Source organism: Prochlorococcus sp. MIT2304, from assembly GCF_059772405.1.
The window spans coordinates 895,317-950,794 of the sequence record NZ_CM186286.1 but is presented as its reverse complement, the minus strand read 5'-3'; the positions used below and the strand labels follow the sequence as shown (position 1 = coordinate 950,794).

Here is a 55,478-nt window from a genome sequence, read left to right as displayed (position 1 = left end):
TTGCTGCTTTTAACTATAATAATCTTATGTATACATATGAATTGTGAAGTTGATTAAATGGCATAAATCATTTGTTGAACGTGCTCAAAAAGAAATGGGGATATCTAATTACGCCCTTTATTGGTTTGGTTTTCTTGAGGGCGCTTTAGTTATGTGGTTACTTATGAAAGTTATTTCTGCCTTATGGATAAAATCTGAGTTTCCTTTTTGATAAATATGTTTTAATGGATTAATTATGGAGTTACTAAAAAAAATCCCTGCCAATACTTATCTAATTTTTTCTTTAATTTTCATAACAACAGCTATTGCAGTTCTTTTTTTAGGGAAATTTACTTTTGCCATCTTGTCTTTGCTAACAGGACTTGTTTCATTAATAGCATGGACTTTTTTTGGATTATTTGAAGAAACTAAAAAAACATAGATGCTTCATTAAAATTAGATATGGGGGTTATGGTTAGCAAAAAAATTCTCATGATTACAGTATCCAATAGGGGCTTGTTTTCCTTTTGAATGAATTTATTCTGATTAAAGCTTGATTATTTTTCAGTTGAAATGACTATTGATCCAGAAGTAATTCCTCCTTCAAGTAATAAAGGGAATAGAGCGGGTAGATATGTTCCTAAATGGGCAATTTATAGCTCTGCAGGAATAGTAGTTTTGGTTCTAGTTGGCTTGATTAAAACCCTTCTTCCTTTAATTGGAATGGCTTTTTTATTGACTTTTATCTGGTCGCAATCAACAACTAACCGAAGATACTGAGAATTCTGCTCTCCTTTAACTAGGTCGTTTTCTAGGAAAAGTTTGAGTTATCTCCCGATTATAAAATGGTGAACAGAGGGAACCGTTCTATAGAGAATGTAAATAATAAGAACTAGTAAATTCCCTCCAACAACGGCTGCTCCTGCAGCAAAATTTCCTTCCTTGGTGGTGTAATCCCACTTTGGCTCGTTATCTGTCATGGTTGGTTTATTAATCACTTCATTATTGCCATTTATCCAAAGCGTTCAACAAATATAACTAATAAAAGAATAAAGAAACTCCTAATTTTTTTGAGATTCAAAATAGAATTTACTTTTCTACAATGGGAAATAGGTCCAAATAAAGGGGTTTAGAGTTTTCTTCCGTTCAGATCTCCTACTATGACTACGTTGTTGAAATCTAAATTTATGCTTCCTCTTTAGAAACCACTTCGGCATCAACCACTTCTTGTGAATAAACAAATTCGTTTCTTTTCCTATCTATCCAACTATTAATTCCACATACGAGAGGCTTTGATCCTCGATAAATAAAAATTGCGGTAGGAAGAATACTTATTATTCCAACTGTGGGATTTTTGAATATAAGTCGTCCTGCTTTGACATTAAAAAGAATAATTAATAAAGAAGGAATTAAAACACTGAGAATGGTCTTTAGAGCTTCAGTCCATCCAACCTTATAAATCCACCAAATTGAGGCTATTCCAGCAAAATATAAAATAAAATATGTCATAAAATATTAATTACCCAGTAAGTCAATTCTAATTATTTGAATATTCTAAGAACTTCTTTTACGTTTTGACTTGCTCGTCTCAAGGATGTAAATACTAAAAGCCATCAATAAGGTTGCCAAAATCGATGCAGCCACCCAACTTAATTGACTTGTGGTCATACCTAAGTAAGGGCCATCAATAGGTTGCTCAGACCAAGTACCAGGCAAGTGCCACACCTGTGGGTTCGATAGGAAAACCATGCAATACCTTTAATTGCTTTATAAGCTAATTGTATATTTAAAATGAACAAATGCCCTGAATAATTACTTATCTTTACTTGTTCTGATAACTAAATTGAATATTGATTTGACCTTAAATTATTAACGTATTATTTTTAAATCCTTTAAAAATAATAATTACTCATGGCAAGGCTGTGAAATATAAGCCATCTTTAATTTGAAGTCATTTCGAGATAACAATGTCAAGAGCTATGAATTGGGTCTTGCTTCAATTGGCTATGAGTTATTACGGAGACTCATTAAAAGAGTTTCAAGTAGAAAATGAATAGGTAGTTGTATATAAGTTTTGAATATTTTTTGAATTTCTTATGATTCGCATGAAATGCTAACTCAGTTCAGTATCCCTAATCTAGGCAAGGCTGATCTGGCTTAAACGAATAGGAATTTACAAACAAATAAAAAAGCAACTAAGCAAAAATTTGCATTTTTTTTAAAGGCGTTGTTCATCTTACTTGAAGATGTTTTGCAAAGGTCAATACCTTTTTTATCAGACTTTATTAGGGTATGTCCCAATTAGTATTTGAAGTGCAGCACTCATTTCTCTGCTGAAAAATAACATGGTGTAGCTCATCCCATTTAGGGTTGATAAGAGTGAATTTTTGACTACCTTCAATCACTTAATAGTGGTCAATTTGATAAAGAATATAAAACTGCTCAAAATCACCCTCACCAGGAGGAGATATGGCATTTTTATGATGTATGAAAACATTGACCCCTTTGATATATTTACGCCTGCATCTAAGAAGGATACGTTTGGTGTTGTTTTACGAAAAACTTGAATAGGGACAAATCAATAAGCATTTGTAAACCTCTTGTCCTTGCCATTTATTAATAATCGAAAATAGTTAATTTATAAATCCCGGTTTTCATCTGGTTAGATATTTTTATGAAAATCATTATTGCTGCTAAGATTTAGTTGGCTTAACTTACTTTGTACCAAGACTTTTTAACTCCGAAAAAGAAAATACTTGTCTATTTTCTGAACCTTTTGAAGATTCTTGATGTATAGCTCTGGAAGATAAAACCCAAGGTCCTCCTTTGAATAAAGGTATGAAAGTATCTTTGTAAAAACTTTTTTCCTTTAAATCTTTTTTTGAAATTGGATCAAGATATTGACTGGAATAACTCTTGCTTAAGTAGCCATTACCAGTGTGAATGACATCCTCAGTGAGAATAATTATTAGATTCCCATGAATATGCCTATAAACCATTGTGACTACATCGTTTTTGACCCTATATTTGTCACCTTTGTTTTTCCCTCCAACTATAACTTCTAAGCCGATTTCATTTGTATCCCCAAAAGTAAAAGTATTTTTACCATGGATTTGTTCAAATGATCTTCTAACTCGATGAATGGCAACTTCCCAAAGTTGTGAGGAAATGGCTTTGTTTATTTCTTCATCATCTATATCGTAAACAGTAGCTTTTAAATCTTGTCCCAAGCAAAAGTTTCCTTCTACTTCTCTTTTTCCATCTGTCCATGAGCATCTTCCTTCATAACCTGAAAAATCTGATTCCCATGTGTACCTATTTTCATAGGCAGACTTAAATAGATGAGTACAATCTTCACATGCCATTTCGATCTTTAGCGCAAAACTTTATTTATTAATTATTTTAGTCAATTAAAAATATTAATAAACTAAAAAAATATATTTACGAAACACAAATTATTTATAATTATCTATAGCTATTGTAATAAGCAATAAACATAGATAGATAATTTTCCAAGATCTTATCTTTAATTCCATTTTTTTAAGGGTAATATTTTTTTGATAGTAGAGAATTCAAGATGGCAATCACAAAAAGGATCGTCTTCCTTGAAAAACTATTTTTATCTATTATTAATAGATCTTTTAAAAATTTGCAGATTATATTATACAAATCAACGCAAATCATTTGACCCAGGTAGGAATTAAAAAATTACTCGTTGTTTTTTGCTAAGGATTTTCTATTTTCTAGGTATGGAGCTCATCATTTTTATCGGGTTTTTCATCCCAGCCCCAACTTCTTTTAATTTGTTTTAGTGATCGACCAGTTTTTCTTTGTTGAGAACTTAAGGGGATCCAACTCCAATCAATTAAAAGAGTAGCAGCTACTCCAAAAAGGAAATGTCCTATTAATACTCCTACAACATCAATGATGGTGAGTGAATCTTGTCCAATCGAAGGGTCGTACAAATTCCTAATTGATTAAATTTTTTCAATTATAGTGATCCTTAATTGTTTCATAGAAAGTACAAGCAATCAGGTTTTGTTTTATATAGATTTTTCTAATGAACTTGATAATTTTTACTATTATGTTCGGTTGCCCACCATCAATACCAAACAATAGTTAGTTACATTCCTTTACATATTTAATCCATCACCAAATGACTCCTGAAGCAGAAAAGTTTAACGGTTGGGCAGCAATGCTTGGCTTCGTTGCAGCCTTTGGCGCATATGCAACAACCGGACAAATAATTCCAGGTATTTTCTAAAATTTTAATCATGCAACCATCTAACAAGACAATTTTGGAAAGAAGCATCGGCAGACCAGCAATGATGGCTTTCGTACTTCTAACAGGTATCTACCTAACGACTGGCCAACTTATTCCTGGAGTTGTGTAATGACTACTAAAAAAAATACCGCGAATAACATTGATCCTGAAAAGGTAACCGCAGAGAGGCTTAATGGGTATGCAGCGCTATTCGGTTGTATTGCTTTGATCGGTGCGTATGCAACAACTGGTCAAATTATTCCTGGTTTTGTATAACTCTAAAAAGTTATCCAAATCGATAACATATTATTGATGTTCACATATTTGGTTTCTAATCAGCAGTCATTGAAAATGGATACATTAGCTGGTTAATCTCAAAACATCTTTAAATTTTCAAAAAAGAAGCTCCTCTTCCTAGGGGGCTTTTTTTTATAGGGAATATCTAGCTTCGATTAACATAGGCTTCATAGAAAGATTCCTCTTGATTGGACAAAACTGTGAAAAGCTGGATTATGAAGATACTCAATATAAAGGGCGATTAAAAATGCACCACCTAAGCAACTACTTGCAAATATTGATCCAAAAATAAAAACTTGTTTTTTATTTACATTTGTATTTGTATTTACAAGTACAAATCTCTTTGATCTTGATACAGTCATTTAAGTTTTTTCAGTTACTTAATACCTAGCCATAACATGTCTTGATTATTTCCTGCTTAAGATTTTCTTTACGAAACCATGTCCTCTTGATAAATAGCATGGCAAGAAAATTCTTGAATATCTCCATTAGGTAAACGTTGAGCAAATCTGGGTTCATCCATTCTTAATCCATTTTTTTCATCTTTATAACTCCATAACCATTTCTTGTCTGTGAAAGATATTTCTCCGACCTTAAACGATACTGGGAGCATAAGGTTGATATCTCGCCAATTAAGAACTATGAATGCTCCTTCATCAATATTGGAAATATCATCTGTTATTGAGAAATCTCCATTTAAGTTGTTTCTGATGACGGCAGTTAATCTGTTCCCATCACAATCGAAACTTGGTGAAGGATTAAGAGTAATTAGTAAACTAAGGAAAAATGAAATAAAAATCATTCACTTAATAATGAGAGAATATTTCTGTGAAATCATATTATTTTTTTATTTGTCATCATAGTTGTTTTGTCTATGCAAAAGAACTTATTTGATACTTGATTAGCGCATAAATTCGAAAAAAAGGAATGATCAGGCCTTCAAATCAAAAACTCAACAGATACTCATACCAACCCTACAAAAATTAGTGGCAAATATATTGGGGAATTGCGCATTGAAGCAAAGCATTGCTTTTCAGGGAGTGTGATTAATACTGATGCACCCAAAGACCATGATGGCGAAGGAAAAAATTTTGCACTAACTGATTTGTTAGCATCTTCTTTGGGAACTTGTGTAATAACGATTATGGGTATTGAGACAAAACGTAGATGTTGGGAACTTAGAAATATTCAAATTGATTTTTATTAAATAATTACAAAAGATGGACTAAGAAAAATAAAGACCCTTACTTTAGACATCTAGATGCAATCTGCTATGGACGCTGAAAAGTATTAAATCCTTAGAAGAACAGCAAAAGATTGTCCCGCAAAGCGTAACCTAGAGAACTCTATTAAGATTAAGTTGGATTGGCATCAAATCAAAATTGAAAAAAAGTAGATATATTATTGTTTTTTAATTGTCTGATTATTAAATATCTCTTTAAGTGATTTCATTTAAGATTATTTAAACCGAGTAATAAACCTCCATTCAGACTAGTATTCAATAGAACAGCTTTTTCTTTAAAAGGAGACAAATGAAATAGAAAAGTTTTTGGTAAGATGAAGATTAGTAGAAGATATGCACCCAATTTTTGCTTGAATCACGAGATAAAAGGATTAAACCAAAAACCAAGAAAATGATTGTCAAAAGCAATAAATATGGGGCTAAAGTAAGAGGTATATTTTTATTTGAGATAACCTCAACTGTCCTTTCAAAATTTAATATCTTACCAGGAATTGCATAAATAAATATAGTTGATATTAAAATTCTTCCAATTAAATTTCTTGTTTGATCAAAGTCCATTTGATCAATATTAAGATAAAAAAATTAATGTTTAAGTTTTATATATTGTTATGTAATATTTATTTTGTTTTTGCGGATATTTCTCGATTCTTTAAATTTTGATTTTCAATTGTATTGCTTGTTTGCGTGAGCAATCAAAATTCAAATCTATTGCTATGTTATTTTTAGATTGCTTTACTTTTAATAATGACAAGGGATTTTGAGTCAGGTCAATCAATTTATAAGAAAGGTTCCTTTCATAATAAAATAGGAATGACATTACTTTGGATTTTTATATGCTTGGTCTTAATTCAAATTTTTATATTGATTCTTAGTTGAATTACATTTCCATAATTCTTTAATATTAGATGAAGTATAAATTTATATAATATTTATTTATTAATAAATTGAATTGAATTTCAATTTTCTAAGTTTTGCTTTAATTATGATTCTTCTCAAAATTACTAATGCATCAGATGTTGTTGCCTCTAAAGCAGGTAAATTATTTGAGAAAATGACTCCAGAAATGATTGATCAGAAATTAGTAGAAACCCAGGTTATTCAGCAGATGATTGATCAACTTCAACTAGAGGGATTGAAAGGGGAGATCTCTAGCGTGAAAGGGCTAGAGATTAGTGGCGATAATTTGATAACTAAGAGTAGTTTTAAAATCAGAACTACAAAAACCTTTTAGAAGAAACAAGTACTTACAAAATTTATATAAAAGCAAAAATAGCCGAAAAGCTAGATTTTGTAGATTAGCTAGTAAGTCTTTTGTGGATTTGTATTTTGCTTAAAGTTTTTAAGTTTTTCTTATAAAAACTTAATTATTTATTATTGAGAAGAGATTCGTTTTTATTGCTGAGGATTACTTAATCTTAGAGAATATGAATAGGGAAACGTTTTGGGTTTTGGTGCCCCAAAGATAAGCAAAGAAGAAGAGCGATTAAAAGCTCTTGCTGAATATAGAATTTTAGGTACTGAACCTGAACAATGTTATGACGACATAACGAAAATTGCTTCTTTGACTTGTGGCACTCCTATTTCTTTAATGAGTTTGGTCGATACAGATAAGCAATGGTTTAAATCAATGTGTGGGTTTGAGACGAAAGAAACATCAAGGGACGTTTCTTTTTGTGCTCATGCTATTGCTAGCCCTGAGCCATTGATTGTTGAGGATGCTTTGTTGGATGAGCGATTTAAATCAAACCCTTTGGTGGTTGAGGAACCAAAAATTCGTTTATATGCTGGGTTTCCATTGCAAACTCCTAATGATCAGCGAATAGGAACTCTCTGCGTGATTGATAGAAAGCCTGGACATTTGTCAGGTCAACAGCATCAAATTATGGAGGCATTGTCTAGACAGGTTGTTACTTTATTAGAACTTCGTAAAAGATCTATTCGTCTTCTTGATGCTCTTACCCAAATGCATAACACTGAGGGTATTTTAACAACATGTTCGTATTGTAAAGAGGTGAGGGATTCTGATGGCGAGTGGCAGCACTTAGAAAAATACCTTTCAAAAATTGCAGATATTCGTTTTAGTCATGGTATTTGCGATTTATGCATGGAGAAGCACTTCCCTGATGTATTAGAAGTTTGGAGTGATGGCAAACTTAATTTAAATAGTAAGAAAAAAAAGCCAGAATGCAAACAAAGTAGTTAGTTAACTAGAAAACAAGTTTTTTTGTTAGTAGCTACGTAAACTATTGATTAACATTTAACTCTTTTAAAGTTTATTTATCAAAAAAGATAAATATGATTGGTTTTATCGCGGCTATATCTGCAGTATTATCTTGGACTTTTGCGTGTTCTGTTTGGCGTAGAGAATCTAAAAACTTGCTACCTAGGCAAATCAATATTTATAAAAATGTTCTTGCTTCAATTTTCTTTTTACCAGTTGCCCTAACAATAAATTGGTTCTCTGATTTAACCTCTATATTTGTTTTGATGATAAGTGGAATAGTTGGTATTTCTATAGGGGATACCTTGTACATAAATTCATTGAAAATAATAGGGACTAGAAAAACTCTCTCATTTGAAGCACTAACACCAATAATTGCGACTACATTAGGAACATTGAGTATTAATGAGATATATCCTCAAAGAGTATGGATAGGATCTCTAATTGTATCTTTTTCTTTACTGATGATTGTACGTCAAAACACATTTCAAAAAGAGGAAGCTAGCGAAACAAATATTCTTGGGATTCTGTGTGCATTGGGTTCGGTCTTTTGTGCTGTTTTTGCAGCTTTATTATCAAGGATAATTTTAATCAGCTCTACATTAACTCCATTACAAACAACTGAAATAAGACTTTTATCAGCATCGATGTTTTTATTTTTTATTTTCAAAAAGGATTTTATTGAGCTTCTAACTAATAGATCAATAACTAAAAATAAGAATTCAAATTTAATTTTATCAACCTTACTTGGTACTAATTTTGGAATACTATTTCAACAAATAGTTTTTAAACTTTTGCCTATAGGTATTGGTTGGACTTTGTTATGTCTTTCTCCTATTTTTGCACTTTTTATTTCAAAGAGAGAGGGAGATGAAATAAATAAATTAACAATTTTTTATTCTTTTTTATCTTTTGTTGGAGTTGCTATCGTTTTAATTTAGACCTCAAAGTAATCATTCTCTTGCCAATACTCATCTGGATCATCTTCGACGTCGGGAGGCTCTTCAAGTTCTCCTGGCTTCTCACCTAGTAGTATAAGTAAACCTTCTAAATACCTCATTTCTGAAGGATTATCTGATTTATCAAGGCGATCTTTTACTTTTTGTTCAACTTCAGGATCCCCTCTTTCAACAGCTTTTGTTAGTAAATAAAGAGGATCTTTTTTGGGGTCTATTTCTTCCATTTTGATTAGAAACTATTTATGTAAGTGACATACAATGTTTCATATATTCAAGATAAACTTCTATCAGTAGCACCTGGATAGGAAAGAGTATTTTGATCGAGATTAATTTCTGAGAACCTTTTAGGTTCCCAAAATAAATCTCTTGTAATTAAAAAACGAATATCTTTTTCTTTTAAAAATTTTTCATTAACAAGCTCTTGCAGTGCTTTTATCGGTATCTCTCCCCATTTGCTGGAATTAGTTAACCAATTATCCATTTCCCAAGCAGGTTCAGAATTTATTATTTGAAATCCAAAGGCTTTTTCTCTGTCTTCTGATATCTCTGAAATGTACCAGTCACCTACAATTCCATATAGGTGACAATAAATTAAATCATCAACCGAACCAATAGTTTCGCCTGAAATGGACTTAATCAATTTAGCTGTTGACTCTGGAACGAGAACAAGTGGGTTTTGGTTTTGTTCGGACAAAATAAGATATCCCTATAATCCCTTTCTTAAAGGATTTTATACTTAATTATATTTTTTAAAAAGTACATTTAGTTCTTTTAATTTCTTATGTAATAAACTTCCTTATATTTAACCTTCTTGGTCAGATTCTGTCGCTTTGAATGCTTGCAAGGCCATATTTATATGGGCTCCCATAGCCCCAAAGGCTATAAGAGATTTAGGACTTCTGTTTTCAGTTAAAACTTTTTGTTCCTTGCTGATCATTAGGAGTAACTTTTGACTTGATTCTGTCCAGGTTTCAAGCAAATCAATCAATTCTTGACTTTCCTTCGATTTGTTTTTTTCAGAGGTATCAAATGAAGATATATCTTTTCTGGCTCTTATTAAAAAGTCATTTAATTCCTTATGACTAATAGCATTTTGTGAGAACTTGTCGTTGTTCAACTTATAAATATTATGTAATATGTTTAAACTATCATGAGGAAATTCTCCCCCAAGGGTGGATCTCCGACCAAATCTATTTGTCTTGGAAAAAATAGATCATTGAGCATCTCTATATTTTTTGACTAGTTCTTTAAAATGGTTACCTCTTTCTTCGAAGTTTTGATATTGATCAAAACTTGCACAGGCTGGAGATAATAATATGCTTTTGGAAGCTGTTTCCCTGGCTAAATTAATAGAGGCTATTGTGGCCTCTTCTAGATTGTGTTTGAGAATGACTTCTCCTTTATAAGAGGAATCTAATAATGCTTCCTGTAAGTTTTTGGCACTAAGTCCAAATAAAACCACTCCGTTGGTAGATTGTTTTATTTGTTTTAACCACGGTAGATGATCTCCTTTCTTTTGTATGCCGCCAGCTAATAAAATTATTGGGGAGGGAATGGATTTTAAACCAGTTATTGAAGAGTCGAAATTAGTAGCTTTGCTGTCATTGTAAAAACTTAAATTATTCGCAATTCCTAAATATTCTAATCTATGGGGTACCGCTCTAAATGAATTTATGGCTGTAGCTATTGATGAATGATCAAGACCTATTTCTCTTGCTGCTGCTGTTACGAGTAAAAGGTTTTGCAAGTTATGTTTGCCGGGTAATTTAAGTATCGAGTTGTGAAATAGTTGTTTGTGTTCTTCATAAATATAACCTTTTTGATCGATCCAGAATCTTGGATGATGATTATAGGATGATCTTTCCTCTATCCCAACCCATATTCCTTGAGGTAATTCTTTTCTTTTCCTAGATAAAGATTTATCATCGGAGTTATAAATTCGAATGGATGATTTTTCTAATAAACTTCGCTTGATTTTGAAATAAGTTTCTATGTCACCATGTCTTTCTAAATGGTCAGGCGTAAATGTTGTCCATATGCCGATGGTCGGTTCTACTTTTGGAGAACCTTCAATTTGATAACTACTCAATTCTAAAACTAGCCAGTTCAAATATTGTTGATGATTTTTTATACTTTCTAAGGCGATTTTAGATAATGCCTTTCCAATATTGCCTCCCATATCAGTATTTAAACCATTTGATTTTAGAACATAATTAAGCATATTTGTTACGGTGGTTTTGCCATTGGTGCCAGTAATAGCGATTGTAGGAACATGATTCAATCTTTCCCAAGCCATATCTACCTCACCTTGAATATTGATATTTTTGCTTCTTAATTCTTTTAGAACTTTATGTTCCCATTCTATCCCTGGACTTACAATTATAGTATCAATTTTACCTATCCAGGGCGTGAAATTATTAATATTAAGTTGTTCGTCGAGTAAGATAACACTGATTCCTTCTGATTCTAGTTGATTAGATATACTTATTAATTTTTCATTTGTATTATTTTCTAATACTAAGACTTCCTTGCCTTCTGATTTAAGTAGCTTTGCTGCACTTATACCAGATTTGCCCAGCCCGAGGACAATATGTATTTGATTTGATAGTGTTTGTTTTGACAACTTAATTTGGATTTGAATGTAAATAGGTTTTTCTATTGGTAACTAGCTTAAGACGAATCTTCTTGCATAAAAATTTGACTACTCTCTAATATAAAATATTTTTTTGTTTGCATTATTTTCATCCTTAAACAAAGATATTTACTTATTTTTGCTAAAATGCTTACTGTCCTAAAGGTAAAAAATTAATAATAAATCTTGCAGCTTGATTTTTATAAGATTAAAGAATCATTAATACTTCTGGCTTTATTCTTTAAAAGTTGTTTTGATGCAGAGGAATTTGCTTCTGTTTAATGCCTGCAAACATAGATGGCGTGGAAATGTTAAAACTAAAAGAAAAACAAGAATCAACTAATCGTGAGTATTCCTTAATTGGTGGAGGTGAGCAGAGTGAGAGCGAGCTTACATGGATTAAGCTTCATCAAATGTTTGATAAGTAAAAATTTTAAGTCTTTTCTATTACTTTTATTTATTCAAATATCCAAATGACCAAAATTTGATTAATGGGCGATACTGGAATCGAACCAGTGACTCCTACCGTGTCAAGGTAGTGCTCTACCTCTGAGCTAATCGCCCTTGCGAATCGATTTGGAACTCAATCGCTAAGTTCCTAAATGAAGTTAGCAGGCAATAGGTCCTAATAATCATTGCCTTAGTAATTTAATTCTCCAGCGTTCCTTTTTTGTTTTATCTATATCTAGGATTTTAAGTGAACCTTTATGCTCCAAGTGGATTAGGTCTCCAATTTTTAACGATTTGCTGGGCTGATTATTTGGCGTCCAGTTAAGTCGCAGGCAGCCTTTCTTAATTTGAGTCGTTATTTTTGATCTTGATAAACCAAATCCTGCAGAGGCTATTGCGTCTATTCTTTTAGAGGCCTCAACTGTATTAATTATTTTTTCTGCTCTCTTAAAAGGGATCTCCATATCGTTGAGATCTAACGCTTCGATTGCTATTTCGACTTCTCTTAATTTGCCAATTTTTTGATGAATTAAATCTGCACACATCTGCGAGCAAATGGCTTGGGCACCTCTATCTCTAATTAACCAAATGTCTCCAATTGCTCCTTCTTCTACTCCAAGCTCATGCAAGGTATCTCTAAAATCATTTTGCTTTGCTCTATCGAATAGGAAATTTCCTTTTAGATAAATACCTTTTATGGGAATATTTGAAGAGGGAAAGTTGATTTCTTGTTCAGATCTTATGAAACATATTCTTTTACGTTCTGAACCAGGGAATCCCCCCTCAAAAAAGAGGGTTATATCACTTAAATTCTTGAATTTGTTTTTAACTTCCTCCATTAATTGTGCTGAAACGAAAGGAGACCAAATAGGTTTTCTCTCGTTTAGTGCCTTTTCTGCATAATCAAGTAAAATCTCTAGCTCTTCGCAAAAATTGCTATTTAATAGAATCTTTTGTTTCGGAAGATACATGAAAAGAGAATAAATTTCTCGTTTTATTTTTGAATATTCTAAACCTTTCTTTTAAATGAATGCTTGATTTTGATAAATATAATACTAAATCTAGGGGTTGAAGCTGTTAAAGTTTTATCCTTTGTTTAAATATTATTTAAGTTAGAATTAATCTTTGCCTATAGTTATAATTTCTAAGCTATCTATTTCTTTTAGAATTCCCCAAGGTGGTTCTATCTCTAATGGTAACTCAAGAATTAACAGCCAAGAACCTCCTTCGCTTTTTTTTCTAATAGCTCTTAAATCATCATTTGTTTCTTGGCTAATTCCCCCAGCCGAAAAAAAACTTCCAAGGGCTCCTGAAATCATTCCTACTATGCCTCCTAAGAGCTTCTCTAATTGATTTGGGAACCCCATATCTGCGAATGTTTTAAGATCTGTCATCTGAGAAAAGCTTAGACCTGCAATAAAACCAAAGGGAATCAACCATGATGCCAAAGTTTTTTGGCGATCCTTTCGAGCAAGAGTCGGATTGAGCAACTTAATATTGTTAAAGTTTGATTTATTGGCAAAAACTTCTTCAGATTTGTCTAGATTTGGCTCCTCATCCTTAGATTGTTTAGCCAATGGTTCTACAAGATCGCAATTAAGGATAGGTGTTTGAGACTCTCTCAATTTGAGAAGTAACTCTTTTACTGGTTCCTTTTCTTTCGAGATGATTACGAATGTGGACACTAATTAGCTCCTTGAAATGTTTGGATATTCAATCCTGCTCAACATAATTCTGGCCAGCAGCAAATAGATCACTAAAGTTCAGATCGGCACGTTTATCGCCTTTAATGACGAAAGTTCTTGTTTCTGATCCAATTGATCAAGCAGGTATAGATATTCTTACTCAGGTTGCTCAGGTTGACCAAAAAGTAGGTCTTTCGATAGATGAGTTAAAGAATATTATTAGTGATTATGACGGTTTAATGATCCGTTCAGGAACTCAAGTTACCTCAGATGTGATTGCTGAGGCTAAGAAATTAAGAATCATTGGTAGGGCTGGAGTTGGGGTTGATAATGTTGATGTTCCAAGTGCTACTAAAAAGGGTGTCTTAGTTGTAAATTCTCCTGGTGGAAACACGATTGCAGCAGCAGAGCATGCTTTGGCAATGATTCTTTCATTATCTAGAAATATTCCTCAAGCTCATTCAAGTATGTTTTCTGGAGGTTGGGATCGCAAAAAATATGTAGGGAATGAGCTTTATAAGAAAACTTTAGGAGTAGTTGGACTTGGCAAGATTGGATCTCATGTGGCAAAGGTCGCGAATGCAATGGGTATGGAAGTCATAGGATTTGATCCTTTCGTTTCAACTGAAAGAGCTCAGCAAATGCAGGTTCGATTAAGTGATATTGAAGATTTGTTCAAGCAATCTGATTATGTAACCCTTCATCTTCCAAGGACACCTGATACGGAGAATTTAGTTGATATAGACCTTTTGAGAAAAATGAAACCAACTGCAAGATTGGTGAATTGTGCAAGGGGCGGAATTATTAATGAAAATGATTTAGCAAATGCATTAGTAGAAAATGTCATACAAGGTGCTGCAATCGATGTATATGCAAAAGAACCTTTAGCTGAGGACTCCCCTCTTCGCGCTGTGAAAAAAGGCTTGGTACTTACTCCTCATCTAGGTGCTTCAACTGTTGAGGCACAACAAAATGTAGCTATTGATGTTGCGGAACAAATTAGAGATGTTCTTTTGGGTTTACCTGCACGCAGCGCGGTAAATATTCCTGGCCTAAGCGCAGAGATAATGGATAGTCTTAAACCACATTTAAAACTTGCGGAGACATTAGGATTATTAGTTAGTCAAATTTCAGGGGGACAGATTCAAAAATTAGAAGTTCGTTTGCAGGGAGAATTCGCTCAACATCCATCTCAGCCGCTAGTTATTGCTACTTTGAAGGGATTACTTACTAGTGCATTGGGAGATAAAATTAATTATGTAAACGCTTCATTGGAAGCAAAAGCACGCGGTATTGATGTCGTTGAAATTAAGGATGAATTGAGCCCAGAGTTTGCTCGAGGCTCTTTACAGTTGGATAGCTTTAGCGATAAAGGTGGACATAGCGTTTCTGGTACTGTTTTTGGTGATGGTGATCTCGGTATTACAAGTATTGATGAGTACCCGATAAATTTTGTGCCAAGTAGACATATGCTTTTTACGAGGCATAGGGACATGCCTGGAATTATTGGTCAGATAGGTTCACTTCTTGGAAAATACAATGTTAATATCGCCTCAATGCAAGTAGGGAGAAGGATCGTTCGAGGGGAGGCGGTAATGGTTTTAAGTATCGATGACCCAATTCCATCTGAGTTGCTTGGCTCTATTCTTGCAATGCAAGGAATAAACGAAGCTCATTCTGTGACTTTATAATTTGCTAGTTGAAAAAAATACAGAGTTGCAAATTTCTCAAGTTATTTGGTTGAGATTGGAACAGGAAATTGCAGTTGAGCTAGAAGATTCTGTTTATTGGCTTTTAAGCAAACTAGATATTTATACATTCTCTTTTGAGCATGATCCATCGAACAATTCCACTAAAAAACTATTTATATGGCTTCCTTTGAATGAATGGTTGGTTCAAGATCAGGAGATCTTAGCTCAATCATTAATCTCATTGGCAAAACCTTTTGACTTGAATTTGCCTGCATGTAAATGGGTAGAAATGAAAGATGAAGATTGGAGTTTAAGTTGGAAAAAAAACTGGAAACCTGATCCGGTAGGACAATCAATCTTAATTTTACCTGCATGGTTAGACGTCCCTGAGCAATTCCTAGAACGAAAAATTATTCGTTTAGATCCAGGAAGTGCTTTTGGAACTGGTAGCCATCCCTCGACGCGATTATGCCTTGAATTCTTGGACAATAATCCTCCAGTAGGTCAAATAATTGCTGATGTGGGCTGTGGTAGTGGAATATTGTCTTTAGCTGCATTGAAATTAGCAGCACAGACTACCTTCTCTGTTGATACCGATTCTCTAGCAATATCCGCCACTAAAATTAATTCTGATTTAAATCATTTCCCTGGAAACCTCTTAAATGTTTTCCTTGGTTCTATTGGAGAAGTCGAGGCGAATATGCCCGAAAAAAAAATTGATTTAATTCTCTGCAATATCCTTGCGCCTGTAATAAAATCGCTTGGTCCGAGTTTCGAAAAAATTATCAGTAGTAAAGGTAAACTCGTTCTATCTGGTTTGTTGGTTAAGCAAATTAAAGAACTTAGAGAATTCTTTCTGTCAATTGGTTGGCAAGTTCTTGAAATCAAGACTAAGGGAAAATGGGCCTTACTGGTGTTGAGGCAAGATTTACCTTAAATTAAATAAATTCAAAATTGCCATAATAACTTCATGACTTCTTTTGAGATCACTTTGTTTAATGAGTTTCGTGGCGTTTAATAAATGATCGAAATGCTTATGAAAAATATATTCTTGTGGCAGCCTTCAAACAAAATATTATGCTTCCTTACTTCTTTCGATCAAGAGCATATTGGACTTGTGAAATTAAATTTGAAAATGATAGTTTATCTAGAGAATTAAAATTTCTGGACGATGTTCAAAATAGAAAGGTTTATATTTTTGATTTGCCTTCAATATTGGGCTTTAGATTAAATAATTAGAACTGACGCCTAAGAGTAATTGTGTGGATATTAATTTTTTCACAAGATTTTTATCGTTTTGCTTGCCAATTCTCTCCTCTCTCGCCAAGCTCTTGTTTATGTGCTCATGAGCGCAAATTAATTATTTAGGAATTAATTGATTTCAGAAGTTTTGCCAACTGATACAGTCCAAGATCTTTTAGATCATGGTTCTATTCACTCAAGTATTGGTGGTCAATTTAGTTACAGGGTTTTAGGCCCTTGTTGTCGTCTATATGACCGTGAAGAATTACCTTGGCCTTGTTGCAGGCTTTCATGGAAAGGTAGGGAGCCCAGCTGGAAAAGAGTTGGGAAAAGATTGGTACCTGATATCGCAGCACAAAAATGCCCATCTTATTCCGTTGAGATTATTCAACCAGGTGAAAAATCTAAAATCACAATTTTGACATCATATTCTGAACGATTAGATTCAAATCTCGAGGAATGGTGGTACAGCAAACGTCCTCGATCAAGAGATAGTTCAAATATTTCCCCTAAAGCAGCATTAGTCTAGAAATATTCAAGTTATTTTGGATTTAAAGTGATGAAGATATGAAGCATTTCATGTATGAGTTCATGCCATTTTTGAAATTTGAAGGATAATTATAAGTAATTAAATTTCAACACAGGGATGAACTTCGACTATCACGCTGTTGCTTCTGCTGCCACCGCTGCTATTCCATTGGCTGCTGGAGCTGCTGGGGTTGGCTATTTTATATTGCGCCAAAAAGGATTTGGCTTTGGCACCTCGCATTTGCTAGTTGGCCTGCCAATGTTTGCAGTTGGCGGAGCTGCAGCTGCCTTCTTTCTAATAACAAAGTGAAAAAATTAGTTTTTAACCAATAAAAAAGGGGCCATTGGCCCCTTTTTTATTGGTTGTTAAATTTTGAATAAATTTAAGTACCTGGGTTGAAACCTTTACCTTTTGTCGCAGGAACATATCCTGCGGCAGTAGTACTACAACCAAGACTTTCGGCTGTGCTACCAGTAGCTACTTCACAAAGTTTTTTCTGTTGACTTCTATCTAATACAGCATCAGTAAAGTCAGCACCATCAATGGTTACACCATCAAAAACACTCTTAAGCAATTCTGCACCAGTAAGATTTACGTTTGTGAGGTTCGCATTATCAAACCTTGTAGCATAAGCAATAACATTGGTCATGTTTGCGCCTGTTAGATCAGAGTTCTTCAAAGTTGAGACACTGAAATAAGCCCCAGTGAAATTCGCCCCACCAAGATCTTTTCCTGATAAGTCGTATTTTACATACTCAGTATTTTGTAAGTCCTTACCAGCCAAGCTTGGATCTAAGCTATCCACTGAAGAAGGATCGCTGGGATACAGGGCACTTACAGAAAGAGGACTAATAATGAGACTTACAAGCACAGGTATCAAGACAAATAGTCTTGTAAGGGACCGTTTAAGGGAAGAAATAAGAGAATCCATTAATAACGCCAGCGATTAAAGAAGCACCAAACTCGACTATTGTTTCATGTAGAGGCATTTCATAGGCAAGGGATCAAGAACTGTTGCAGCGTTTCTTTATATCAATTTGCAAAAAGTCTTTTGCCAACTGAGTATTTGGAAAAATTGCTTTTGCTTCATTAAGCAAATCATTAGGACTTGTTTCATTCCCAGGGGTATATCTCGGGCTCAAATGAGTCAAAATCAATTGATTTACTTTCGCTTTTGCAGCAATTTGAGCTGCCATGCTTGCAGTTGAATGTCCACGTTCATAAGCCATGTCAGTTTCTTTATGAGAATAAGTTGATTCATGGACTAGGAGGTCGGCTTCTCTAGAAATCTCAATAGCTGATTCTGTGTAAACAGTATCTGTGCAATAAACGATGCTAACTCCAGGCCTAGCTGGGCCGCAGAATTCTTTTCCATAAAAAATGCGACCATCATCCAATTTAACTTCTTCCCCGCGCTGAAGAGCAGCGTATACGGGGCCAGGAGGGATCTTTTTTGATTTTGCTTTATCTATATTGAATTTACCTGGTCTAGGCTTCTGGTTCACCCTGTAAGCAAAAGATGGGATTCGATGCTTGAGTGGAGCAACTTTTACTTCTAAATCGGAATCTTCAAATAAAATTTCTTTTTGAAAAGCAAAATTTTCTACTTTATGGAATTTTAAAGAGTAAGCCAATCTGCTGGAACTGTTATACAAGCAAGCATCAATAAAATTTTTAAGAGGTGCTGGTCCATAAAGCTCAATGCCAGAGCTGCTTCCAGCTAACCCAATACTTGCTAAAAGTCCTGGGAGGCCATACACATGATCACCATGCATATGAGTTATGAATATTTTTTTTATTTGAGATAACTTAAGCTTGCTTCTTATGAATTGATGTTGTGTACCCTCACCACAATCAAACAACCACAAATCTGATCTTTGTGGAGGCTTTAGTACCATCGCTGATACGTTTCTGGTTAGGGTTGGAACTCCTGAGCTTGTTCCAAGAAAAGTTACTTGCAAGTTTCTCCTCTTTAATACATGGTGCCATTCATAGCTTTGACCACTGGTAGATCTTCTATCTTATAGGCAGAATTAGTATCTAAATTCAATTTTTATTGTGAGCACGTCACCTAAAAGTAGTAAGGGATGGGCCATGATTTTTCTGGCTATATTTTTCATCTCTCCATTAAAGGTAATCGCTGCTAAAGATCCAGTAATACGAGTCTTAATTGGACAAGAAAAAAAGGTAAGATTTAGAGCAGATGGGGGTAAATCATTTTTTGTTAAAGGAATTTCTTCTAAACAAAAATCTATTAAATCTATAAATATTATTTACGATAATGGCAAAGTTAACTACTATATTAACAATAATAAAAATTCTTGGTTTGAATTACCTAAGAACTTTAATTTAATAATCAAAAATAATGATGATAGAGGCATTTGGTATAAAAATAGAAGATATGCGGGAGACTTAAGAATTGCTTTAAATGATCAGAATTTGCAAATAATAAATTCTTTAAACTTAGAGAAATATTTAAAAAGTGTTGTCGGTAGTGAAATGCCTAAAGAATTTCCACTTGCGGCACTTCAAGCTCAAGCAATAGCAGCTAGGACTTATGCTTTAAAACTTTTAGATAAGAATGAATACTTTGATATTCATTCAACTCAAGCAAGTCAAGTTTATTTAGGACTTGAAGCTGAAACAGCAAAAATAAATAGAGCTGTCAAAAGCACAAGATCACTTGCTTTGTTTTATAAAAATAAACTTATAGAGGCAGTTTTTCATAGTAGCTCTGGTGGGAGGACTGAGAATAGTGGAACGGTTTGGAAGTATCAATTACCTTATTTAAAAAGTGTTATTGACTATGATCAAAACGGTGAAAAGTATAGATGGAGTAATAAATTTAGTTCGGGAGAGTTAGACAAGATCTTTCCTGATTTGGGTGGGGTTAACAGTATACAAATTCTTAATAAAAGCAATACTGATAGAGTCTTGAAAATCAAACTTTATGGATTGAATGGAAATAAAAATATCTCTGGGAAAAAATTAAGAGAAAAATTACAATTACTTAGTACTAAATTTGAGGTTTATTTAAAATATAAACAAAGTAATTTAGATAATAAATTTTATATTGATAATAAAGTTTTTAATGATATGGCACCTCTACCTTTACCGGAAATTCCAAAAGATTATTTCTTATTAGTGAGAGGTTATGGCGCTGGGCATGGGGTAGGAATGAGCCAATGGGGTGCTAAAGCTATGGCTGAAAGAGGATCAAGTTTTCGTAAAATCCTTAAACATTATTATACGGGAGTACAAATCAAAACCTATTAGATAAATATTATTAGCTATACATTAATATTATAAGTTTTATTTTTTATGAGTTTAACCAATTGCATGAAAAACAACCTTAGGCTTAATTGCATAACTTTCATCTAAAACAGCTATCCCAAGGATTTTATTTTCTATATCCAATACTAATATATTATTAATACTGCTACCTATTTCAATTTCTTTGTTCTTAGGTAACTTTAAACGTTTTATGTTATTTTGAAAACTTATCTTTCTTCCTGTGCGCCAACTAAGAATCTCTTCTTCAGAAATTAATTTAAAAGAAGAAAGATGTTCAAAAAAAATAGTAGGGTTAAGCACCTTAGGTTTATTTTTTTCTGTATAAAATTTTGATTTCTCAGGAAGTAGTACTGAGTGATTCTCATCAAAATTATAGGCTTTGGTTCGTCGTAACTTTTTCAAATGACCACCGCATCCGATTTTATCTCCAATATCTCTAGCCAAGGATCTAATGTACGTCCCAGTTGAGCAGTCGACGTCAACGAATAATTCACCTTTACTTTGTGACCAGCTTATTAAATTTAATTTGTTTATGGTTACTTTTTTAGGTGTTAAATCAAATTTTTCTCCTTTTCTTGCTTTCTTATAAGCTCTCTCTCCTTTAATATGAACACTAGAGAAAATAGGAGGCTTTTGTAATATCTCGCCTCTGAAATTGTCTAGTAGAGAATTTATTTCATTTTTGCTAATTAATGGCCAAATCTTTGATTCTATAATTTCTCCTTGCATATCATCAGTATTCGTAGTGGTCCCCAACTGTATGATTCCTGTATATGCTTTAGAGCCTTCTAAATAAGGGATTAATCTTGTCGCGTCGCCTATTGCTATTGGTAGTACACCAGTAACTGAGGGATCTAGGGTTCCACTATGTCCAATTTTTTTGATGTCAAATACTTTTCGAAGTCTATTCACGCAATCATGAGAAGTAAGCCCAGCAGGCTTATCAATCACAACAAATCCAAAAGGCTTTTCCAAAATTAATATTGAAGGTTGAAGCTCACGTAAAAAGATTGTTCAAGTAACCCTGAACATTTAAAGTTATAACTCAGTGTGTTAAGTGAGCCAAATAATATGACCAATTTAGATCTCAGTATTTCCTGCTTCCTTAAAGATGGCTTTAATTTAAAAAAACACCTTATTGATTTCCTTCATCTAAATACTTATCAATTAGATCAAAGGTTAATTAACGGTGTGCATGATTTGGCGGCTCTGCATCCAGGAGCGTTTACTGAGAAAAATGCAGGTGATTTTTATGAGGCAGAAGTTGGAGATGCTCATTTAATAGATCTTGCATCTTGGCATTTAAATAGTTCAAATTACATAGCTGATACTCTTCGTTTACAACAAAAATTTGCTTCTGGAAAAGTTTTGGATTTTGGTGGTGGTATTGGAACGCATGCTCTGGCTGCATCATTTTTGACAGATGTTGAACATGTTTGGTTTGTTGATCTCAATCCTCAAAATCGTAGTTTTGTGGAATATAGATCTAAGGAATTGGGTGTAGAAAATAAGATTTCAGTTTTTAGAGATTTAGAAAGCATTTCTGATGTAATTTTTGATTCTCTTATTTGTTTGGATGTCTTAGAACATCTTCCAGATCCAGCAAAACAATTGAGAATATTTTTGGAAAAACTTTCTCCCAAAGGGATAGCTCTAATGAATTGGTATTTTTACAAAGGAAAAAACGGAGAATATCCTTTCCATTTTGATGATCCTATTCTTATTGAGAATTTCTTTTCTACCTTACAATTAAACTTCTTAGAAGTGTTCCATCCTTTTTTAATTACTACTCGAGCTTATAAACCTTTAAAAAAATAAACTAAACAGCTTTAGCAGTGGAGATATTTATTCTTTTTCTATTCCTTAAGCCTCTTCGGATACTTTCAAAATGAACTGAACCATCAGCTAGGGCGAAAAGAGTATCATCTTTTCCTCTGCCTACATTAATTCCTGGAAGAATAGATGTACCTCTTTGGCGAATGAGAATTGACCCCGCAGTTACTTTTTCACCACCATAAGCTTTTACACCAAGTCTTTTGGAGTTTGAGTCTCTCCCATTCCTTGTTGATCCAGTACCTTTCTTATGAGCCATGATTTATGTAATCTTTTAGTTTTAATTTCTAAGATTCTACTTTAGCAGTTGTAGTTTTGGTGTCTTTTGTCTCTTTAGATTTTTTGGTTTTTGATCCTACCGATATTGATTGAACTAAAACTCTTGTTAGTTCTTGACGATGTCCATTTTTTCTTCTTGTCTTTTTCTTTGGTCTCATTTTATAAACTATTATTTTTGGACCTCTTCTATGCTCTAAGACTTTAATTTCTACTTTCGCATCTTTTACATAAGGTTTCCCAAGCTTTAAATCTTTACCATCATTAAGAAGAAGTACTTTCTCAAGAGTCAAAACATCATTAACTTCTGCATGGTATCTGTCTAAATCGTAATAACGGTTGGGTTGAAGCCAAAATTGTTTTCCTGAGGCTTCAACTATCGCGTAAGTTTTATCTTGTGGAGTGGTCTTTGTGGGATTTGATTTTTTATCAGCCATGATTATTTGGTGACACGTTAAGGCTCGAAATAAAATAAAAGGGTTTCCTTCTTTTAATCGATTAAGCCTTAATCGTAATCGAAAAACAAGGTAACATTCTGGCTTTTTGTTGGTTATTTAGTCAAGATCTAAGTAGGGCAAATGTTCTATTGATTTTTAAGAGGTTTTTAAATGAGTGCAAGAAAGACATATATCCTTAAGCTCTATGTGGCAGGGAATACTCCAAACTCTATGAGGGCTTTGAACACTTTGAGAGAAATCTTAGAAAGTGAATTTAAAGGTGTCTATGCTCTTAAGGTTATTGATGTTTTAAAAAGTCCTCAATTAGCCGAGGAAGATAAAATCCTTGCAACGCCAACTTTATCTAAGATATTACCCCCACCTGTACGAAGAATCATTGGCGACCTCTCAGATAGAGAAAAGGTGCTAATTGGATTGGATCTTTTGTATGATGAACTTTCAGATCAGGAAATGTTTTACTCTTCTGATAAATAATTTAGCTAATCAAACAAGAAGTAAATGAATTCTTAAGCCCAACCGATAACTAAGCAATTCTTGGTGTTTGTTGATTATGTTTTACACATAACAGCTTTAAGCGTTCTTCAATAAAAAATTCGATCAAACATGCATGTACAAAAACTCCCCACTGGGATCGAGGGCTTTGATGACATTTGTCATGGTGGGTTGCCTAATGCACGCAGCACTTTAGTTAGCGGAACATCAGGGACTGGTAAAACAGTTTTTTCTCTTCAATATCTTCATCATGGAATATGTAATTTTGATGAACCTGGGATTTTTGTTACTTTTGAAGAATCACCTCTAGATATTGTTCGAAATGCCGCAAGTTTTGGTTGGGATTTACAAGAATTAATTGACCAAAATAAACTTTTTATTTTAGATGCATCTCCAGACCCAGAAGGACAAGATGTGGCTGGAAGTTTTGATTTATCTGGGTTAATTGAAAGGATTAGTTATGCCATTAGAAAGTTTAAAGCTAAGAGAGTTGCTATAGATTCAATGACAGCAGTTTTTCAACAATATGACGCTATTTATGTTGTTAGAAGAGAGATTTTTCGACTAATAGCAAGACTAAAAGAAATAGGAGTGACTACTGTTATGACCACTGAAAGAATAGATGAATATGGCCCAATTGCTAGATATGGAGTTGAAGAATTTGTTTCTGACAATGTTGTGATTTTAAGAAATGTTTTAGAAGCCGAGAAGAGGAGACGAACTGTAGAAATTTTGAAATTAAGAGGAACTACTCATATGAAGGGTGAATTCCCTTTCACAATGGGTCCCCAAGGGATAGTTGCATTTCCTTTAGGTGCGATGAGATTGACTCAAAGGTCATCAAATATTCGCATAAGTTCTGGGGTCCCTGATTTGGATGAAATGTGTGGAGGAGGATATTTCCAAGATTCAATTATTCTTGCAACTGGTGCGACTGGTACTGGGAAAACTATGTTGGTCTCTAAGTTTGTTGAAGATGCGTATAAACATAAAGAACGAACAATCCTTTTTGCATATGAAGAATCAAGAGCTCAACTTCTAAGGAATGCAACTAGTTGGGGGATTGATTTTGAAAAAATGGAAGCTGATGGATTATTGAAGATTATTTGTGCTTATCCAGAATCAACTGGATTGGAAGATCATCTGCAAATTATCAAATCGGAGATTACTGATTATAAACCTTCTAGGATGGCAATCGATTCACTATCTGCATTGGCAAGAGGTGTAAGCTTAAATGCATTTAGACAGTTCGTTATTGGAGTAACTGGTTATGCAAAACAAGAAGAAATAGCAGGATTTTTTACTAATACCGCAGAAGAATTTATGGGAAGCCACTCGATTACTGATTCCCATATTTCGACGATAACTGATACTATTTTGCTTTTACAGTATGTAGAAATAAGAGGGGAAATGGCAAGAGCAATAAATGTTTTTAAGATGCGGGGATCATGGCATGACAAAAGAATACGTGAATATATTATTACTAATGAAGGCCCTGAGATTAAAGATTCATTCTCTAATTTTGAACAAATTTTTAGTGGAGCCCCTCATCGAATTAATCCTGAAGAGCAAATTCCTGGTGTTTTTAAAACTATTGAAACGAAAGAAGAGTGATTTCTATTTTATTAAAGACTTGTCATTTTCAATTTCCCAATTTTTCCTTGCAGATTTAAGTAATAACTGATCAGAATCCGAATCTTCAAGAGGGAGCTCAAACCAGAAAGTCGTTCCTGTATTTGGTTCACTAGCCATTCTTATTTCACTCCCATGTTTGTCTACGATACCTTTGACAATCGAAAGCCCTAATCCAGTCCCTATTTCAGTATGAACTGAATCCTCAACTCTGTAAAAACGTTCAAATATTCTTTGTTGATCTATTTCAGAAATACCACATCCTGTATCAGACACTTCAACTCTTATTTTGGGCATTGGCGATAATATCTCACAATGTGGAGCCTTATTATCTTGATCAACTGGGGAAGCAACGCATATGTCGGGCCATGTGTATGCCTTTAAATTTATTGTTCCTCCTTCTTCGCTAAATTTGAGAGCATTTCCAACAAGGTTGTCTAAAACTTGAAGAATCATATCCCAATTTCCTAAAACAAATGCTAAATTATTTTCAACATTTAATAAGAGCTTAACATTTTTATCTTCGGCATTAAGTTTATAGTTCCTCAGGGTTTGTTCCATAGCTTCTTTTATACTTAGTGCTTCTAATTGGATAGTTCTTCCAGACTCCAGTTTGGATAAGTCAAGAACATCATTGACCAAACGAGTAAGTCTATCTGTTTCTGAATTTGCAACACCCAGAAACTCTTTTTGCTCATCTTTTGTAAGTTGTTCACCTAAGTCATACAATGTCTCTACATAGCTTTTTATATTAAATAATGGCGTTCTTAATTCATGCGAAACGTTACTGATGAATCTTTTTTGAGCTGCGTTCAGTTGAACTTCCCTAGTGAGATCTTGAACGGTAACAGCGATACCTTTGATATTTTCGCCTGTTGTGTCTCTAACAGACTTTAATACTATACGAAGTGTTCTTGGGGGTTCGTCAAGATTGCAGCGCAAATCATCGCTGTCTCCAAAATTATTTAAAAGAGAAGTTATTGGAGTTTCGAGCTCTTTAGCGAGGGAATCAGGAAGTTGATTTAACAATTTTTGACCTTCAAGATTTCTACCTTCCCACCGAAATAGTCTTCTAGCAGTTGGATTTACTAAAACAATATTTCCTTGTTCATCAATCAGAAGTGCTCCATCTGCCATGGTGGCTATTAAAGACTGTTGCTTAACTTGAGCAGCTTTTAATTCTTCAATATTTGCTGCATCATAGTCCTCTAATCTTGAGGCCATTGCATTAAACCCATTTAAGAGTTCTCCAAGTTCTCCACTCATAGGTAGATCTACTCTTGATTTGAAATTACCTTTAGCAATCTCTCTAACTCCAATAACCAATTCTTTGATGGGACGAGTAATTGTTAGAGCATTAAATACTGCGCCAATTATTACTAAAACCCAAATAGAAATAAACACAGCAACGGTAATTTCTCTTGTTAATGCTGCAGTGGCAAGAGCTTTTTTATTTGGTGTTACTCCAAGAGCTAATGTGCCAAGGTATTCACCTTTCCAAAGCATTGGAACAAAAACATCAGTTACTTGACCTTGAGGAGTTGAATGTTGTCTGACTAGTGGGAATTGAGGTTGTTTTTTTAATTCACTTGGGAGTTTAAGTTTTCTAGTGAGTTGTAAGGCACCCTCCTCTTCGGATTCCGTGGTCGTTGCGCTGACCGGAATACCCAGTTTCACTAAGCCATCAGGGTCAGTGAAGAAAATGTACCTTAAATTTCTGCTTGAACGCCAAAACTTCTCTGCTACGTTGAAAAGTTCTCTTGTTTGATTTTTTGCTACTAATTCTGTGACGTTCCCAGATAATAATAATCCTAAATCTCTGGCATATCTTGTATCGTTCATGCCTGCATCTTTTTGTATACTACTTAAAGCAAAGAACGTAATAAGTGTCATTATAAAACTAACTACTAGTGTTCCAAATGCTAATAATTTTGATCTTAGATTAAATCTTGACCACCATAAATATATTTTTTCTAATATGTTTAATTCATTTTGAAAACTATCGTCTTTTGACGAAGAAAAGGAATTATTTTGTTTTAAATTTGAATTATTCATTTAATCTCAATTAAATTAAATATTCCTAACTTGATAACCTATATCCTTGCGATAGTGCATATCATCAAATTTGATTTTTTTTAGATTAGAGTAAGCTAAGTCGAAAGCTTCGTCAAAGGTTTCTCCCTGAGCAACTACTGAAAGAACTCTTCCTCCTGATGTAATTATATTGCCAGATTTGTCCACCTCGGTCCCTGCATGAAAAACTTGTAGAGAAGAATTTGAATCAATATCTATATTAATCTTGTCACCTTTTCGAGGGTTTTCTGGATATCCATTAGTTGCGGCAACAATACATGCACTTCGTTTTGCGTTGAATGTAAGTTTTGGAGCGTTTCTTAACTCTCCTTTGGCACAAGCAAAAATTACTGATGAAAATTCTTTTCCCATTAATGGCATTAAGGCTTGACATTCTGGGTCGCCAAAACGACAGTTAAATTCAATAACTTTTGGCCCAGATTTTGTGAGCATTAATCCTGCATAAATAACTCCGATGTATTTAATTTTCTTTTTTTTCAGACCTTTTAAAGTAGGAATCAGAACGAGCTCCGTCAAGTCATCAAGTTTTTGTTGATTGAGTAAAAGTGCAGGAGCGTAAGCTCCCATTCCACCAGTGTTTGGCCCATTATCTCCCTCGAGTAATCTTTTGTGATCCTGGGCTGGAGGAAGAATAACTAAGTTGTCTCCATCACAAAGAGCAAAAATAGAAACTTCTGGCCCTTCAATTGTTTCTTCGAGAATAATTTTTTTTCCTGCAGAGCCAAACTTTCCAGAAAATATTTCATTAATTGCTTCCCTAGATTGCTCAATTGTTTGACAAACAGTTACGCCTTTACCTGCAGCAAGACCGTCTGCTTTGACAACAAGTGGTTTATTGAATCTTTCAAGAATTTTCAAGGCTTCATCTTTAGAACCTGCAGTCCAGTACTTTGCTGTAGGAATATTGTTCTCAATCATCAGACCCTTAGCCCAGTCTTTGCTCGCTTCTAGTTGAGCACCTTCTTTCCCGGGACCAAAAACTATTAAATCTGCTTTACGCAGTTTGTCTGCTAAGCCTTCAGCTAAAGGGACTTCAGGACCGATGATGACCAAATCAATTTTAAGTCTTTTGCACTCATTAATAATTTCTTTTTCATCTTTGGATTTTGGTCTCAGACAGATACATTTTTCAAAATTAGTTGTACCACCATTCCCAGGGCAAACATATATTTTTTCTATGGATTGATTTTTTGACAGAGCCCAAGCAATAGAATTTTCTCTTCCTCCATTCCCAACTATTAATACCCTTCTTAATTCCGCTGATTCTTCTGGCTTTAGATTCTTTGTCATAGTTGTTCTCTTGCTGTAGTGAAAAATAGTTTTAGTTGAGCTTTAATTATCTTTTGATTATTAGTTAATATATTCCTTGAAGAAAAGTTGTTAAGTTGTTTGAAAGTTAGTTTTTAAAAAAAATTGTTTTGATTGAGGTGATTTTTTTAGCATCGTCTATTTATACTAATTAGATAACAGAGGTATTAATGAATCATATCGAAAGGTCACTAATTTATGAAGGAAAGGCAAAACGAATTTTTGCGACTGAAAATCCAGATAGGGTTTTAATAGAGTTCAAGAATGATGCTACTGCTTTTAACGCAAAAAAACGATCGGAGATTGAAGGCAAAGGTCGATTGAATTGCAAAATCTCTGCTGCTCTTTTTAAATTGCTTGAATCTAATGGAATCGCAACCCATTTTTTAGAACTCCATTCGGAAACCTTTATGATTGCGGATAAAATTAATGTAATCCCTTTGGAGGTTGTTATTCGCAATATCGCAACAGGTTCACTATGTAAAGAAACACCAATACATCAAGGAACAATATTAAATCCTCCTCTACTAGATTTATATTATAAAGATGATGAATTAGGTGATCCTATACTTACAGAAAGAAGATTGAATTTGCTAAATATAATATCCTCTTCTCAGATGGAAGAGGTAGAGAAAATTACTAGAAGTGTAAATAAAATTCTAAAAGAATATTTTGATTCACTTGATTTACTATTGGTCGACTTTAAATTAGAATTTGGCCTTAACTCATTAGGAAAACTTGTGCTAGCGGATGAAATAAGTCCAGATAATTGTAGGTTTTGGGATAAAAAAAATTCTGACCCTAAGGACCGTATCCTTGACAAAGATCGCTTTCGACAAGATCTTGGAGGTGTTATTGATGCATATCAGGAGATTTTAAAACGTATAGAAAAAGAGTCTTCTAATTCTTTTTAATCAAATTATTCTTGGTTAAGAAGCACTTTATTTTACTGAATTACTTTGAAAGCTATGTTCAAAAGACACACCCTATCTAAGAAGAAATTAAAAAACAAAAGCGTATACGCTTGTGCTTTAGTATTTCCTTTTATTAGCCTTTTTGGAGAAACTAAAGCTTCTAAAATAATCTTAGGTGAAGATCAATTATTTGTTGAAAAAGTTTTTACTGATAGTGTTAAATATATGGATCAAATCAATAATAATAAATTTAATTTAAAGCGATATGATTTTTTAATAGCTGATGAAACGAATCAAAAAGATGAAAATAATACAGCTGAAGAAAAAAGAGTTTTAATTTCTGAAATAATTATTGAGGGACTTGAAGATCATCCTGACAAAGAGAATTTGGAAGTTATTGCTTATGATGCAATGTTAATTAGGCCTGGTAGTAAAGTTATAAAAGAAGAAGTAAAGAAGGATTTAGATAGAATTTATTCAACAGGTTGGTTCTCAGGTGCAAAAATTGAATCTTTAGAGAGTCCTTTAGGAGTTCAACTTTTGATTAAAGTTGAGCCTAATCCGATATTCAATGAGATAAATATTATTCCTTTGGAAAGAAAAATTTCAAATAAGAAATTAAATGAGATTTTTGATAATGATTACGGAAAAACTTTAAATTTAAATACCCTTCAGATAAGAATTAAAGAAATCAAAGATTGGTATAATGCAAATGGATACTCATTGGCAAGGATATCTGGACCAAGTCGTGTAAGCAAAGCTGGACTAGTAGAACTTAATATCCAAGAAGGGTATATTTCAGATATTGAGATTAGCTTTATAGATGAAGATGGCAATATAGAAGATGAAAAAGGGAGAAAAATAAAAGGGAAAACGAAAAAATGGGTAATTGAAAGAGAATTATTAACTAAAGTTGGAGATATTTTCAATAGAAATAAATTAGAATCAGATATAAAAAGACTATATGCAACATCACTTTTTAATGATGTAAAAGTCACTCTTAAACCAGTTAAATCTAAGCCTGGAAATATTATAATTTCATTAGGTATAACAGAACAAAGAACAGGCTCTTTGACAGGAGGTCTTGGCTATAGCGGAGCGCAAGGAGTCTTTGGTCAGATTGGTTTGCAAGAGTCCAATTTGATTGGAAGATCATGGTCATCGAATATGAATTTGACCTATGGTGAATATGGAGCACTTTTAAATATATCTTTATATGACCCCTGGATTAAAAATGATAAACACAGAACATCTTTTAGAACTTCATTATATTTAAGTAGAGAAGTTCCTCAAGAACTTAGAAGTCAAGATGGGGGAAGTATAAGAGGAGTTATAGATAGATATGAGGCATCTAATTCGTCGATAAGTTATGATATTAATCAATCCCAAAAATTAGATATAAATAATAATAATGTTCTAATAGAAACTGGACCATTTAATAATCTTTATTCGGCTAAGTCTTCAGCCTCTCAGTTTAGCTGGTTTGATTATGAGGGTGACTCTATTATCTTGGAGCGAACCGGAGGTGGCTTCTCTTTCGCAAGGCCATTAAATGGCGCTCAGCCTCTAAAAAAGGTTCCTTGGAGTGTACTTATTGGTGCAAATGTACAGAAAGTCAAACCAATAGATTATGCAGGTGAAAAAAGACCTTATGGAGTGGCATCTACAAATTTTAAAGGAGGTAGGGTCCCAAAAGACGAAGTTATTTGTGTAGCATTTAATTGTTCTTCAGAAAATACACTTATTAGTTTTAAAAGTGCCGTTACTTACAATAATCTAAATAATTCAAGAAATCCTACCTCTGGAGATTATTTCAATCTAGGTTCAGAACAATTTATTAGTTTAGGAGAAAATTCTCCCGCTTTTAATAGATCTAGGGTAAGTTATTCACGTTTTTTTCCTGTTAATTGGCTGAAGTTCCATAAGGGTTGCCGTCCTAAGTCTGGTGAAAAATTAAATTGCTCTCAGTCGTTAGGTTTTCAGGCAAAGGTTGGAACAATTATTGGTGAGCTGCCTCCTTATGAAGCATTTTGCTTGGGTGGGACTAACTCTATTCGAGGTTGGAACTCTTGTGATCTAGGTGTTGCGAGACATTATGGAGAGGCAACAGCAGAATATAGATTTCCTATTTGGCGGTTAGTCTCTGGAGTTCTATTTGTTGACGCAGGATCTGATTTTGATTCTCAATCGAATGTTCCTGGGAAGCCTGGAAAAATTCTTGAAAAACCAGGATCTGGTTTTTCAGTTGGACCTGGAGCAGTTATAAATACACCTGTTGGCCCAATTCGAATAGAGGCAGCGAGTCAGGATTTTAGTGGTAATTGGAGATATAACATTGGTATAGGCTGGAAATTCTAGTGTTCTCATTTCCCGATGATTATGAACAAGGTTGGACGCTTCAAAACGAAATTATAAAAGATGGCGTTGGATTGCACACAGGTCTTAAATGTAAAGTCATTATCAAGCCAACAGAATTAACCGGGTTTTACATCTCTTTTTCGGACGCACCTAATAACCTTATTCCTATTGATATTTCGCAAGTACGAAATACTCCTTTATGCACAACCCTTGACCTGAATGGGAAAAAAGTATCAACTGTTGAACACTTGTTGGCTTCATTAATTGGTGCAGGCTTGACTCATGTACATATAGAAATATTTGGTAGTGAGATCCCATTACTTGATGGTTCTGCGATTGGTTGGATAGAGGAAATTGAAAAGGTAGGAATGACCAGCTCGACTTCAGCACCTAGACCAAGGCCAGAAATAAAATCTCCAATATTTGTAAGCCAAGGAGAGAGTGTAATTTTTGCTAAACCATCAAAAAATTTGAAATTGATAGGTTTGATTGATTTCCCGTACAAGGCAATTGGTCAGCAAATTTTCTCTATTGAGATGTGTCCAAATAATTTTGTTAAAGAAATTGCACCTGCTCGAACTTTTGGCTTTCTTGATCAGTTAGAAGAATTAAAGAAAGCTGGCCTAATTAAAGGAGGATCTCTTGAAAATGCACTGGTGTGCGATGGCGATTCTTGGGTTAATCCACCCTTAAGATTTCCAAATGAACCAGTTCGTCATAAATTGCTTGACTTCATTGGAGATCTAGCTTTTGTTGGATTGCCGAGAGCGGTGATTTTTGTTTATAAAGGGTCTCATTCTCTTCATGCTGAATTTGCAGCTTCTCTTCAAAAGGTATTAACTTAATTAAATCTGATTTTGACTGACATCTCCTCTTCTCAACCTCTTGTTTTAAATAGCGAGCAAATAATGGGGCTTTTACCTCATAGATATCCTTTTGCGCTTGTTGACAGAGTGATTGAACATGACCCAGGGAAAAAAGCGGTGGCAATAAAGAATGTCACTCTCAATGAGCCTCAATTTCAAGGTCATTTCCCTGAAAGGCCATTAATGCCAGGGGTTTTAATAGTAGAAGCAATGGCTCAGGTAGGAGGCTTGATCGTTTCTCAAATGCCTGATCTTCCAAAAGGGCTGTTTGTTTTCGCTGGAATTGATTCGGTTCGGTTTAAGCGTCCAGTGGTCCCGGGGGATCAATTGTTAATCTCTTGTGAATTGATAAGCATCAAAAGGAAGAGATTTGGAAAAGTTAGGGGCGAGGCCAAAGTTGATAATAAATTGGTTTGTTCTGGAGATTTGATGTTTTCTCTTTTGGATTGATCTGATGAGTGAACTTGATTCTTCTAAAAGTTTATTAGGAAATGAAAAAGTTAATATTCATAATTTTGCTGATGTCTCTCCAAAGGCTGATCTAGGCAAAGGTGTTCGTGTGGGTCCGGGAGCTGTAATTGGTCCAGATGTGATTGTTGGTCCCAATACTTGGATAGGACCAAATGTAATTATCGAGGGGAAAGTAAAAATAGGATCAAATAATAAGATTTTCCCAGGAGCCTGTATTGGGTTAGAACCCCAAGATTTGAAGTATAATGGAGATTCTACTTATGTTTTAATTGGAGATAATAATACTTTTAGGGAATGTGTAACTATAAATAGAGCGACTTTTGAAGGAGAGAAAACAATAGTTGGGAATCAAAATTTGTTAATGGCATATTCACACTTAGGACATAATTGTGAAATTGGGAACAATGTAGTAATAGCGAATAGTGTGCAGATCGCAGGTCATGTTGTTGTTGAAGATAGAGCTGTGATTGGAGGTTGTTTGGGAATACATCAATTTGTGCATATTGGTTATTTAGCTATGGTGGGAGGCATGACAAGAGTTGATAGAGATGTTCCTCCTTATTGCCTAGCAGAAGGACATCCGGGAAGAATGAGGGGACTAAATAAAGTTGGAATTAAAAGGAAAAATATAGATAAAAAGAATAAAGAAGAATATTTACAATTGAAAAGAATTTGGAACTTACTATTTAAGTCTAATTATGTAATTTCTGATGGTTTGAAAATAGCAAAACAAGAGAATTTATTTCAATCTTCCGAAAGGTTATGTGGATTTATAGAACTCTCAATTGGGAAAGGTAGAAGAGGTCCAATGCCTTCTTTAATGCCAACCAAATAAATCATGAAGTTATTAATCAGTACTGGTGAAGTCTCTGGAGACTTGCAGGGAAGTTTACTTATAAAGTCTTTGATGACTAATGCAGAAAAAAGAAAAATTAAATTAGAGATAATTGCTTTAGGTGGAGAAAGGATGAGAGAAGCTGGTGCTAAATTAATATCTAATACCTCTTCAATAGGTGCAATTGGTTTTTTAGAAGCTCTTCCTTACGTTCTGCCAACTTTAAATGCACAATCAAAAATTGATCATTACTTAAAATCTTCCTCTCTTGATGCAGTTATTTTAATTGACTATATGGGGCCAAATATTCGACTGGGATTAAAAGTAAAAAAAAAGTTTCCTAATGTGCCAATAATTTATTATATTGCCCCTCAGGAATGGGCATGGAGGTTAGGTGATTCAGGTACAACTGACTTGATTGCTTTTACAGATAGAATATTATCTATCTTCGAAGAGGAAGCTGAATTTTATTCAAATAAGGGAGGAAATGTAAAATTCGTAGGCCATCCAATGTTGGATTTTTATAAAAATATCCCTACTAGAGAAGAATCATTAAAAAAAATAGGACTAAGTTCTGATGAAAAACTTCTTCTTATCATTCCGGCTTCGCGTAAACAAGAGCTTAAATATATTTTACCGACACTTTTAAAAGCGGCTAAGCTTCTTCAAGAAAATGACTCTTCTATAACCGTTATTATCCCATCAAGTTTAAAAGAATTTAATGAATTATTAGATAATTCATTAAAAGAATACGGTGTATCTGGAAGGATTATTTTATCAAATGAAGTTGATGAGATTAAGCCATTTTTATTTTCGGCTGCTCATCTGGCTTTAGCGAAGTCTGGGACCATAAATATGGAATTGGCTTTAAGCTCAGTTCCACAAATAGTTGGATATAAAGTAAGTAGAGTTACCGCTTTTTTCGCAAGATATTTATTGCGGTTCAATGTTAAATATATTTCTCCAGTTAATCTTCTTTTAAATAAAATGTTAGTTCCAGAGTTTGTTCAAGAGGATTTTAAAGCAGAAAAAATTTTTAATGAAGCATTAAATATACTTGAAGATAATTCAAAAAAAGAAGACATAATGCTTGGTTATAAAAGATTGAAAGATAAATTAGGAAAACCTGGAGTTACAGATAGAGTATCAGAAGATATTCTGGACTTATTAGTTCAATGATTCCTATGAATAAAATCTTCAGAACATTAATAGTATTTTGTATGCTAGTGCAACTATTAATAGCTTCCCCAATAGAAGTATTTGCTCAATCAGAAGAAGCTATCTTTGCTGGTGGTTGTTTTTGGTGCCTAGAGCATGATCTAGAGAAGATTAATGGAGTATTGTCGGCAGAAAGTGGATATTCAGGAGGAGACTTAACTAATCCCACTTATGAAAATCACAGTGGTCATCAAGAGGTTGTTAAAGTTACTTACAATAGTGACGTTATTAGCTACAAAGATTTACTTAAGCGATATTGGATTAATATAGACCCTTTTGATGATCAAGGACAATTTTGTGATAGAGGTAATTCATATAAGCCTGTTATTTTCACATCTAATCAAGAACAAAAGAGAGATGCCATAGAGACTCAGAAAACGATCTCTGATGCATTAAATGTACCTTTGGAGCAGTTAAAGGTTGACATTATTGATGCAAAAGTCTTTTGGATAGCAGAAAAGTATCATCAAGATTTTGCAGTTAAAAATCCCCTTAAATATAATTTTTACAGAACCAGTTGTGGTAGAGACAATAGATTAAAAAAAGTCTGGGGAGATTACAAATAAAAAAGATTGTAAATTTAAAATTTATATAATTAAGTATTAATTTAAGTTTCCACTCAATTCTTTTATCCAATTAACTAACATTCGTACTCCATAGCCAGTAGCCCCCTTAGGAGTGATATCTCTATCTTTTTCCGTCCAGCATGTACCTGCTATATCAATATGAGCCCAAGGAATACTTGAGTTTACAAATTCTTTTAGAAACAAGGCAGCAGTAATTGAGCCCCCAGGCCTAGGCCCTGTGTTTTGCAAATCAGCAATAGATGAGTTGATTCCAGCTTTATATGAATCTTGCATAGGCATTCTCCAAATACCTTCTCCAGCTTTACTTGCGGCTTGAGTTAATTGGTTCGATAGATTGTCGTCGTCAGTCCATAACCCAGCTATTTCATCTCCTAGTGCAATGACGCATGCCCCAGTAAGAGTGGCAAGATCAACAATAGCGTCAGGTTTAAGCTTGCTAGCGTAAACCAATGCATCAGCTAAAGTTAATCTTCCCTCTGCATCGGTATTGTTTACTTCAATAGTTTTTCCATTGGAGGCTTTGATGATATCTCCAGGATGCAATGCAGAACCATTAATCATGTTTTCGCAAGAAGCGACAATGAAGTGAACTTCGATGTTATTTGGTTTTAATTCTGCTATGGCTCTTGCTGCTCCAAGAACAGAAGCACTTCCTCCCATGTCGTATTTCATTTTTTCAATTTGAGAGGCACCAACTTTTAAGTTATATCCACCAGAGTCAAAAGTTAAGCCTTTACCAATTAATACGATTTTATTTTTAATAGTTTTTGTAGAATATTTCAAATGTATAAATTTAGGATCTAGATCTGATCCTTTGGCAACTGCTAAGTAAGCCCCCATACCTCGATCTTCACAATCTTTTTTGTCAAGAATTTCTACATCTAGATCAAAGTCTTTTGCTAATTTCTCGGCCTCTTTGGCCATTTGATATGGAGTTAGGAAATTTGGCGGAGCTGAAACAAGTTCTCTCGCAAATTTAACTCCTTCGCAAATTGGCATTATTTCAGCAATTGCTGATTCGGTTGCTTTCACGTCCAATCCCATCAACTCAACTTCCTCGATTGAAGTCGATTCTTTTGGTTCGGATTTAAATCTAAGATCTTTAATAGAAGACAATCTAACAGCTTCACCAACGGCCGATGCAGCTGAAGGTGGATCAAATGCATCCCAAGGGAAAGAAATTCCTATTTTTTTTTCATAACCCAAAACTTTACGAGTTGCTGATGAAGCTGCTTTTCGTAGATCATCAATTTGTAGGTTTTCAGCTTTACCTAATCCAACAAATATGATTTTTTTTATGTTGCCTCCTGCAATCTCTATTGATAATTGTTGACTTTTTTGGCCTTCGAACTTCGCGTCATTAAACCTTTGTTTCAAATAAGTATCATTTATTATTGCCTTAAATGAATTTATCTGAAAATCGATTGCTCCTTCTAAAATTCCAGCAATAAGTACTGATCCTGACCATTCGTTAATTTCTTTGGCGACTACTGAAATGTGCATGTAATTTTATTATTTGTGCTAATGATAACAATTTTTTTTTACTGACTTAAGAAGTAAATGGTGTTGCCCATATTCCTCTTGTCTCTTTATTGAAAGGTGGAAGCCAAGTTTGAATAAGTTTCTGTTCTAATTTTCTTCTTTCCTTAGTTTTAATTGGAACATCAATCCAGAAACGTATGTTTAATTTGGGCGTCATATTTGCTTTTTGTAAACTATCAGAATAATTTGAAAGGTAATTTTTACAGTCATGCTCCCCTTTCCACCTCTTATCTGCGGAAATTGTTTCTCCAATATATAAAATAATATTTTCTTCAGAATTAAAAATTTTATCCATTACAAAATAAACCGCAGGTACTTTGTGCATTGTTTTTGGCCACCTCCAAAAACTTAATGGTAAAGGAGTAAGTTGAATAGGATTAAAAGTTTCGTTTAACTCATCTGAAATAGATTCAAACAGTGAAGGCTGAATCATGTCTTTACAGTTAGATTTAAAAATGGGAGATTGATGATTAATTATTTTTTTTTGCCATTCTATAATTATTTTTTTTTCAATAAATATATCTTCAAGAAGATTATTTTCTGAAAAATCTAAATCATTATTTTTAAATAAATCATATTGTCGTTCCAATTTTTTCATTTTAAAAAGGTTAGAATCATAAGATGACTTTCGATCAATATTTCAGCATAATAAGATCAAGATTTTATATTTTTCGATTGACAACAGTGTGAGTTTAGCTTGTTAAGATCAAATAAAAAGTCTTTTTCTTCTATTTGTAGGTTTTTATATGATTTGAGTAATAATAATATTTTTTGGGGTGTGGCTATTTACACTCTCTGAGCAAATGTTGTCTGGTAAAGATCGATTAGACTAAACAGATACATAAATGATACAATCAATGTCAGAGGTTCAACTCAAAATCAAGCAATTGATCTATCAGCAGAGGCTAGAGATATGAGCTTTTTTGAATCTGAAATAGTTCAGGAAGAGGCAAAAAAACTTTTCACTGATTATCAGAATCTTATGCAATTAGGCTCTGATTATGGGAAATTTGATAGAGAAGGAAAAGTGATGTTTATCAATACAATGGAAAATTTAATGGAAAGGTATAAAGTTTTTATGAAAAGATTTGAGCTCTCGGAAGATTTTCAGGCAAAAATGACAGTTGAACAGTTGAAGACTCAGTTGGGTCAATTTGGCATCACTCCCGATCAGATGTTTGATCAAATGAATAAAACGTTGGTTAGAATGAAATCAGAATTGGATAAATGACTATTTACCAGTTTATATTTAAATATGTTAAATAATTTTAATGATTTACCTGATTGGATTTCTAGGGGTTTAGATGATCTTTTCCCTCATAAAAAATCTGAAGATTCTGATCAAAGTTTTATAAAAAGATTAGAACTTTCATCAATAGAAAAAAAGCCTTTACGTGTAAAGCTTGGAATAGATCCAACAGGAACAGATATTCATATTGGCCATAGTATTCTTTTTAGAAAATTGAGGGCTTTTCAAGACGCAGGACATATTGCAGTACTTATAATTGGAGATTTTACTGCAAGAATTGGAGACCCAACTGGTAAAAGTAAAACAAGAATTCAGCTTTCAAAAGACGAAGTTGAATCAAATGCATTAAATTACCTTGAGCAATTAGGACTTGGTAAAGATCCCCAAAACTCGTTGCTCGATTTTTCTACTCCAGGTCGTTTAGAAATCAGAAGAAATAGTGAGTGGTTAGAAAATCTTGATTTGTCTAAAGCTATAGAACTTTTGTCAAATTCAACAGTTGGCCAGATGCTGGCAAAGGAAGATTTTAATAATCGATACAAATCTGGAACTCCTATATCTCTTCATGAATTTCTCTATCCACTTCTTCAAGGATATGATTCTGTCTCAATTAATTCTGACTTAGAACTTGGTGGTACAGATCAAAAATTTAATATTGCAATGGGTAGAGATTTACAAAGAGCTTTTGGTCAAAGGCCTCAATTTGGGATGTTATTGCCTATTTTGGTGGGCTTAGATGGGACTCAGAAAATGAGCAAAAGTTTAAACAATATTGTAGGAATCAATGAAGATTCATTATCGATGTATTCAAAATTAGAGAAGGTGCCAGATAATTTAGTTTTTAGTTATTTAAATTTATTAACTGATGAAAATTTAAATGATTTGAGTTCAAATCCAAGAGAGGTTCAGAAATTAATGGCTTTAAAAATAACATCTAATTTTAAAGGAGTTGAAGCAGCACAAAAAGCTCAGTCTAATTCTGAAAAATTAGTTTTAGGAACACAAAATACTCTTAATGAAATACCAGAATCTTCAATTTCAAAAGTGAATTTTCCAGCTAAAGCATTTTATTTATTTAGTAAAATGAAAATGTGTTCAAGTAGCAGTGAAGCTAGAAGACAAATTCTTGGAGGTGGCGTACGAATTGATGGAGAAAAAATTTTAGACCCTAATTTAGAGTTTGATAGTCCAGAAGATCTCATTGGAAAAATTTTGCAAGTCGGAAAGAAAAAATTTCTTCGGGTATCAAGTTGATTGGTTTTTATGAAAGATATAGATCATCCAAATGAAAAAATAATTATTGCCTTAGATGGTATGGATAAGAATAATGTTTTCAATTTACTTGAAGAAATACCTGAAATTATCTGGGTTAAAGTTGGTCTGGAGTTATTTGCTAGTGAAGGCCCAGACATATTGTCAACCTTGAGAGATAGAGGGAAAAAAATATTTTTAGATCTGAAATTTCACGATATTCCTACAACAGTTGCTAGAGCATGTTTTGCTGCATCACAAAAAGGTGCTGAATATATTTCTTTGCATACTTGCGCAGGTATCAAAGCTCTAAAGATGGCAAATGAAGCTGCTCAGGAAGGAGCCGCTAAAGTTAATTTAATGCCGCCAAAGCTTTTGGGAATAACAATCTTAACTAGTTGGACTCAAGAAAGTTTTGCCAACGATCTATTAATTTATCAATCAATAGATCAACGTGTTAAGCACCTAGCAAAGATTGCATCAAATGCTGGATTGGGGGGATGTGTCTGCAGCCCTAGGGAGGTCAAGTCCCTTCGAGAAATTTATCCTGAGAGTTTTGATTTGATAACGCCTGGAATCCGGTCAATTGGCTCAGATAATAATGATCAATCTAGAGTTTCTGAGGCATCTGAAGCTCTTAAAATGGGGGCTTCAAAGTTAGTTATTGGAAGAGCAATTACCCAATCAGATAATCGTGCTTTAATGTTTAAAAGTTTTTGCGATAAAGTTCTGAATTAATTTTCTAGGACTGCCCAATTCTGGGCTCTTTGCCTTTCATTAGCCTAAGTATATTCTCTCTGTGTCTCCAAATAACTAAAGTCATAGCTAATAGTGAAATAATTAAAAATGGGAATGAAATATTGGAGGTATTGAAACTTAGAAACATTATTAAAGGTAGAGCTAATGCCGCGCTAACACTTGCAAGTGATACTATCCTAAATAATGTAATCATAAGAATGAAGATTCCTAAAGTTGCAAGCCCAACTTGCCATGAAAGACCAAGAAATATGCCTAATCCTGTCGCTACCGCTTTGCCGCCTCTCCAATTCAGCCAGACAGGCCAAATGTGACCAATTAAAGTTGATAAACCTACTGCTACTTGCCAAGAATCATTCAGAAGGAAATATTTTGCTAATAAAATAGATATAACTCCTTTGAAAACATCTAGAAGGAATACTGTAATTGCTGCGCGTTTACCAATATGTCTTAATACATTTGTTGCACCTGTAGACCCTGAACCTAATGATCGAATGTCAATTCCTTTAGCAATCTTTCCCGCTAAATAACCACTAGGAAAAGAACCAAATAAATATCCTAAGAAAATAAATAATAGATCCAAAACAATTTCCATAGGAATTTTTATATTAATTCATCCTCTTCATAAATTTCATTTGGGCTTCCTGCAAAAGCCAGCCAAATAGGGAACTGAAGGATAGGAATCTCTACGTTTATCTCTGCGGCATCAATAATTATAAAAGGTAACTCACCTCTTTCTTCAAGTCGATCTGCTCTTTCGATTAAGCCATCGGATCTTTCGAAAAGGACTATACCGCTATTAGGTCCGAAATCCTCACGGTTGAGTCCCAATGCATCTTGGAGACATCTTCTCCATTCTCCAAGTCGCTCTGGTTGACTCGCTAAAACCAATGTTTGAAATTGTTCGCCGTACAATTCGCCTAAAATTGCAATAATTCCTGCCGCAACTAAAGCATTCTTTGATCTAGTCCCTCGACTTGGTTGAGCACCTCTTCCGCCCATGCTAAAGAACCAATCTTCGAGCATTTTAATATCATTGTCTTCAAGACTTCTTCTTAATTTCCAAGGCTCTGCATAGAAATCGGGTTGTTCTAAAAATTGATCAAAGCATCTCCTGATTAAACTCTCGTCAGGCTTGAAAGTATCAGCAACAGCAGGGACAACTTCTTGTTCATGAGAAGGTTCAATTTTTTTATTTTCATCTAGTGGAGATGGTTTAACTATTACTGGTGGAACAACAAGCTCTAATTGCTCGGCTGATTGAGCTAAGTCTTGTAAAGCTCCAGTTAAATATTCCTGAAAACCTTTAACTTTTCTAGCAATTGCATCAGATTGACCTGAAAATGAGCTTTTGAGTTCATTTTCTATTTGTACTTTCTTTTTTGAAAGTTCTTCTAATTCTTTCTCTAATCTCTCGCGAGAAAGCTGAAGATCCTTAAGGGCAATGTTAAAAAGTGTCTCTGCCTTCTCAGCATAGATTTCTTGATTATTTTTAGGATCATTGGTTGTTGCTAATTCAGGTTGCTTTTCGATAGATTCTTTGGGCTTTTCTTCCAATGGTGAAGAATTATCTACAGAAATATTCTGTCCTAAATTTGGTGTTTCTCTAGTTAGATTTTCTTCGGATTCCATATTTCAAAAACTTTAGTTAAGTTTTAGATTTTGATGAGTCTACTTCTTTTTCTATTTCTAAATCCTTGACTCTTAACCTTAGCTGTTCTTTTAATGAGTTAACCTCAAAAAGGATTGGTAACAGATGAGGGCTTGCCTCTTCTCTAAAGTAAAGAAAACCTGGCAAATTAGGCAAGATGATTCTCCATGCTATCCAATTTTTAAAGGGAAATCTTCTTAATTCATTACCAAGTTGCATCACAACTAAATCGTCTTTAGTGAATTTCAGTTTCAAGGTAAATGATTGAAGTAATAGGAAAAAACCAAAACTGCTAATCACAATTGTTGGCCAAGGATTAAGTGGTGTGATTAAAAATAATAAGCCTGCAAAGATTATGAAGATGGGTAAACGATATGAAGGAGATAAAATTACACCATCTTTATCGAGTGAATTTTTAGAAGTCATAGTTTTTAGCCAAAAAGAACTTGAGTGAGTAAAACATCTACTAAAGAAACGGTTATTAGAGTCATTACTACTGCTCCAGTAGTGCTTGAGCCTACTTCTTTGGGCCCGCCTCTCGTGGTTAACCCCCAACCACAAGCAATGACTGCAATTAAGAAACCAAATACAAATGCTTTCACAAGCATAAATGGAAGATCAGATGTTATGAGCCATTCTTTTACCGAATTCCAAAAAATGCTTGGTGGAATTTGATAGAGAACGGTGCTGCTAAATTGACCGCTAAATAGAGCAATAGAAAAGAATAGTAAGCATTGAATTGGTGCCATTACGACCATGGCGAATAGCCTTGGGACAACAAGATATTCAACTGGATCTGTTTGTAACATCGTAATAGCGTCAATCTGCTCAGTAACTTTCATTGTCCCTATTTGAGCAGCATAAGCAGTTGCGACTTTCCCAGTAAGTAGAGTTGCGGTAAGCAAAGGAGCTATCTCTCTAGCCATACCAATTGCTAGAAGACCGCCAACTGCAGAACCTAAACCTTGCTTACTTAATTCTGCGGCGACCTGAATATTAAAAACTGTTCCAGCCGCAACGCCCGTTATTAGAACAATAAGAAAGCTACCTGGTCCTGCTTCCATTAATTGATCTATCAAATCGGATTTATTGACCTTCCTTTTAGCTATTGATGCAATTGCTTGCCCTCCAATTAACATGCTGCTGAAGAATCTTCTTAGCCAACGAGGTGTAATGTTCATGTACCTACGCTTTCAGATTTGAAGTCTAAATTTCGCCAAGGTTTCATAGTTATTAATCCAGCTAATACAAGAAAAGATGGTATTAATCCCATGCATAATCTAATGGTAATTATTGCTGTAAGAGGTTGATCTAAATCTTGAAAACTTGATAAGCAATTGGTTGAAGATTTATATCCTGATAAAGATAAAAGAACTCCTAAAAATTGAACACTTAAACCTATACCAATTTTCTGAATAAAAACCATCCATGCAGTATATATTCCTGAAGGTTTTTCGGGGTCTTTATCAATAGCATCGGGAAGTAATGACCATGGAATGAGGTAAGAAGTTGATGCTCCAAATCCCACTAAAATAATTATTAGTAAAAGGATTAGCATTTTTATTCCTTCAATATTATCAAAAAACATTAAATTATTGATACTTATTCCTTTAGTTAAAGGAGGCATAATCATAACAAAAAGGCAAGCAAATATCCATATTGATCCTCCTTTATATAGTGCTGTTATTCTCCCATATTTATTGGAGTAAAAGCTCCAAAATTGCAGACCTAATAGAGTGCTAATTTGAAATGGAATTGGGATCCATTTTGAAATTTCTATTGGGACAAGCATTACTTGTTCAAGATAGATTAACGAAACGGTTTGCATTAATTGTAGTCCGCACCAAAGCAGCAAATAAAGAGCAATAATCCTTGTGAAAAGTTTGTTATTTAAAACTCTTTTTAGTTGCTGGTTAAAAGGTTCAGATTGAGAAGCCGGTTTTCTTGCTTTTTTAGCAAATGGGGCAAGTCCCCAGCAAGCAATTAAAGTTGTAAAAGTAGCAATTATCCCTGTAACTCTTCCCATTGAGGTATATCCTTCTACTCCTTTAGATAAGAAACCTGCAGCTACAATTAATCCAGAAGTTCCTGCCAGAATAGAGCCAGTAAATCTAGCTGCATTAAGTCTTGTCCTAATCGCCATATTTTCGGTCAGCTCTGTAGACAATGCTGCAAAAGGGAGATTCACTGCTGTATAAGCTGTCATCAAGAAAATTGCGGTGAATACGTAATAGGTAGTTTTTGTCTCTATACTTCCTGGAGGGACCCACCACATTGCGGCAAGAAATAAACCAAGGGGAACAGCACCTCCGACCATCCATGGGAGCCTTGGCCCCCATTTCGAGCTGGTGTGATCACTCATCCATCCAATTAGCGGATCATTTATTGCATCCCAAAGTTTAGAAACCATAAGCAGTGAGCCTGCAACAAATGCAGGTATTCCTGCAGCACAAGTGAAAAATAGAAATAGATAAGTACCTAACTGTATTGCAGCTAATCCCGTTCCAGCATCTCCCATTGCATAAGAGATCATTAGTCTTGTGCGATTACTCCCTTCGTAAAGCGATGTGGACTTCATCAATCTTTTTTGGATAATGGGACTCGCGAGGTAATAATGGAGGAACAGGAATTAATGTTTACTCCAATCGGAAGTAATTCTTTGGTTCCAGTGCGGGCGTAGTTTAGTGGTAAAACCTCAGCCTTCCAAGCTGATGATGCGGGTTCGATTCCCGCCGCCCGCTTGATATTGCTTCTCATAGCTTAATTCTTTTTGAATAATCGTTAGCGACCATAAGAACCAGGCTGTTACTTTCAATACGTATGTTCGATTGATTTGTTAAGGGTTTTTTTGAGACATTTTTATTTTTTAAAAATGAGGTATCAATATATTTTTTCCATGGAGAAATTGGGGTTGGCAATTCAAAAAGCATTGGGTCTTTGTAAGCATTTAAGCCAAGCCAGATTGCTGCGCCTTCATTGTTTTTGTTAATGCTAAAACCAAGAGTATGTGACCAGTCACTCCAGTCAGGTTTATTAACTTTAATTCCATGCCACTGAATCCAAAAATCGGACGTTTTGACCTTGGTATTATCTTTTTCACTGTTATGAATACAATCTGGGCTAAAAAATTCTGGTAGTTGTTTTCTTAAAGATATGAGTTTTGTTACAAATTCTTTTAAGTCATGATCCCAATTCTCATGGTCCCAATCCATCCATCCAAGTGGGTTATCTTGACACCAAGTGTTGTTATTTCCTCCTTGGCTTCTTCCAACTTCGTCGCCCATTAAAAGCATTGGGATGCCTGGCGACAATATGAGTGTTGCAAGAAGATTTCTTTGTTGTTTTTGCCTTAAATTATTAATTTTTTTATTAGTAGTTGGCCCTTCAACCCCATGATTATAACTATTATTATTATTCTCTCCATCACGATTGTTTTCGCCATTGGCTAAGTTATGTTTTTTGTTAAAACTTACCAGATCTTTCAATGTAAATCCATCATGAGAAGTTATGAAATTTATACTGAAATTATTTGCTAAATTATTATCATTATAAAGGGATTTATTACCTATTAATCTATCTTTAAGAGGCCATATTGTACTTTTCTCGCCCTTCCAAAATTTTCTAATATCATCTCTAAAATATCCATTCCATGTTCTGAACTTTTTCGCTGGGAAATCTCCTAGCTTATAAAGCCCTCCACAATCCCAGGGCTCACTGATTAATTTCACATCACTAAGTTGAGGATCTGTTTCGATTTCTTCAAACAAGGGAGGTTTTTCTAAAGGAATTAAATTTTCGCCTCTGCTTAAAGCAATACCTAAGTCAAATCTAAAGCCGTCAACACCTAATTCAATTGCCCAACATCGCAATGACTCTAAGATTAAGTTTCTAACTAAAGGACGATTGGCAGCGATACTATTTCCGCACCCACTTACATCTTGATAATTTCCATTCTCATCTTGATGGTAGAAAGCTTTAGGACCAAAATTTTTCCAACTTATTTTTGGACCATTTTGATTGCCTTCCGTTGTGTGATTGTAAACAACATCGATTAATACTTCGAGTCCATGATCATGGCAAACCTCTACTAACTTCCTGAATTGTTTTCTTGCTTCTAATGGATTCAAACCATCTACAAAACTTTGATGCGGCGTAAACCAATTTATAGGGCTATAACCCCAATAGTTAACTAGTCCGTCAGGGGCATCACTAGTATCAAAAGCGAAAACAGGAAGCAGCTCAATTGATGTGATACCAATATTTTTTAGATAAGGTATCTTTTCGATTAATCCGATAAAAGTTCCTTTTTTTGTTTCACTAATGCTTGAATCTATTTTTTTAGTGAAACCTCCAACATGTAACTCATAAATAATTGTTTTATTCCATGCATGCTTAGGTCTTGGATGAGATTTTAAATCAAAATAATCCCTTTCTGTTACTACTCCTTTTAGAGAATGACTATAGTTATTAATTCCTTTCCCTTCTTGAGGTCTTATGTAATTTCGCCATCCTGTAATAGCTCTGGCACATGGATCTAAAACAAGATTTTCCTCTGTGGCTTTGTTCTTTTTAATTGATATTCTGTATCCATATAAAGTGCCTTCAGTCAGTCCCTCTACTTCAATATGCCAATAATCTCCTGACCTGTTTTGATGATCTAGGGATATTATTTCTTTTGGATAGTTGTCATTTTCATTTTGGAAGATTAGCAATTCTAGATTTGTTGCATGTGGTGCTGCGATGGAGAAATTAACCCCATCAGGAGTGACTGAGCTACCCAAAGGCCATGCTGAACCAACTTTTACTTTGCTCAATTGTGTTTGTCCTTCAAATTAAGTAATCAAGTAACTTTCCCTCCAAGTTAGGCGGTTGGTTTGTTTTAACAAGTTCTAAAAAACGAAATTCAATTTTTGAAAAAACTTTTATTGAGAACGGACTGCTTTTTTTAATGAATACCTGATAGTCTTTTTCAATAGAACTTCTTTGTTTTTTTGACTTGGACAGTAACTTCAGTTGAAACACATTCTTTCTTAATTAAAATTCAAATTTTTTGAATTTTTTTAAAAACAGTCAACAAAAATTTTCTTGGTTTTTAGGGATTACGGCTTCCATATAGATCTCCTAAAGCCAGAAAAAATCTGATTTTTCATTTATCTGTCTCTTTTTTAGTGTGGGTTTTATTTTGTAATACCAATAAATGTGCTTTTCTGTAGACCTTTGTTAATTCATGAGAATTAAATTTAATGTCTGATTTTCTTTAGAAAAAAGAATTGATTTCAAACTTTAGAGCCATTCTTGATGGTAAATTTGAAAATCCATTTTTTTAGAAGTCTTGTCCTGACTAGCTTCTTGGCGAAAATTCAAAACTCACATCTTTCTTTAATGTATTTGATTGAAATCTTTGAAAGCTTATTGAATCATGACAAAAAGCAGTTATATCTTTTAGAAAGCCTATTGCCACAAGCTCTTTGGGTTGCAGGCAAGTGATTTGGTCCATACGATTAGCAAGATTGAGTTTTATGGAAACTAATTACCTTTTGGTTTCCCTCTTCTTACTCCCTGCTACATACAATCTTTCCAATGAACAAAGCAGATTTAGTCAACCTGGTTGCAGCTCGTACTGAGCTAACAAAAACAGATGTATCTCTGGTAGTAGATGCCGCCATAGATACAATTATTGATTCTGTAGTGGAGGGTAAGAAAGTCTCCATTCTAGGGTTTGGCTCTTTTGAGCCACGCGATCGTTCTGCACGACAAGGCTTAAACCCTAAGACTGGGGAAAAGATTGCAATACCTGCTAAGCGAGTTCCTGCTTTTACCGCTGGGAAGTTGTTTAAGGATCGTGTTCAGGGTTGAGTTTTTTAAAAAGCTGTTTTGCTTGCTTACCTTTTCTTTCGTGAGGGACTCTTTAAAAACGAGTCCTTTTTTTTTGTAAAAACTTAGAATTTATATAAAAAAAATAATGTCGTTTTTATTGACTCAAAAACTGTTACACATATTCAGAATTTTTTAACTCATTTAACGGAGATTACGTTTTGATTGGTTCTCTATATAAAAAAAATAAATTCCAATTTCTTCTTTTTGTACATTTGATTATTCCATTAATCCCATTGATGGCAATAGAAAACAGAGATTTTTTGCTAATTAATACGCTAGTAAAGAGTTGTTATAGAGATATAAAATCTTGCAATCAAGCATTACTTAGAATAAATAATTATCAAATTAATGCAGCAAAAAATAAAAAATTTTCTTGTCAAACTAGATTACTTGGCTTAGAGGCGAATTTAATAATGGCTATGAATTCTGATTTCAAAAGAAAGCAATCTAAAAATATTCTTGATGCGATCAAGAAATATTGTTAAATACAATTAACATATAGATCACTTGATTCTTGATTTGTGACTTAGTCAACAAACTAATGTGAAAAACTAGAACAAAATAGGTTTTTATCAGATTTAACTAAGTAAGCTTAGAACAATAAAGATAAAGAAGTTACTCTAATTAAGAAAATGGGCTCCAAAGCTTCGAATTCCAAGAAAACTAACGATAAGGCAGCAAAGACAAACAAGGTCAAAGAAAATAAATTTAAGAAATCAAGTTCTAATGATCCAGATGTATTAGTAAACCTGCCAGCCGGCATGAAATATAAAGTCCCAGGTAAGCGTCAGAGAGTCATCATAGGTTCAATAGTAATTGGTTTGAACGTTTTATTAGTTATTAGTGTGCTTGTTTATTTTTATAATCCTTCATTTCAGGATTTTGTTTATAATTTTGGTAGAGGCTAGTGTTTATATAACTTTTACAGCGAAATGATTAGGAAAGATTTAGTTAGACTGCTGAAATAGGAAAATATTACTACTAAGGAAAAATAAAAGTAAAGTTTGACTAAGAATTTTTTTTATGAGTTTTGATATAGAAGCATTATATTTTAATGTTTATAAAAGTTTGTTTATTAGTAATGGTACAAAAAAGAAGTCAGGGAAACATATCCAAAAAGATTCCTCAACAGAGAAAGACAACTCTTAAATGGGGAACTAATGGGGAGTTGTCTGCAGTTGATATGGTTCGCATATTAGATCGTTTAAATGATCAAGATTTAACTGAATGTGAAATACCTTTGGAAACAGAAAAAGAAACAAAATTATAAATACTTTTTTTATCTACCGTAATAGCTAATATATAAATAATAATCTATTCCCTTTTATGAAAATACCTATCGTGATTATATCTTTAATAGTAATAATTTTCGGGTATTTACATTTTTTTACTGGCTATAAATCTGCGTTTGAAGCTGATCAGCAATGCCATTATGAATTGCGATTGAAATCTATTGAATTAGAAGGCTTGGGTTGTGACCACGATCTTGAAACTAATCAATGGATCCTTTATCAGAAGGGAATTAATGATAATCCTTCTCAAGTAGTTGAACGTTATCGATATTAACTTATAAATCTTTTATTTATTATTGGGAACATGTATGTTGCGGCAATAGAAGAGATAACAGCTGTAATTATAAATGTTGAATATTGACCAAATGAGCCTGGAAGATAAGTGTTTTGAAGGAAATAAAAATCAACAAGTGAACCAATTGTTCCCCAAATAATGATCCAAGCAGATACGTATGAAACACCAACTACTGTTTTTTTATTCATAGCTTTTGAGTAGGTCAATAAATTTATATGAATAATAATACAAAGCTTTGTTCACTAGCTAATTCCAAAAATTTTAAGTGTTGCTGGTTCTCCAGCGAAAGCTAATTCAGTGAGTATGAGCATTAAAAACCCTATCATGGCTACTCTTGCATTAACAAGTTCAGCATTTTCATTGAAGCCAAAGACTTGCTTTACCTCTTCGCCTTTATTATTTATCCATTTAGGATATGAACTTAGACTTTGGCTTTGATCAGTAATGTCTGGATTTGTCTCTGGTTCAACTATCTTTGTGTCATCAAGATCTGATTTTATACTTTGATTATTGTTATCGGCATCAATTTTAGACATTTGAATTTAAAACCTAATTCTATAGTAAATTATAAACTATTTTTGTTAAGGTTTTGTTTTTACGAGACTTTGTTTTTTGTTTAGATTACTTGAAGCGAGTAACTGTCAAGTTATTTAGAATAGAATGAATTGAAAATAAGATTCAGTAAAATATAATATCCTATCTATAATTAAAATTATAGATAGGATATTATATCAGTTTTGATAGTTGATATATTAAAATACAGATCATTTTTAAAAAATTAAAAAAGGTTTTTCCCTTATTAAGTTTTGTTTGACTATTAATTTATAACTTGTTTTCAGCTCATTTTCTTGCTAAAAAAATATAAAATGTTTTTACAAAATGAATAGTGCTAATCTGTTTATTAATGCGTCGCTTTCAGAGCGCTTTTTTGTTTTTGGTCTTCAAGAACAATCAAAAGAACTTAATTCTTGCCTGTAAAATTGAGCTTGTTTAATAACTATGCTATTAAATCTTACTTGGCTGATTCCTGGACTACCAATAATTGCATCTATTTTTATTGCTTTGCTCTTATTGAGTTTTAGTAAAACAATGAATAGGCTAACTAAGCCAGTATCCTATTTTATCATTATCAGCCTTATCTTTTCGGAAATAATCAACTTTATTTTATTTAAAAAAGATATATCAGGAATTGAGCTACTAATTGGAAGTAACTTCCAATTAGTAGTTGATAGATCAGCTTTGCTGTTTTCCGAATCAATAGGTTTAGTATTCTTATTAATTATGCTTTTTTCAGTTGCAAAACTAAAAAGAAGAAGTGGCTATGTTAGGTACTTTATTCTTTTAGGATTATTAAGTGGCTTTTCTTATTTATTTTCTTTTAGTGGAAGCTTATTTCATAACTTTTATGATCCTTTAATAACATCTTTAGATAAAATAGATATTTCTTTTTAAAGAGATTATTTCATTAGCCATGGATCCTAATGAAAAATAATTTAAGTTTGTTAAATTGATGATTTAGTTATCTGTTGTCATAATATCTTCGTTGTAATAAGCTAAAACTAATTTTATGATTTAAGGTTTTAACTTTGAGTGTCAATTCATCTTTAGATCTTCCAAGCAATATTGCATTAGTACATGAATGGTTCACTCCAAGATCAGCAGGTGGTGCAGAGAATGTTGTTCAGGTAATTGATGATTTGCTTACTGAAATTTCATCGCAACCAGACCTTTTCTCTTTAGTTAATGGAGAGAATTTACTGAAAAATAGTTGGTTGTTTAAAAGAAAAGTAAAAACTAGCTTCATTCAAAAATTACCATTTGGCATCTCACATGTTCAACAATATTTACCTCTTTTACCTTTCGCAATCGAACAGATCGACTTGGAAGGGTATCCCTTGGTTATAAGCAGTAGTCACCTAGTAGCCAAGGGTGTTTTGACTTCGCCTGATCAACTTCACATTAGTTATGTTCATACACCAGTTAGGTACGCTTGGGATCAGATGAATATATATTTAAAACGATCTTTTTTAAGAAGAATAGGTTTAGGACCATTAATTAGATGGCAATTGCATACTTTGAGGCAATGGGATCAATTAAGTAGCTCAAGAGTAGATTACTTGCTAGCAAATTCTAATTTTACGGCAAAGAGAATTTGGAAGTATTGGAGAAGGCGTTCAGAGGTTTTACATCCACCTGTCAATGTCAATCGTTTTGACTGGAAGAAGCCCAGAGAAGATTTTTATTTAAGTGTCTGTAGATTGGTACCTAATAAAAGGGTTGATTTGGTCGTGAGGGCTTTTAATAAGCTTCAATTACCTTTGGTTGTTGTTGGTGATGGAGTCGAAAAAGCACATTTAAAAAATCTTGCAGGCCCAACAGTTCAAATTCTTGGTTATCAGAGCCAAGAGAATATTCAAAACCTTATGAGCAAATGTAGAGCATTTGTTTATGCCGGTATTGAGGATTTTGGGATTGCTCCTGTCGAAGCAATGGCTTCGGGAGCCCCTGTGATTGGTTTTGGTAAGGGAGGTATTTTAGATACAGTGAAATGTTTTAATTCAAATTCAGAGAAAGGTGCAACTGGACTTTTGTTTCATGATCAGACAGTGAAGTCCTTGGTTGAAGCAATTGAATTTTTTAAAGAAAAACAACTTTGGAGAGATTTAAAATCTGAGTTAATTAGGGATTGGAGTAATTCTTTTTCTCAAGATTCATTTAAAAAAAGATTTGAGAAAATCATAAATAGAGCTTGGAGAGATCATATGAATTCTTGTGACATTGCTACTAGTGACCTTAGTTCTACATCAAGAAATCTTAATTAAGTATGGTGTGAATTTATTGCAGTCTTGAGCTTACTAACTCAATAATTTGTGCAAACTAATCCAAAAAAATCTTTATTACGATGGTCTGAGTTCCGTAAAGGTTCTCCAATAATTCCTTTTGAAGTAATCTCACAAGAACCTTCTTCTTTGCCTGCGGTAGAAATAATAAAAAATCAAAGTCGATATGGACGAACATTGAAAAGGATTGGGGATATTGTTTTTTCTTTGCTTGTGTTAACTATAGGCTCACCAGTTTTTATCCTAATTGGAATATTAGTAAAGTTTAGTTCTCCAGGAGCTGTTTTTTATGTTCAAAAAAGAGTAGGAAGAAATTACAAAGAATTTGGATGCATAAAGTTTCGCACTATGTATAAAGATGCTGATGATTTACTCCCAAATTTACTGGATAAATATCCTCTTATGAGAAAGGAATTTGAAAAAGATTTTAAATTACGTAAAGATCCTAGAATAACAAAATTAGGAAGATTTCTGCGAAGGTCTAGTTTAGATGAATTACCACAATTCTTTAATGTTTTAAAAGGGGAAATGAGTGTAGTTGGGCCAAGACCAATTGTTAGTAATGAGATTAATAAATACAGTCTTTTTATGGAAGAAGTTATTTCAGTGAGACCCGGACTAACTGGCTTATGGCAGGTTAGTGGTAGAAACAACCTTAGTTATAAAAAAAGGGTTGAATTAGATTTGGTTTATGCAAGAAATAGAAATTTTCTACTTGATTTAGAAATTATTATTCTTACATTAGGGGTCTTGCTCTTCCCTATGGATAGAGGTGCTTTTTGATTTTATGAATTTATAAATATCATTATCAAGCAAAAGGTAAGAATCCAAGCAAGCTGAAGCCTAAGACTGATATTTAGTATCTTTTTCACTGAACTTTTACTTGCAATAGGAAAAGATCTTGCAATTATTGCTTTTATTGTTTTTTGCCCTTTGTAATAGTTTATTCCCCCCATTCTTACTCCAGCACAATAAGCAAATATTGCTTCAGAAATTCCTGAGTTAGGTGAAGAATCCAAAATGCCATCCTTCCAGGAATCTTTTATTGTGTTGAAAAATGATTTCTTTGTTTTGCAGCAAAGAGGAAGTGTAATTAATACAATTCTTGAAGGGATCCAGACCATTAGATCATCAAGTTTTGCACCAGCAAATCCAAGCCATTTCAATTTCCCCTCTTTATATCCAAGCATTGAATCAATAGTACTAGATGCTTTAAAGATCCATGCCATAGCTAATGGTCCTGGTATTGATTGATCAAACTCCCAGAAAATAGTTCCTAAAAATATCCAAAATAACGGAGCAAAGATACCATCAACAGAATTTTCGCTTGCCGTCTCAGCTGCCGCTCTGAGAATTTCATTGGTATTTAAATTCTCAACATCTCTACCAACTATAAGACTTAGTTTTCGTCTTGAATTACTAAGATTTTCTTTGCCTATCGAATTTATAACTTCTAAAATACTTTTATTTAGACTTCTTGAGGCAAGCGAACTACTTAAAATTAAAGAAAAAAATAATGTACTTAAAATAGGATTTTTCAGTTGAAAAAATAAAAATAATCTTTCTATAAGCCATCCAGTTATGCCACTTAATGATATGACTATAATTGTAATTATTGCGCCTAAAATATATAACTTTGTTTTATTTTCTTTCGCAAACTCTTCAGCTAATCTTCTCAAAAAACTAATAACCACACCCATAAATTGGACTGGATGTGGCAAGCTCCTTGGATCACCTATTAAAAGGTCAAGAAGAAAGGCGATTAAGATTAAGTGAATGATATTTCTAGTCTGATTTAAGCCAACTAAACATAGAGCGAAGTGTTTTGCCTACTTTTTCTATTGGGAGTTCTGAGTCTTTTTGGCGAATTCTCTTCATTTCAGGCTTTCCTTCATCGCATTCTTTTACAAAGTTTTTAGCAAAAGTACCATCTTGAATATCAGCAAGAATATTTTTCATTTCTTCTTTTGTCTCTTTGGTAATTAACCTTGGACCGCTTACGTAATCTCCATATTCAGCTGTATTTGAAATCGAATCCCTCATTGCAGTTAGACCTCCTTTAACCATGAGGTCAACTATTAATTTGACTTCATGCAAGCATTCAAAGTAGGCCAATTCAGGCTGATATCCTGCCTCTACAAGAGTTTCAAAACCAGCCTTGACTAATTCTGAAAGGCCACCACATAAAACTGCTTGCTCTCCAAAAAGATCAGTTTCTGTTTCCTCTTTGAAATTAGTTTCTAAGATCCCAGCGCGTGTTCCACCAATCCCTTTCGCATATGCCATCGCAAGTGATCTAGCGTTGCCTGAGGCATCTTGCTCAATAGCAAATAAAGCAGGAACTCCTTGACCATTTTGATATTCCCACCGAACTGTGTGTCCTGGCCCTTTTGGAGCAATCATTACCACATCGACAAATTCAGGTGGTTTTATTAATTCAAAACGAATATTGAAACCATGAGCAAAACTTAGTATTTTCCCTGGTTTCAAATGAGGTGCTATTTCTTTGGTATAAACATCTTTTTGAAATTCATCAGGCAAAAGAATCATGATCCAATCTGCACTTTCTGAAGCCTCTGAGACACTTAGAACTTCCAATCCATCGGAAGTTGCTTTACTGGCTGATCTGCTTCCTTCATAAAGGCCAACGACAACTTTAATTCCACTATCTTTTAAGTTCAATGCATGTGCGTGGCCTTGAGATCCATAACCAATAATTGCGACGGTTTTATCTTGGAGAAGACCCAAGTCTGCATCGGAGTCGTAAAAAAGTTTTGCCATGTGAGTGGGTATTTCAGAACAGTATTCAGGCTGAGCTTACGAAATAGAGTGCTACGGAGACTACTTTTGTTGAGATATTTTTTTGGCTATCAAGACAATTAAATCAATAAAAAAAC

The 55,478-nt window shown here is 33.8% G+C and carries 70 protein-coding genes and 2 tRNA genes; 38 read left to right on the top strand and 34 right to left on the bottom strand.

What is annotated here, in order from left to right; all coding sequences use genetic code 11:
- The first annotated feature begins 43 nt into the window (after window positions 1-43).
- The 3 genes from AC6EIY_RS05760 to AC6EIY_RS05750 all read left to right on the top strand — a co-directional run bounded on the left by AC6EIY_RS05760 (window position 44) and on the right by AC6EIY_RS05750 (window position 759).
- Window positions 44-211, top strand: a complete 168-nt coding sequence (locus AC6EIY_RS05760) for a hypothetical protein (protein ID WP_011824357.1) — start codon at window positions 44-46, stop codon at window positions 209-211.
- A 24-nt stretch (window positions 212-235) separates the two neighbouring features.
- Window positions 236-421: a hypothetical protein gene (locus AC6EIY_RS05755; RefSeq protein WP_498508112.1), complete on the top strand. Its 186-nt coding sequence runs from the start codon at window positions 236-238 to the stop codon at window positions 419-421.
- Window positions 422-552: 131 nt separating this feature from the next.
- Window positions 553-759, top strand: a complete 207-nt coding sequence (locus AC6EIY_RS05750; RefSeq protein ID WP_498508110.1) for a hypothetical protein — start codon at window positions 553-555, stop codon at window positions 757-759.
- A 47-nt stretch (window positions 760-806) separates the two neighbouring features.
- Here the strand turns inward: AC6EIY_RS05750 and AC6EIY_RS05745 are convergent, their stop codons facing one another.
- The 5 genes from AC6EIY_RS05745 to AC6EIY_RS05725 form a co-directional block, all read right to left on the bottom strand.
- Window positions 807-977: a hypothetical protein gene (locus AC6EIY_RS05745; protein WP_498508109.1), complete on the bottom strand. Its 171-nt coding sequence runs from the start codon at window positions 975-977 to the stop codon at window positions 807-809.
- A 187-nt stretch (window positions 978-1,164) separates the two neighbouring features.
- On the bottom strand, window positions 1,165-1,488 hold the full coding sequence (locus AC6EIY_RS05740) for a hypothetical protein (RefSeq protein ID WP_498508108.1): 324 nt from the start codon (window positions 1,486-1,488) through the stop codon (window positions 1,165-1,167).
- Between the two features lie 45 nt (window positions 1,489-1,533).
- Complete coding sequence (locus tag AC6EIY_RS05735; RefSeq protein ID WP_498508107.1) at window positions 1,534-1,728, bottom strand: hypothetical protein; 195 nt, start codon at window positions 1,726-1,728, stop codon at window positions 1,534-1,536.
- A gap of 965 nt (window positions 1,729-2,693) precedes the next feature.
- Window positions 2,694-3,344, bottom strand: coding sequence for a DUF3386 domain-containing protein (locus AC6EIY_RS05730; RefSeq protein WP_498508106.1), 651 nt, complete (start codon window positions 3,342-3,344; stop codon window positions 2,694-2,696).
- Window positions 3,345-3,722: 378 nt separating this feature from the next.
- The gene (locus AC6EIY_RS05725) at window positions 3,723-3,944 is read right to left on the bottom strand and encodes a hypothetical protein (protein WP_498508105.1); all 222 of its coding nucleotides are present in this window, start codon (window positions 3,942-3,944) and stop codon (window positions 3,723-3,725) included.
- A gap of 191 nt (window positions 3,945-4,135) precedes the next feature.
- Here AC6EIY_RS05725 and AC6EIY_RS05720 point away from each other — a divergent pair, with 191 nt between their 5' ends.
- The 3 genes from AC6EIY_RS05720 to AC6EIY_RS05710 are packed head-to-tail and all read left to right on the top strand — an operon-like array spanning window position 4,136 to window position 4,519.
- Entirely contained in the window at window positions 4,136-4,243 is a 108-nt protein-coding gene (locus tag AC6EIY_RS05720) for a high light inducible protein (RefSeq protein ID WP_011125327.1), read from the top strand.
- 10 nt (window positions 4,244-4,253) lie between these two features.
- Window positions 4,254-4,373, top strand: coding sequence for a high light inducible protein (locus tag AC6EIY_RS05715; protein WP_011294968.1), 120 nt, complete (start codon window positions 4,254-4,256; stop codon window positions 4,371-4,373).
- Window positions 4,373-4,519 carry a high light inducible protein gene (locus tag AC6EIY_RS05710; RefSeq protein ID WP_498508104.1) on the top strand — a complete coding sequence of 49 codons (147 nt, stop codon included), beginning with the start codon at window positions 4,373-4,375 and terminating at the stop codon, window positions 4,517-4,519. The genes AC6EIY_RS05715 and AC6EIY_RS05710 overlap by 1 nt, the downstream gene beginning before the upstream one ends.
- Window positions 4,520-4,707: 188 nt before the next feature.
- On the opposite strand, the gene AC6EIY_RS05705 is transcribed toward AC6EIY_RS05710, so the two are convergent.
- Both AC6EIY_RS05705 and AC6EIY_RS05700 read right to left on the bottom strand, forming a co-directional pair.
- Window positions 4,708-4,902 carry a hypothetical protein gene (locus AC6EIY_RS05705; protein ID WP_498508103.1) on the bottom strand — a complete coding sequence of 65 codons (195 nt, stop codon included), beginning with the start codon at window positions 4,900-4,902 and terminating at the stop codon, window positions 4,708-4,710.
- Window positions 4,903-4,970: 68 nt separating this feature from the next.
- Entirely contained in the window at window positions 4,971-5,342 is a 372-nt protein-coding gene (locus AC6EIY_RS05700) for a DUF8671 domain-containing protein (protein ID WP_498508102.1), read from the bottom strand.
- A 240-nt stretch (window positions 5,343-5,582) separates the two neighbouring features.
- Between AC6EIY_RS05700 and AC6EIY_RS05695 the strand changes: the two genes are divergently transcribed.
- A complete protein-coding gene (locus tag AC6EIY_RS05695; protein WP_498508101.1) occupies window positions 5,583-5,747 on the top strand; it encodes an OsmC family protein in 165 nt (54 codons plus the stop codon).
- A gap of 357 nt (window positions 5,748-6,104) precedes the next feature.
- Here the strand turns inward: AC6EIY_RS05695 and AC6EIY_RS05690 are convergent, their stop codons facing one another.
- Complete coding sequence (locus AC6EIY_RS05690) at window positions 6,105-6,341, bottom strand: DoxX family membrane protein (protein WP_498508100.1); 237 nt, start codon at window positions 6,339-6,341, stop codon at window positions 6,105-6,107.
- A 424-nt stretch (window positions 6,342-6,765) separates the two neighbouring features.
- On the opposite strand from AC6EIY_RS05690, the gene AC6EIY_RS05685 reads away from it, so the two are divergent.
- The 3 genes from AC6EIY_RS05685 (at window position 6,766) to AC6EIY_RS05675 (ending at window position 8,945) form a co-directional block, all read left to right on the top strand.
- Window positions 6,766-7,014, top strand: coding sequence for a DUF8653 family protein (locus tag AC6EIY_RS05685; RefSeq protein WP_498508099.1), 249 nt, complete (start codon window positions 6,766-6,768; stop codon window positions 7,012-7,014).
- Between the two features lie 210 nt (window positions 7,015-7,224).
- Window positions 7,225-7,986, top strand: a complete 762-nt coding sequence (locus AC6EIY_RS05680) for a GAF domain-containing protein (protein WP_498508098.1) — start codon at window positions 7,225-7,227, stop codon at window positions 7,984-7,986.
- Window positions 7,987-8,078: 92 nt separating this feature from the next.
- The gene (locus AC6EIY_RS05675; RefSeq protein ID WP_498508097.1) at window positions 8,079-8,945 is read left to right on the top strand and encodes an EamA family transporter; all 867 of its coding nucleotides are present in this window, start codon (window positions 8,079-8,081) and stop codon (window positions 8,943-8,945) included.
- On the opposite strand, the gene AC6EIY_RS05670 is transcribed toward AC6EIY_RS05675, so the two are convergent.
- The 4 genes from AC6EIY_RS05670 to murD all read right to left on the bottom strand — a co-directional run bounded on the left by AC6EIY_RS05670 (window position 8,942) and on the right by murD (window position 11,586).
- Complete coding sequence (locus AC6EIY_RS05670; RefSeq protein WP_498508095.1) at window positions 8,942-9,187, bottom strand: hypothetical protein; 246 nt, start codon at window positions 9,185-9,187, stop codon at window positions 8,942-8,944. The two genes, AC6EIY_RS05675 and AC6EIY_RS05670, sit on opposite strands and share 4 nt — an antisense overlap.
- A gap of 47 nt (window positions 9,188-9,234) precedes the next feature.
- Window positions 9,235-9,657, bottom strand: a complete 423-nt coding sequence (locus AC6EIY_RS05665; RefSeq protein ID WP_498508093.1) for a hypothetical protein — start codon at window positions 9,655-9,657, stop codon at window positions 9,235-9,237.
- A gap of 108 nt (window positions 9,658-9,765) precedes the next feature.
- A complete protein-coding gene (locus tag AC6EIY_RS05660; protein WP_498508091.1) occupies window positions 9,766-10,080 on the bottom strand; it encodes an MATH domain-containing protein in 315 nt (104 codons plus the stop codon).
- Between the two features lie 96 nt (window positions 10,081-10,176).
- Window positions 10,177-11,586, bottom strand: coding sequence for a UDP-N-acetylmuramoyl-L-alanine--D-glutamate ligase (gene murD / locus AC6EIY_RS05655; RefSeq protein WP_498508089.1), 1,410 nt, complete (start codon window positions 11,584-11,586; stop codon window positions 10,177-10,179).
- Window positions 11,587-11,876: 290 nt separating this feature from the next.
- Here murD and AC6EIY_RS05650 point away from each other — a divergent pair, with 290 nt between their 5' ends.
- Window positions 11,877-12,023: a hypothetical protein gene (locus tag AC6EIY_RS05650; protein WP_498508087.1), complete on the top strand. Its 147-nt coding sequence runs from the start codon at window positions 11,877-11,879 to the stop codon at window positions 12,021-12,023.
- Window positions 12,024-12,087: 64 nt separating this feature from the next.
- On the opposite strand, the gene AC6EIY_RS05645 is transcribed toward AC6EIY_RS05650, so the two are convergent.
- The 3 genes from AC6EIY_RS05645 to AC6EIY_RS05635 all read right to left on the bottom strand — a co-directional run bounded on the left by AC6EIY_RS05645 (window position 12,088) and on the right by AC6EIY_RS05635 (window position 13,730).
- Window positions 12,088-12,159 (bottom strand) — tRNA-Val (locus AC6EIY_RS05645).
- Between the two features lie 68 nt (window positions 12,160-12,227).
- Entirely contained in the window at window positions 12,228-13,016 is a 789-nt protein-coding gene (locus tag AC6EIY_RS05640; protein WP_498508085.1) for a photosystem II electron transport protein, Sll1252 family, read from the bottom strand.
- 147 nt (window positions 13,017-13,163) lie between these two features.
- Window positions 13,164-13,730 (bottom strand): hypothetical protein, encoded by a 567-nt coding sequence (locus AC6EIY_RS05635; RefSeq protein WP_498508083.1) that lies wholly within the window; start codon window positions 13,728-13,730, stop codon window positions 13,164-13,166.
- 104 nt (window positions 13,731-13,834) lie between these two features.
- Here AC6EIY_RS05635 and serA point away from each other — a divergent pair, with 104 nt between their 5' ends.
- The 4 genes from serA to AC6EIY_RS05615 all read left to right on the top strand — a co-directional run bounded on the left by serA (window position 13,835) and on the right by AC6EIY_RS05615 (window position 17,501).
- Window positions 13,835-15,421: a phosphoglycerate dehydrogenase gene (serA, locus tag AC6EIY_RS05630; RefSeq protein WP_498508081.1), complete on the top strand. Its 1,587-nt coding sequence runs from the start codon at window positions 13,835-13,837 to the stop codon at window positions 15,419-15,421.
- 1 nt (window position 15,422) lies between these two features.
- Complete coding sequence (gene prmA / locus AC6EIY_RS05625; protein WP_498508078.1) at window positions 15,423-16,358, top strand: 50S ribosomal protein L11 methyltransferase; 936 nt, start codon at window positions 15,423-15,425, stop codon at window positions 16,356-16,358.
- Between the two features lie 438 nt (window positions 16,359-16,796).
- Window positions 16,797-17,192: a DUF8632 family protein gene (locus tag AC6EIY_RS05620; RefSeq protein WP_498508076.1), complete on the top strand. Its 396-nt coding sequence runs from the start codon at window positions 16,797-16,799 to the stop codon at window positions 17,190-17,192.
- Window positions 17,193-17,309: 117 nt separating this feature from the next.
- Window positions 17,310-17,501: a hypothetical protein gene (locus tag AC6EIY_RS05615; protein ID WP_158467090.1), complete on the top strand. Its 192-nt coding sequence runs from the start codon at window positions 17,310-17,312 to the stop codon at window positions 17,499-17,501.
- 73 nt (window positions 17,502-17,574) lie between these two features.
- On the opposite strand, the gene AC6EIY_RS05610 is transcribed toward AC6EIY_RS05615, so the two are convergent.
- Window positions 17,575-18,123: a pentapeptide repeat-containing protein gene (locus tag AC6EIY_RS05610; RefSeq protein ID WP_498508074.1), complete on the bottom strand. Its 549-nt coding sequence runs from the start codon at window positions 18,121-18,123 to the stop codon at window positions 17,575-17,577.
- A 73-nt stretch (window positions 18,124-18,196) separates the two neighbouring features.
- A complete protein-coding gene (locus AC6EIY_RS05605; RefSeq protein ID WP_498508072.1) occupies window positions 18,197-19,153 on the bottom strand; it encodes a ribonuclease Z in 957 nt (318 codons plus the stop codon).
- 97 nt (window positions 19,154-19,250) lie between these two features.
- On the opposite strand from AC6EIY_RS05605, the gene AC6EIY_RS05600 reads away from it, so the two are divergent.
- A complete protein-coding gene (locus AC6EIY_RS05600; RefSeq protein ID WP_498508070.1) occupies window positions 19,251-20,468 on the top strand; it encodes a SpoIID/LytB domain-containing protein in 1,218 nt (405 codons plus the stop codon).
- Window positions 20,469-20,519: 51 nt separating this feature from the next.
- On the opposite strand, the gene truB is transcribed toward AC6EIY_RS05600, so the two are convergent.
- The gene (gene truB, locus AC6EIY_RS05595; protein WP_498508068.1) at window positions 20,520-21,461 is read right to left on the bottom strand and encodes a tRNA pseudouridine(55) synthase TruB; all 942 of its coding nucleotides are present in this window, start codon (window positions 21,459-21,461) and stop codon (window positions 20,520-20,522) included.
- Window positions 21,462-21,557: 96 nt separating this feature from the next.
- Here truB and AC6EIY_RS05590 point away from each other — a divergent pair, with 96 nt between their 5' ends.
- Window positions 21,558-22,304, top strand: coding sequence for a class I SAM-dependent methyltransferase (locus AC6EIY_RS05590; RefSeq protein WP_498508066.1), 747 nt, complete (start codon window positions 21,558-21,560; stop codon window positions 22,302-22,304).
- 1 nt (window position 22,305) lies between these two features.
- Here AC6EIY_RS05590 and rpmA read toward each other — a convergent pair whose 3' ends face one another.
- Together rpmA and rplU are read right to left on the bottom strand one after the other, a co-directional pair.
- Window positions 22,306-22,578, bottom strand: a complete 273-nt coding sequence (rpmA, locus tag AC6EIY_RS05585) for a 50S ribosomal protein L27 (RefSeq protein ID WP_498463401.1) — start codon at window positions 22,576-22,578, stop codon at window positions 22,306-22,308.
- 28 nt (window positions 22,579-22,606) lie between these two features.
- Window positions 22,607-23,032 carry a 50S ribosomal protein L21 gene (gene rplU / locus AC6EIY_RS05580; RefSeq protein WP_498508064.1) on the bottom strand — a complete coding sequence of 142 codons (426 nt, stop codon included), beginning with the start codon at window positions 23,030-23,032 and terminating at the stop codon, window positions 22,607-22,609.
- 171 nt (window positions 23,033-23,203) lie between these two features.
- On the opposite strand from rplU, the gene kaiB reads away from it, so the two are divergent.
- Entirely contained in the window at window positions 23,204-23,527 is a 324-nt protein-coding gene (kaiB, locus tag AC6EIY_RS05575; RefSeq protein WP_498463399.1) for a circadian clock protein KaiB, read from the top strand.
- 129 nt (window positions 23,528-23,656) lie between these two features.
- Complete coding sequence (gene kaiC / locus AC6EIY_RS05570) at window positions 23,657-25,159, top strand: circadian clock protein KaiC (RefSeq protein ID WP_498508062.1); 1,503 nt, start codon at window positions 23,657-23,659, stop codon at window positions 25,157-25,159.
- A gap of 3 nt (window positions 25,160-25,162) precedes the next feature.
- Here kaiC and AC6EIY_RS05565 read toward each other — a convergent pair whose 3' ends face one another.
- Window positions 25,163-27,232, bottom strand: a complete 2,070-nt coding sequence (locus AC6EIY_RS05565; protein WP_498508061.1) for a HAMP domain-containing sensor histidine kinase — start codon at window positions 27,230-27,232, stop codon at window positions 25,163-25,165.
- 15 nt (window positions 27,233-27,247) lie between these two features.
- The gene (purD, locus tag AC6EIY_RS05560; protein ID WP_498508060.1) at window positions 27,248-28,561 is read right to left on the bottom strand and encodes a phosphoribosylamine--glycine ligase; all 1,314 of its coding nucleotides are present in this window, start codon (window positions 28,559-28,561) and stop codon (window positions 27,248-27,250) included.
- Between the two features lie 188 nt (window positions 28,562-28,749).
- On the opposite strand from purD, the gene purC reads away from it, so the two are divergent.
- From purC to msrA, 7 genes are all read left to right on the top strand, one after another.
- The gene (purC, locus tag AC6EIY_RS05555; protein WP_498508059.1) at window positions 28,750-29,493 is read left to right on the top strand and encodes a phosphoribosylaminoimidazolesuccinocarboxamide synthase; all 744 of its coding nucleotides are present in this window, start codon (window positions 28,750-28,752) and stop codon (window positions 29,491-29,493) included.
- Window positions 29,494-29,547: 54 nt separating this feature from the next.
- Complete coding sequence (locus AC6EIY_RS05550; protein ID WP_498508058.1) at window positions 29,548-31,851, top strand: BamA/TamA family outer membrane protein; 2,304 nt, start codon at window positions 29,548-29,550, stop codon at window positions 31,849-31,851.
- A complete protein-coding gene (gene lpxC / locus AC6EIY_RS05545; protein ID WP_498508056.1) occupies window positions 31,851-32,696 on the top strand; it encodes a UDP-3-O-acyl-N-acetylglucosamine deacetylase in 846 nt (281 codons plus the stop codon). Before AC6EIY_RS05550 ends, lpxC begins: the two co-directional genes overlap by 1 nt.
- Before the next feature lie 63 nt (window positions 32,697-32,759).
- Entirely contained in the window at window positions 32,760-33,167 is a 408-nt protein-coding gene (gene fabZ, locus AC6EIY_RS05540; protein ID WP_498508159.1) for a 3-hydroxyacyl-ACP dehydratase FabZ, read from the top strand.
- A gap of 4 nt (window positions 33,168-33,171) precedes the next feature.
- Window positions 33,172-34,023, top strand: coding sequence for an acyl-ACP--UDP-N-acetylglucosamine O-acyltransferase (gene lpxA, locus AC6EIY_RS05535; protein WP_498508055.1), 852 nt, complete (start codon window positions 33,172-33,174; stop codon window positions 34,021-34,023).
- 3 nt (window positions 34,024-34,026) lie between these two features.
- Entirely contained in the window at window positions 34,027-35,202 is a 1,176-nt protein-coding gene (gene lpxB, locus AC6EIY_RS05530; protein WP_498508054.1) for a lipid-A-disaccharide synthase, read from the top strand.
- Window positions 35,199-35,807, top strand: coding sequence for a peptide-methionine (S)-S-oxide reductase MsrA (gene msrA, locus AC6EIY_RS05525; RefSeq protein WP_498508053.1), 609 nt, complete (start codon window positions 35,199-35,201; stop codon window positions 35,805-35,807). Before lpxB ends, msrA begins: the two co-directional genes overlap by 4 nt.
- 36 nt (window positions 35,808-35,843) lie before the next feature.
- Here msrA and AC6EIY_RS05520 read toward each other — a convergent pair whose 3' ends face one another.
- A complete protein-coding gene (locus AC6EIY_RS05520; protein WP_498508052.1) occupies window positions 35,844-37,331 on the bottom strand; it encodes a leucyl aminopeptidase in 1,488 nt (495 codons plus the stop codon).
- A 46-nt stretch (window positions 37,332-37,377) separates the two neighbouring features.
- Window positions 37,378-37,968: a GIY-YIG nuclease family protein gene (locus tag AC6EIY_RS05515; protein WP_498508051.1), complete on the bottom strand. Its 591-nt coding sequence runs from the start codon at window positions 37,966-37,968 to the stop codon at window positions 37,378-37,380.
- Between the two features lie 315 nt (window positions 37,969-38,283).
- Here AC6EIY_RS05515 and AC6EIY_RS05510 point away from each other — a divergent pair, with 315 nt between their 5' ends.
- Genes AC6EIY_RS05510 through pyrF form a run of 3 tightly spaced genes read left to right on the top strand, consistent with a single transcriptional unit; the run spans window position 38,284 to window position 40,608 of the window.
- On the top strand, window positions 38,284-38,601 hold the full coding sequence (locus AC6EIY_RS05510; protein WP_498508050.1) for a DUF1825 family protein: 318 nt from the start codon (window positions 38,284-38,286) through the stop codon (window positions 38,599-38,601).
- 24 nt (window positions 38,602-38,625) lie between these two features.
- A complete protein-coding gene (tyrS, locus tag AC6EIY_RS05505) occupies window positions 38,626-39,873 on the top strand; it encodes a tyrosine--tRNA ligase (RefSeq protein ID WP_498508049.1) in 1,248 nt (415 codons plus the stop codon).
- Window positions 39,874-39,882: 9 nt separating this feature from the next.
- Window positions 39,883-40,608, top strand: coding sequence for an orotidine-5'-phosphate decarboxylase (gene pyrF / locus AC6EIY_RS05500; RefSeq protein WP_498508048.1), 726 nt, complete (start codon window positions 39,883-39,885; stop codon window positions 40,606-40,608).
- 4 nt (window positions 40,609-40,612) lie between these two features.
- Here pyrF and plsY read toward each other — a convergent pair whose 3' ends face one another.
- From plsY to AC6EIY_RS05475, 5 genes are read right to left on the bottom strand one after another with little or no spacing between them, the layout of a single operon-like run.
- Window positions 40,613-41,209, bottom strand: coding sequence for a glycerol-3-phosphate 1-O-acyltransferase PlsY (gene plsY, locus AC6EIY_RS05495; protein WP_498508158.1), 597 nt, complete (start codon window positions 41,207-41,209; stop codon window positions 40,613-40,615).
- A gap of 20 nt (window positions 41,210-41,229) precedes the next feature.
- Window positions 41,230-42,258 (bottom strand): DUF3086 domain-containing protein, encoded by a 1,029-nt coding sequence (locus tag AC6EIY_RS05490; RefSeq protein WP_498508047.1) that lies wholly within the window; start codon window positions 42,256-42,258, stop codon window positions 41,230-41,232.
- A gap of 16 nt (window positions 42,259-42,274) precedes the next feature.
- Window positions 42,275-42,703 (bottom strand): DUF3119 family protein, encoded by a 429-nt coding sequence (locus AC6EIY_RS05485; RefSeq protein ID WP_498508046.1) that lies wholly within the window; start codon window positions 42,701-42,703, stop codon window positions 42,275-42,277.
- A gap of 5 nt (window positions 42,704-42,708) precedes the next feature.
- Entirely contained in the window at window positions 42,709-43,458 is a 750-nt protein-coding gene (locus AC6EIY_RS05480; protein WP_498508045.1) for an MlaE family ABC transporter permease, read from the bottom strand.
- On the bottom strand, window positions 43,455-44,855 hold the full coding sequence (locus tag AC6EIY_RS05475) for an MFS transporter (RefSeq protein WP_498508043.1): 1,401 nt from the start codon (window positions 44,853-44,855) through the stop codon (window positions 43,455-43,457). Before AC6EIY_RS05475 ends, AC6EIY_RS05480 begins: the two co-directional genes overlap by 4 nt.
- Before the next feature lie 92 nt (window positions 44,856-44,947).
- On the opposite strand from AC6EIY_RS05475, the gene AC6EIY_RS05470 reads away from it, so the two are divergent.
- Window positions 44,948-45,018, top strand: a tRNA-Gly gene (locus AC6EIY_RS05470).
- Between the two features lie 12 nt (window positions 45,019-45,030).
- Here AC6EIY_RS05470 and AC6EIY_RS05465 read toward each other — a convergent pair.
- Window positions 45,031-47,091 carry a glycogen debranching protein gene (locus AC6EIY_RS05465; RefSeq protein ID WP_498508042.1) on the bottom strand — a complete coding sequence of 687 codons (2,061 nt, stop codon included), beginning with the start codon at window positions 47,089-47,091 and terminating at the stop codon, window positions 45,031-45,033.
- Window positions 47,092-47,857: 766 nt separating this feature from the next.
- Here AC6EIY_RS05465 and AC6EIY_RS05460 point away from each other — a divergent pair.
- From AC6EIY_RS05460 to AC6EIY_RS05440, 5 genes are all read left to right on the top strand, one after another.
- Window positions 47,858-48,133, top strand: a complete 276-nt coding sequence (locus AC6EIY_RS05460; RefSeq protein WP_011295240.1) for an HU family DNA-binding protein — start codon at window positions 47,858-47,860, stop codon at window positions 48,131-48,133.
- Between the two features lie 179 nt (window positions 48,134-48,312).
- On the top strand, window positions 48,313-48,639 hold the full coding sequence (locus AC6EIY_RS05455) for a hypothetical protein (RefSeq protein ID WP_498508041.1): 327 nt from the start codon (window positions 48,313-48,315) through the stop codon (window positions 48,637-48,639).
- A 147-nt stretch (window positions 48,640-48,786) separates the two neighbouring features.
- Window positions 48,787-49,062, top strand: a complete 276-nt coding sequence (locus tag AC6EIY_RS05450; RefSeq protein ID WP_498508040.1) for a hypothetical protein — start codon at window positions 48,787-48,789, stop codon at window positions 49,060-49,062.
- Window positions 49,063-49,235: 173 nt separating this feature from the next.
- Complete coding sequence (locus AC6EIY_RS05445; protein ID WP_498508039.1) at window positions 49,236-49,424, top strand: DUF8633 family putative protein; 189 nt, start codon at window positions 49,236-49,238, stop codon at window positions 49,422-49,424.
- 56 nt (window positions 49,425-49,480) lie between these two features.
- On the top strand, window positions 49,481-49,720 hold the full coding sequence (locus AC6EIY_RS05440) for a hypothetical protein (RefSeq protein WP_498508038.1): 240 nt from the start codon (window positions 49,481-49,483) through the stop codon (window positions 49,718-49,720).
- On the opposite strand, the gene AC6EIY_RS05435 is transcribed toward AC6EIY_RS05440, so the two are convergent.
- Window positions 49,717-49,929 carry a hypothetical protein gene (locus tag AC6EIY_RS05435; RefSeq protein WP_498508037.1) on the bottom strand — a complete coding sequence of 71 codons (213 nt, stop codon included), beginning with the start codon at window positions 49,927-49,929 and terminating at the stop codon, window positions 49,717-49,719. The two genes, AC6EIY_RS05440 and AC6EIY_RS05435, sit on opposite strands and share 4 nt — an antisense overlap.
- A 54-nt stretch (window positions 49,930-49,983) precedes the next feature.
- Window positions 49,984-50,277, bottom strand: a complete 294-nt coding sequence (locus AC6EIY_RS05430; protein ID WP_498508036.1) for a high light inducible protein — start codon at window positions 50,275-50,277, stop codon at window positions 49,984-49,986.
- A 463-nt stretch (window positions 50,278-50,740) separates the two neighbouring features.
- On the opposite strand from AC6EIY_RS05430, the gene AC6EIY_RS05425 reads away from it, so the two are divergent.
- The 3 genes from AC6EIY_RS05425 (at window position 50,741) to AC6EIY_RS05415 (ending at window position 53,364) form a co-directional block, all read left to right on the top strand.
- Window positions 50,741-51,193, top strand: a complete 453-nt coding sequence (locus AC6EIY_RS05425; protein ID WP_498508035.1) for an NAD(P)H-quinone oxidoreductase NdhF — start codon at window positions 50,741-50,743, stop codon at window positions 51,191-51,193.
- Window positions 51,194-51,327: 134 nt separating this feature from the next.
- On the top strand, window positions 51,328-52,563 hold the full coding sequence (locus AC6EIY_RS05420) for a glycosyltransferase (RefSeq protein WP_498508034.1): 1,236 nt from the start codon (window positions 51,328-51,330) through the stop codon (window positions 52,561-52,563).
- Window positions 52,564-52,611: 48 nt separating this feature from the next.
- The gene (locus AC6EIY_RS05415; RefSeq protein ID WP_498508032.1) at window positions 52,612-53,364 is read left to right on the top strand and encodes an undecaprenyl-phosphate galactose phosphotransferase family protein; all 753 of its coding nucleotides are present in this window, start codon (window positions 52,612-52,614) and stop codon (window positions 53,362-53,364) included.
- Between the two features lie 2 nt (window positions 53,365-53,366).
- Here the strand turns inward: AC6EIY_RS05415 and cbiB are convergent, their stop codons facing one another.
- Window positions 53,367-54,302, bottom strand: coding sequence for an adenosylcobinamide-phosphate synthase CbiB (gene cbiB / locus AC6EIY_RS05410; protein ID WP_498508030.1), 936 nt, complete (start codon window positions 54,300-54,302; stop codon window positions 53,367-53,369).
- Between the two features lie 64 nt (window positions 54,303-54,366).
- Window positions 54,367-55,362: a ketol-acid reductoisomerase gene (gene ilvC, locus AC6EIY_RS05405; RefSeq protein ID WP_498508029.1), complete on the bottom strand. Its 996-nt coding sequence runs from the start codon at window positions 55,360-55,362 to the stop codon at window positions 54,367-54,369.
- Window positions 55,363-55,478 lie beyond the last annotated feature (116 nt).

Coding starts and splice junctions, on each gene's coding strand:
- purC (WP_498508059.1), top strand. CDS start 28,750: ATGAATCATATCGAAAGGTCACTAATTTATGAAGGAAAGGCAAAACGA.
- AC6EIY_RS05485 (WP_498508046.1), bottom strand. CDS start 42,703: ATGACTTCTAAAAATTCACTCGATAAAGATGGTGTAATTTTATCTCCT.
- AC6EIY_RS05550 (WP_498508058.1), top strand. CDS start 29,548: ATGTTCAAAAGACACACCCTATCTAAGAAGAAATTAAAAAACAAAAGC.
- AC6EIY_RS05435 (WP_498508037.1), bottom strand. CDS start 49,929: ATGAATAAAAAAACAGTAGTTGGTGTTTCATACGTATCTGCTTGGATC.
- msrA (WP_498508053.1), top strand. CDS start 35,199: ATGATTCCTATGAATAAAATCTTCAGAACATTAATAGTATTTTGTATG.
- fabZ (WP_498508159.1), top strand. CDS start 32,760: ATGGGGCTTTTACCTCATAGATATCCTTTTGCGCTTGTTGACAGAGTG.
- pyrF (WP_498508048.1), top strand. CDS start 39,883: ATGAAAGATATAGATCATCCAAATGAAAAAATAATTATTGCCTTAGAT.
- lpxA (WP_498508055.1), top strand. CDS start 33,172: ATGAGTGAACTTGATTCTTCTAAAAGTTTATTAGGAAATGAAAAAGTT.
- AC6EIY_RS05755 (WP_498508112.1), top strand. CDS start 236: ATGGAGTTACTAAAAAAAATCCCTGCCAATACTTATCTAATTTTTTCT.
- tyrS (WP_498508049.1), top strand. CDS start 38,626: ATGTTAAATAATTTTAATGATTTACCTGATTGGATTTCTAGGGGTTTA.
- AC6EIY_RS05710 (WP_498508104.1), top strand. CDS start 4,373: ATGACTACTAAAAAAAATACCGCGAATAACATTGATCCTGAAAAGGTA.
- ilvC (WP_498508029.1), bottom strand. CDS start 55,362: ATGGCAAAACTTTTTTACGACTCCGATGCAGACTTGGGTCTTCTCCAA.
- AC6EIY_RS05750 (WP_498508110.1), top strand. CDS start 553: ATGACTATTGATCCAGAAGTAATTCCTCCTTCAAGTAATAAAGGGAAT.
- AC6EIY_RS05590 (WP_498508066.1), top strand. CDS start 21,558: ATGACCAATTTAGATCTCAGTATTTCCTGCTTCCTTAAAGATGGCTTT.
- AC6EIY_RS05650 (WP_498508087.1), top strand. CDS start 11,877: ATGCCTGCAAACATAGATGGCGTGGAAATGTTAAAACTAAAAGAAAAA.
- rplU (WP_498508064.1), bottom strand. CDS start 23,032: ATGGCTGATAAAAAATCAAATCCCACAAAGACCACTCCACAAGATAAA.
- AC6EIY_RS05715 (WP_011294968.1), top strand. CDS start 4,254: ATGCAACCATCTAACAAGACAATTTTGGAAAGAAGCATCGGCAGACCA.
- AC6EIY_RS05735 (WP_498508107.1), bottom strand. CDS start 1,728: ATGGTTTTCCTATCGAACCCACAGGTGTGGCACTTGCCTGGTACTTGG.
- AC6EIY_RS05675 (WP_498508097.1), top strand. CDS start 8,079: ATGATTGGTTTTATCGCGGCTATATCTGCAGTATTATCTTGGACTTTT.
- AC6EIY_RS05515 (WP_498508051.1), bottom strand. CDS start 37,968: ATGAAAAAATTGGAACGACAATATGATTTATTTAAAAATAATGATTTA.
- serA (WP_498508081.1), top strand. CDS start 13,835: ATGACGAAAGTTCTTGTTTCTGATCCAATTGATCAAGCAGGTATAGAT.
- AC6EIY_RS05450 (WP_498508040.1), top strand. CDS start 48,787: ATGGGCTCCAAAGCTTCGAATTCCAAGAAAACTAACGATAAGGCAGCA.
- kaiC (WP_498508062.1), top strand. CDS start 23,657: ATGCATGTACAAAAACTCCCCACTGGGATCGAGGGCTTTGATGACATT.
- kaiB (WP_498463399.1), top strand. CDS start 23,204: ATGAGTGCAAGAAAGACATATATCCTTAAGCTCTATGTGGCAGGGAAT.
- AC6EIY_RS05490 (WP_498508047.1), bottom strand. CDS start 42,258: ATGGAATCCGAAGAAAATCTAACTAGAGAAACACCAAATTTAGGACAG.
- AC6EIY_RS05700 (WP_498508102.1), bottom strand. CDS start 5,342: ATGATTTTTATTTCATTTTTCCTTAGTTTACTAATTACTCTTAATCCT.
- AC6EIY_RS05670 (WP_498508095.1), bottom strand. CDS start 9,187: ATGGAAGAAATAGACCCCAAAAAAGATCCTCTTTATTTACTAACAAAA.
- AC6EIY_RS05475 (WP_498508043.1), bottom strand. CDS start 44,855: ATGAAGTCCACATCGCTTTACGAAGGGAGTAATCGCACAAGACTAATG.
- AC6EIY_RS05445 (WP_498508039.1), top strand. CDS start 49,236: ATGGTACAAAAAAGAAGTCAGGGAAACATATCCAAAAAGATTCCTCAA.
- lpxB (WP_498508054.1), top strand. CDS start 34,027: ATGAAGTTATTAATCAGTACTGGTGAAGTCTCTGGAGACTTGCAGGGA.
- AC6EIY_RS05615 (WP_158467090.1), top strand. CDS start 17,310: ATGAACTTCGACTATCACGCTGTTGCTTCTGCTGCCACCGCTGCTATT.
- AC6EIY_RS05510 (WP_498508050.1), top strand. CDS start 38,284: ATGAGCTTTTTTGAATCTGAAATAGTTCAGGAAGAGGCAAAAAAACTT.
- AC6EIY_RS05685 (WP_498508099.1), top strand. CDS start 6,766: ATGATTCTTCTCAAAATTACTAATGCATCAGATGTTGTTGCCTCTAAA.
- AC6EIY_RS05640 (WP_498508085.1), bottom strand. CDS start 13,016: ATGTATCTTCCGAAACAAAAGATTCTATTAAATAGCAATTTTTGCGAA.
- AC6EIY_RS05565 (WP_498508061.1), bottom strand. CDS start 27,232: ATGAATAATTCAAATTTAAAACAAAATAATTCCTTTTCTTCGTCAAAA.
- AC6EIY_RS05480 (WP_498508045.1), bottom strand. CDS start 43,458: ATGAACATTACACCTCGTTGGCTAAGAAGATTCTTCAGCAGCATGTTA.
- AC6EIY_RS05440 (WP_498508038.1), top strand. CDS start 49,481: ATGAAAATACCTATCGTGATTATATCTTTAATAGTAATAATTTTCGGG.
- AC6EIY_RS05430 (WP_498508036.1), bottom strand. CDS start 50,277: ATGTCTAAAATTGATGCCGATAACAATAATCAAAGTATAAAATCAGAT.
- rpmA (WP_498463401.1), bottom strand. CDS start 22,578: ATGGCTCATAAGAAAGGTACTGGATCAACAAGGAATGGGAGAGACTCA.
- AC6EIY_RS05460 (WP_011295240.1), top strand. CDS start 47,858: ATGAACAAAGCAGATTTAGTCAACCTGGTTGCAGCTCGTACTGAGCTA.
- AC6EIY_RS05610 (WP_498508074.1), bottom strand. CDS start 18,123: ATGGATTCTCTTATTTCTTCCCTTAAACGGTCCCTTACAAGACTATTT.
- AC6EIY_RS05705 (WP_498508103.1), bottom strand. CDS start 4,902: ATGACTGTATCAAGATCAAAGAGATTTGTACTTGTAAATACAAATACA.
- AC6EIY_RS05425 (WP_498508035.1), top strand. CDS start 50,741: ATGCTATTAAATCTTACTTGGCTGATTCCTGGACTACCAATAATTGCA.
- AC6EIY_RS05740 (WP_498508108.1), bottom strand. CDS start 1,488: ATGACATATTTTATTTTATATTTTGCTGGAATAGCCTCAATTTGGTGG.
- AC6EIY_RS05720 (WP_011125327.1), top strand. CDS start 4,136: ATGACTCCTGAAGCAGAAAAGTTTAACGGTTGGGCAGCAATGCTTGGC.
- AC6EIY_RS05730 (WP_498508106.1), bottom strand. CDS start 3,344: ATGGCATGTGAAGATTGTACTCATCTATTTAAGTCTGCCTATGAAAAT.
- AC6EIY_RS05690 (WP_498508100.1), bottom strand. CDS start 6,341: ATGGACTTTGATCAAACAAGAAATTTAATTGGAAGAATTTTAATATCA.
- AC6EIY_RS05520 (WP_498508052.1), bottom strand. CDS start 37,331: ATGCACATTTCAGTAGTCGCCAAAGAAATTAACGAATGGTCAGGATCA.
- purD (WP_498508060.1), bottom strand. CDS start 28,561: ATGACAAAGAATCTAAAGCCAGAAGAATCAGCGGAATTAAGAAGGGTA.